Here is a 57,671-nt window from a genome sequence, read left to right on the forward strand (position 1 = left end):
TAAAGAATCTTACATGCTTGGAAACCTGATAGTTGACCAAGTCCAAAAAACGCGCAATTGGCCTCTTGCTGCAGCTTTCTCAATGGTGATAACAATTATTTCTATCGCAGGAATTCTCATGATTACAAGAACGGCTAAAAAAGAAGCTCAGCTTAAAAAAAAGAGCACAAAAGAAGATAACTATGTGGGAGGACCTCGCTGATGGCTAGGAATCTGTTTTTACTGTTCAACAACGCTTTTTCAAATCGAGGAAAACCGAAATCTGAAAACGCAAGGCATGCTAAACGTGCGTGGAAAAAACGCGGACATAATTTTTCATTCTCAAAAGTTGTCCTCTATTTCACTATTTTATTTTTATTTATCCCTCTTTTTGTGATAATTTTTTATTCTTTCAACGAGAGCAAAGATTCACAATTTACTCGCCCGAGCCTGAACTGGTACAGAGAGCTCTTTGTAAATTCTGATGCGCTTTGGGCTGCCCTTTTGAACAGCATTCTCGTTGCATTTGTATCGGCTACGCTTTCAACAATTTTGGGAACTCTGGCTTCTATCGGTGTAAACTGGTATAAATTTCGCGGTAAAAAACTGATTCAAGCTCTAACTTTTCTTCCAATGGTTTTGCCAGAAGTGATAATCGGTATTTCGATGGTAATTTTTTTCAGTGGGATTCGGCTTCCGCTGGGGCTGTTCACAGTGTTCGCAGCTCATACGACATTTTGTCTTCCATTTGTTTTTCTTATGGTTAATGCGCGCTTAGACGAGTTTGATTATTCGATTGTTGAAGCGGCGCACGACCTTGGAGCTACGGAAGCGCAGACTATGTTCAAAGTCGTTTTTCCTGCAATAATGCCCGGAATCATTTCAGGATTTTTGATGGCTATCACAATGTCCCTTGAAGATTTTGTGATAACTTTTTTTGTCTCGGGGCCGGGCTCAACAACGTTGCCGTTATATGTATATTCGATGATCCGTTTCGGAGTTTCACCTGTCATAAATTCGCTTTCTGTCGTGATGATTTTGTTTACATGTCTGATTGCGTTTATATGCCGTAAAGGGCTGAAAAGTTTTGCGGCAGGACACTAAGCCGAACATTACGCCGGACACTAAGGAGAAATATTATATGAAAAAAATTATGCTTGCCGTAGCCGCAGCAATTTTATCAGCAATCGGCTTGGCATCTTGTGATGGGAAAAAAGATGACGGCACATTGTATCTTTATAACTGGACATACTACACTCCCGAATCTATTTTAAAACAGTTTGAAACCGAATTTAACTGCAAAGTAAAAGTCGACACATTTGACTCAAACGAAGTTATGTATTCAAAACTAAAAGCAGGCGCAAAGGGATACGACATCACATTTCCGTCTCAGGACTACACTTCCATAATGATAAATCAAGGGATGCTCCAAAAAATAGACCACACTAAATTTACGAATATCGAAAAAATCAACCCTGCTTGCAAAGAAATCATGACTTTTGATCCAAATATGGAATGGCAAGTTCCATACTATCTCGGCATGGCTGGCGTTGCAGTCAATAAACAAAAAGTAAAAGTTTATCAAAAATCTTGGAGTATTTTTTCACGCAAAGATTTGAAAGGTCACATGTCTATGATGGACGATATGCGCGAAGTGATAGGAGATGCGCTAGCTTACAAAGGTTTTTCAGTAAACACAGTCGATCCGAAAAAGCTTCAGATTGCGGCTGATGTTATCAACAAAGAATGGAAACCGAACCTTGTAAAATTCGATGCTGAAGGTTTTGGAAAGTCTTTTGCATCGGGTGATTTTTGGGTTTGTCAAGGATATGCAGAAGTCGTATTCGGTGAAGTTCCTGAAGATAAACAGGCAGACATGATTGATTTTTTTATCCCAGAAGAAGGCGGTCCTAAGTATCTTGATTCGATGGTGATTCTGAAAGGAGCAAAACATTACGAGCGCGCAAACGAGTTTATCAATTTTATCCACAGACCGGAGATATACGTTCAGTTCCTAGATACTTTCAGATTTCCGGGCTTTATCAATCCTGAAGCAGATTCTCTTCGCACAACAGTTCCAATGTACAAATCAGAAGATATGAAAAATGGAGAGCTTAAACTCGATATTGCAGAGAATCTTGAAACTTTCAATGAAAAGTGGGAATCGATTCGCTTTACGGCAAACTAAATTTTATATTCCACATAGCGGACTCGTCCATCTTTTACAGCATTTTTTATCTGGCGTTCGCGGCTGCTCAAATCTGACTGCCCTGTTTTCACTTCGATTAAGAGAATTTCATCTACGGTGTCGTATTCGGAAAGCCCAGAAAATGCAATAAAGTCTACAGGTTTTCCGATAAAGCGTGCGTCTGACGGATTGCACGGAAAGTTTGGAAGAAAAGGGGCAACTTGCTCTACAACCTGCCCTCCGATGACGGCACGAGAGCGCTTTATCGCATCTTTTCTAATCCGGTGATGACGGACGTGCAGACGGATTGTCTGGACTACAAACAGAATAAACAAAACAGCGCAGGCGACAATTAGCGGAAAATAATCTGATGATATCATGCGTCGATTTCGCTGGCGAGATTGTGCACAATAAAGTCTCGGCGTTCAGGCGTATTTTTTCCCATGTAAAACTGAAGGACTTCGGGAACGTTTTTTAGAGTTTGAATTGTGACAGGCGTCAAATGCATTCCTTTGTCTTCGGATTCACCTTCTTTGCGGGGAAAAATAAACTGTCCGAATTCTGACGGATTTATCTCTCCAAGACCTTTAAATCGCGTCACTTCCGCAGATTTTCCCATCTTCGCAACTTCTTTGTCACGGCTTTCTTCCGAATAGCAGTAAACTGTTTTTGTCTTATTGCGGACACGGAAAAGAGGAGTTTCAAGAATGTAGACGTGACCTGTCAAAACAAGTTCTTCAAAAAAGATAAGGAGAAAAGTCATCACAAGATTTCTGATGTGGTAACCGTCGTTATCGGCATCTGTTGCAATTATAATTTTGTCATAGCGGAGATCTTCAATATTTTTTTGAACACCAAGGCTGAAAGTCAGGTTTTTTAGTTCTTCGTTTTCAAACAAAGCTGATTTTTTGCGACCATACATATTTTCCGGTTTACCGCGCAAACTGAAGATTGCCTGATAAGAAACATCGCGGCTTCCTACCATTGAACCTGTGGCAGAATCACCTTCTGTTATAAAAATCATTGAATTTGCGCCTTTAACACCGTCCTGCAAATGATAGCGGCAGTCTTTAAGCTTTTTAATCTTAAGCATGACAGATTTTTCAGCTTCGCGAATCTGTTTGTCTGTAACGCTGTTTATTTCGTTGCGCGCCTTTTGATTTTTGATAATTTTTTCTTCGAGGATACCGGCGATATCGGGATTGTGGCGAAGCCAGTCATCTACAGCAATCTGAACTTCTTTTATTATCGGTACACGAATTTCAACATTTCCCAGTTTATTTTTTGTCTGCGAGGTAAACATCGGATTGTCGAGCCCGACTTTTAGCGCAACGTACAAACCGCTTGAAATATCTTTGATATCATACGATTTTTTAAAAAACTCGTTGACACCTTTTGCAAAACCGTCTAAAAACGCTGTGACGTGAGTGCCGCCATCTTCCGTGCTCTGGCCGTTTACAAACGAATAAATAAATTTATCGAGGCTAGCACCATGAGTTAAAACAAACTCGAGGTTATTTCCTCCTGCATAACAAAACAAAGGATAAAGACTTTTGTCGACCCCGCCCATTTCGTTTACGAGAAGATCTTGAATGCCGTTTTCACTTAAGTATTCAACCCCGTTGCACTTTAACAAAAGTCCGGGATTCAAATATGCATAGTTCCACAGGCGTTTTTCGACATAATCCATGTTGTATGCATATTTGCCGAACAGCTCTTTATCAGGCTCAAATTCAAGATAAGTTCCATCAGGCACGCCGGGTTTTGCTTTTCCCATCTTTGCAGAAATTTTGTTTCCTTTTGAAAATTCAACGACAGCCATTTTTCCGTCGCGGATAGAGGCTGCTCTAAACGACGAAGAAAGTGCATTTGTCGCCTTTATGCCAACACCGTTCATACCGATTGCTTGCTTAAAAACCGAGTTGTTGTATTTTGCACCTGTGTTTACATTGCTTACACAGTCTTCGAGTTTTCCAAGAGGAATACCACGCCCATAATCGCGGATTTTTACGCGACCATCTTTTATTTCAATATCTATGCGTTTGCCAAATCCTTGTGAAAATTCATCTACGGCGTTGTCGATGCCTTCTTTTAAAAGAATATAAATTCCGTCGTTTTCATTTGAGCCGTCCCCTAAAGAGCCGATGTACATGCCGGGGCGGAGACGTATATGCTCTAGACCTTCAAGGTGCTGAATTGAGCTTTCATCGTATACGGCAGTTGGTTTTGCAGCCGATTTTGCCTTTGCAGCAGCCGATTTTGCAGCTGTCGATTTAGTTTTACTTGCCGGAGCGCTTGCAGCGGTTTTCTTTTCAGCCATTATTCATCGTCTCCATTATTAATCGTCTCCTTCAAAATAAAATGAACAGTTTGACCTTCCGTTATTTTTTACACGATAAAGCGCCTTGTCGGCTTTTTCCATCAGGGATTCATTGTAACCGGCTTCAGAAAAAGCGACACCAACGCTGACGGAAACTACAGGAAGTCCGTCAACTCCCGACCTTAGAATTTTATTTAAATTATCAACCTTTTCCTGAATTATATTTTTTATAGATTTTCCAAACTTAGTCATTATGACAGCAAACTCATCGCCGCCAAGCCTTGCAATATAGTCAGTTTTGCGGAATTGGTTCGTAAGAAGTTCTGCAACTTTTTTAAGAACATCATCTCCGGTTTTATGCCCGTAACAATCATTTACATCCTTAAAGAAATCAATGTCTATGAGAAGATACGCAATCGACTCGGGGATAGAAAGCTCCGCTTTGATAATCTCAAAACCTTCTCGGTTTATAAGCCCTGTAAGAGAATCATGTTCAGCTTTATGACGCAGTTCAGAAGCCCTAATTTCATTTCTTTCGCAAAGCGAATTATATGAAGAAGCAAGATATTTTATTTCGTACGAACCGTTTAGCTTCATTTTTGTGCCGTTTTGAATCGCTTCAAGATTTTTGAATAAAGGCCGCAAGACAAGCGTAACGAGATGAAAATACAGAAAAACACATACTGCAAAAAGAAGAGCGACAAAGAGAATCAACTTGGAAAGCATTGGGCGTATGACTTGATCGCCGTTTTTCTTGGCATTCATATATTGAGAAGTTAAATCAGAATGCGCTTCGTGTATATAACGATTGAGTCTTGCTTTTGATGCAACATATTCCGCATTAAAAAGTAGAGAGCGCGCAGCTTCGAGTTTTTCAAGAGCTGAAAGCCTTCCGTAATTTTCTTCAAGCTCGAAATCGATTATCGCTTCCGGAATCAGCTCTTCAGGAATTTTTGAACTTTCACAGAGAAGTTTCATAATAAGATATTCAAATTTTATCAAAGCGTCTGATTCCTTTTTCGCAAATTTTATATTGAGATCAATAGAATCATTTTTGTGCGTAAATTCAATGATTTCAACAGAAGTTTCACGCCGCCGATAAATATCTTTTTCAGTAAAATACGAAGTCATAAAAACCGGTGCAAGATTTATCGAAAAGAAGTTGACTTGATTTGTCATAAAGTCAGATGCGATGCGCATTTCTTCAATCGCTTTTAAGCAGTCCGCATAATCGGTTGCAGAAGCGATAACAGCTCTATATCTTGACTTTACTTGAAACGTAAGTGTGAAAACAAGCAAAGTCAAAACAGCACCTGAAATCATCAAGAGCGTATTGATTTTCTGGACTTTTATGCCCTTTATATTTATTTTCTCTTTCATTTTTCCCGCCAGGAACGATATTTTAAATCCTATAATCTGATTAGATTAAAGTCAAGACATCATTACAGTTTTGATTTCTGCGAGCATATCTAAAATTCTTGAAGTGATTTCAAACGATTGCGGCATAAGGCTTTCAAAATCATCTTTCATTGTGTGAAATAGTTGCCAAGTGTATGGCATGTTCCCCTTTAAGGCATCTGATATTTCTGAAGATGGGAGCATTGTTATTGCGACAGCCGGAATCCCATTTGCAATAAAGCTTGCGTTATCCGAATAGTTGCACGGCAATGAAAACCACTTTCCATGCCCTGCAGATTGAATCAGATTTGCGGCGCGTTCTTCAAGAGCAGCAAAATCTTTTTTAAATTTTTGTGATGCGCCGTGCGGTAAAACTGTTTGAGTGAGGACAGGAACATCGCCTCGCCCCATGCAGTCAAAAACATAGATATCGTTATCTGTAATCCCAAGCTTTCTGAACAATGTTGCAAGCGGGAATGCTCCCTGCCTGCAAACTCCATCTTTTCCAAGCTCTTCGCCATCAGTAAAAATCAGCCTGATATTGTGGAATTCTTTCATTTTAACAAGGCGTTCGCACCATTCAAGCATGCACCAAACAGCAGCGGAATTGTCGTTTGCGCCGGGAGAGTTTTCAACGCGGTCGTAATGAGCTATGACAGTCTTAATTCTGAACTCGGGATTGTAATATCTAAGCGGAAACTTCACATATATGTGATTTTTTTCATTCATCCGAATCACAGGTGCGTCAATGCCGGACTTATTTAAATACGATTGGATAAAAGAAGCTCTATCGCATTCAAGTTCTATAAATTTTTTAAATTCAAAAGGAATCTGATACATGGTTGTATTATATCACAATATAACAATTTTCCGCTCTGTTGAAATTACTCATTTTTCAATGTAATATATGGCAATTGTAAAAACAAAGGAGCTTTATATGCCTACGTCTTTAGAAAATTACATCGCATCTTGTAACGGAAAACCGAACCCTGCAATGACAGCTTATGTCGCGAATCTTCAGCAAGTTGCTGCTGTTGGACCTGATATCGCTGCTGCAATTGTCAGCGAACTAGAAAATCAGAGAAGCCATTTAAAACTCGTAGCTTCTGAAAACTATTGTTCTTTGAACGTTCAGGCTGCGATGGGCAACCTTCTTACAGATAAATATGCCGAAGGGTATCCGGAGCACAGATATTACGGCGGATGCGTAAATATTGACACAGTTGAAAATACTGCTGCACGAGAGGCGGAAGCTCTTTTTGGTGCAGATTACGCATACGTTCAGCCACATTCAGGAGCCGACACAAATTTAGTCGCTTATTGGGCAATTTTGAGTGCAAAAGTTGAAACTCCGGCTCTCGAAGAACTCGGCGTAAAATCGTTAAACGACCTGACAGAAGAACAGTTTGATATGCTTAGAAAACGCTTTGGAAATCAAAAACTTATGGGATTAGATTATTCTTGCGGCGGTCACCTAACTCACGGATACAAAATGAATGTTTCAGCGAGAATGTTCGAAAGCCATCCTTATGGAGTCGATAAAGAAACAGGGCTTTTAGACTACGATGCTATTGAAAAACAGGCGATGGAAGTAAAACCTCTTATACTTTTGGCAGGCTATTCAGCTTATCCTCGTAAAATCAACTTTAAAAGATTCCGCGAAATCGCAGACAAGTGCGGAGCTGTGCTCATGGTAGATATGGCGCACTTTGCAGGACTTGTCGCAGGAAAGGTATTCACAGACGACTACGATCCTGTAAAATGGGCCGATATAGTTACGACAACAACTCATAAAACTCTGCGAGGTCCGCGCGGTGCTATGATTTTGTGCAAAAAAGAATTTGAAGACTACGTAAACAAAGGATGCCCGATGGTACTCGGTGGTCCTCTTGGGCACATAATGGCGGCAAAAGCGATTGCGTTTAAAGAAGCACAGCAAAAAGATTACAAAGAGTATGCGCACAACGTTGTAAAAAATGCAAAAGCGCTTGCAAAAGCATGTATGGCACACGGAATGCGGCTTCAGACAGGAGGAACTGACAACCACCTTATGCTCGTAGATGTCACAAGTTACGGATTGACTGGCAAACAGGCAGAAGCAGCTTTGTTCAAATGCGGCGTTACTGCAAACGCAAATGCTCTTCCTTATGATAAAAACGGCGCTTGGTGGACTTCCGGCATACGCATTGGAACTCCGGGTCTTACAACTCTCGGCATGAACGAAAATGACATGGAAGAAGTTGCTGACATCATAGACTTTGTATTAAAAGAAACAAAACCTGGTGTCACAAAAGACGGAAAACCTGCAAAAGGTAAAATAGAAATCTCTGATGATACAGTGACGGCGGCTAAATCGAAGGTGAACAAATTGCTCAAAGAGCATGTTCTATATCCTGAGCTCGACATCGATTTTTTAAAAAGAGAGTTTGTAAAAGCCTGACAAGATTTTCCGGCTAATTGATTTTGTTTTTCCGGCTGCCGGTTATAATTTCGTACCAAGACCTTGGTTCTTTTAAGCTAGGATCAAGGTCAAACAGCCTGACAAAATCGCACAGTTTTTTCTGGGCAAAGTCATTTTCTGAATTCTCTGCATTTTTTGCATTTGTTGAGGCTTCAGCGGCGCCCGCATCCTCCGCATCGCTTTTTACAATTTCAACTTCGAGCCACTTGCTGTCGTTTACAATCTCGAGTTCAAGATGAAAATCAAAATCGGCAGAAGACGACATTTTACAGTGGCATGAATACGCATGCTTTTCCTTGCTGAACCATTTATGATATCCTGCTTCTTTTAAAAAAATGTACATGACTTCGGGATTTGAAACAGATGATTCATATTCTCTGTTGACTTCGATTGCGTTTTCGAGTTTTTTATATTTTATCGTAAAATAAGTTTTTATTTCGTCGTCATCGATTGTCTCGCTTCTCATCCTGATGACGTCGGGCTCGCCATTTTTTAGCTTTTCGTCTCTTGAATCATAGCGCGTAAAATATTCATCTTTTTTGAAAAGTTTTGCCGGAGAACTCGTCGTCAGCCCCGATACGGAAGATTTCCCGAAAATCACATCACGAACATAATCGTACTGTAAATCGGTGAGCGGAATTTTTATCTCTATCTCGCGTCCCATAAAATTTAAATCCAATGAAAATTAAAGAGGCTGTTCCAATTCTGCAAATGCTTTTGCCAGAGCGGGATAAGATTTTTCTATGATTACAGGCATCCCTTTTTCGTTTATAAAGCAGTGCGATGATTTTCCTGTAAAAACAACATCGTCTCCGACCATAAACTTGTAGCCGAACGTGATTTTACAAGCAGAACGTTTTTCAACATTTATATAAACGTTTATCACATCAGGAAAAGATGTCGATTTTTTATAATTTGCCTCAAGCGACATGACAGGAGAGCCGATTCCCGTCGCTTCAAGTTTGTCATAGCTCCAACCGATTTTATCGAGAAGATAGATACGCGCTTCTTCCATGATGCGAATGTAGTTTGAATGGTGCGTGATTCCCATCTTATCTGTTTCATAATAGTTGACTTTGTGTATATAAGGTCCCATTTTATTCTCCAATAAAACTCAATATTTACTTACAAGCGAAATATTTCCACATACAATTCCATATTTATCGTAGACATAATCGTTGAGCGCAACAGCCGCATCTTCAAAACCTCTCCCTTTTGTTTCTCGAACATAGGCGGCAAGTTCCGGAGTGTATTTCATGACAGAACCACGGTTTGCGCAGTGAACAAAATATGAAGCGACATCTGAAAGTTTTTGCTGCATTATATATGCCATAAACTCGTTTTGCAACAGATAATCATCATTTATATCATAGCCAAGCTGAGGCTGCGATTTAAAATAATCAATTAAAAATGCACGTGAGAGCGGATCAAAAGTGTAAAAAACAGCAGATACAAAGTTGCGGAAATCTGCATCGCGGAAGAAAATTGTGTGCCAGCCTTCGTGTGCAAGGAGTTTTTGTCGATTCCATTCAGGCGTTTCCTGCGAAATTGAAACGACGCCTCCTTCATTTGCACGGACAAAATCTCCATCAGATTCTAAAAGACCATTCGCAATCAAAATCTTTTTTAAAAGCAGCTCCTCTTTGTTTAAAACAAACCCCGTCTTATTCGCTTTGTTAAAAAAATCAGCCATAGAGACAGCGCTGTAATCATGAGCGTTGTAACCGTGCAAGTCCGCAAGCTCTTCATTTGTCAAAAGCCGACCTTTGTATCCTTGTTTTTCCACAAAATACGCCATTCGCCTAAAAAAATTGTTTTGCACATTGTAATTGCGTGTGTCAAAAAACAAAATGTTTGAAAATCTGTCCCATTCAAATATTTCATAGTCGAGCGTACGCCAGCCTGAACGTTTGTAATTCAATATTAAACCGGGTTCTGTTCTTATCGGGATGAGGACTTCGCTTCCGCTTCTGTTTGTGCTATGCATCATGACAGAAGAAACACATTCAGCATTGTTCACGATTTCCAGGCGAGAAAAAGGAGCTTTCATAGAATCACAAGGTACGATAATTTCATCTGCTGGAACAACGTTGTTGATAAAAAGTTTTTCACCTCCAAGGTTGATTTCAGCGCGGACAGATTTTTCTTTGCTCGATTTATTTTCAGGATTATCCGAAAGTTTGATTGCAAATTCGGGCATTGTCATTTTCGTATTATTGACAACAGGGAAAATCATTGAACCGCCGGAAAAATCAAAACTCTTATTTTCAAAATCTATGATTCCGCCGTTGTACGCAAATCCGTAGAACGGAATTGATGAAGCAATGTCAAAACCGAGTTTTGCAGGCATGATACAAGCTGCAACAATTTTACACTTTACGGACGAATAAATAAAAAAACCTTCCGGTAAAACTTTTCTTATATCATCGTTTTTTTGAACTGCAAAAGAAACGTCAAAAACTTCCGGCGACTTTTTCAAATCGCCCTGCACAAGAATTCGGTGAGATGGTTGATAAACGCGGCGAATAAATTTTCCTTTGGAATTAAAATCTTGATCGCTCAAAAATCCGTATCTAAAATAAAGATTTTCATCGCCGCTAAGAATTTTCTTTTGCAAGTGCGAACGATTTACCTGAAACCTGATTGTAATTGCAAGCGTGCCGTTTTCCTCGCAAAAAAAAGCCATGCGCTCTCTCTGACTTTCCGTAAATTTGAAGTTTGCATAGTCGCCGCTTTTTATAATTCCGCTGCGGGCACTTTTATCTAAAGAAAAAAGACTGTCTTTTACATCGCTCCCGAAACATTCGAGTTTTACACCTGATTTATGTCTTGTCGCAATTAGAAATATTCCAAGCAATAAATCTGTAAAAATAAAACAGGCAATGAGTGCAGCGATTTTTTTCTGCTGTTTTGAAAATGTTTGAAATTTTGGTAATTTAAACGAAAGCATTCTTAAACTATATCAAAAAATCAAAAAAGTTTATACTATACCGAAATGACTGTTATTGTTTTACATCAGGCAGATGAGCTGAAATTGATTGATTTTCAAAAAAAACTCATAGAAAATACAAAAGGCGGATGGTATGCCCATATACCACTTTGGATTGAACTCCCTGATATTTTTTGTGCAAAAAATAAAGATGATTTAAAAAAACTCTCAAAACAGATTTCAAAAGTCGAAGTCGGAAGAGTATGCCATTCAGATGAAACCTCTGACTTGATTTATGCGAATATCACAATTTTTGATAAAAATGATAATGCGTTTTTTGCAAGGCTGCCACTTTTGCACCGCCTGAGCGAAAATTCTCGATGCGAAAAAGATTTTCCCGCCACAAAAGAAAACGATTTTGCCTGCCCGCTCTCAAAAATAAAAATATTCAGGCTTGGAATAGAAAAAGAGACAGATGTCTCGGAAAAAAGCAGACATTTGAATTCTCAGAATATCTTAAACGTACAGTTGAGAGCTTTGACAGACTCAATCTGGGTCAAATTACATGACAGCGCTTCCTCGGTCGAGTGACGTTATTCCCGTTCTCACATATTCGAGGATTCCGTAAGGCTCAAGCAGCCGAAGCAAACTTTCAATTTTTTCTTCGCTTCCTGTGATTTCTATTATCACCGATTCAAGTCCCACATCGACTATGCGAGCTTTGTAAATATCACAAGTTTCGATGATTGTTCCTCGGTTGTTCGCTTCTGCACGGACTTTGATCAATCCCATTTCACGCTGTACAGAAGAAAGTTTTTCGCACTTTTTGATTCCGATAACTTCCTGAAGCTTTGAAAGCTGTTTTTGAATCTGGTCAAGGATATGTTCATCGCCTTTCACGACAATCGTCATTCTAGACTGCTCAGGCTTGTCTGTCGCACATACAGTCAGAGAGTCGATGTTGTAACCCCGGCGGCTAAACAGCCCTGAAACTCTGGACAAAACTCCTGATTTATTTTCAACAAGAACACTTAAAACAAATCTTTCCATATTTTCTCTCTATTTTTCAGGGTTGAAAGACACTGTTCTTAAAATATCTCCGAACACGCCGGCCGCCGTCACGCCTGCCCCTGCCCCATATCCGCGAACAGTTAGAGGAATCGGCTGATAACGTTCTGTATAGAACACAAATGCGTTTTCACCGCCTCGAACACCGTAAAGCGGATCATCAGAGCTGACATCCATCATCCCGACAGAAACATTTCCATCTTTTATAGAAGCACCCATTCGGAGAACTTTTCCATTTTTCTTCAAACTCGCAATTTTTTTCGCAAAATAATCATCGACTTCAGGAAGTTTTTTAAGGAATTCTTCAACTGTTCCTGAAGAATCGAACGATTCAGGGAATACTTTATACATCGTGATGTCGGAAAGTTCTATATCGAAACCTGATTCGCGTGCGATGATAAGAGCTTTCCGTGCAACATCCATTCCGCTTAAATCATCACGTGGGTCAGGCTCTGTGTAACGCAATTCTTTTGCTTCGAGAACAGCTTTGCTAAAAGGAATACCTTCATCGAGCCTACCGAATATATATGAAAGCGAGCCCGACATAATTCCGGTAAAGCTCTCAAGCCTATCTCCTGATTTATAGAGGTTTTGCAGAGTATCGATTATAGGGAGTCCGGCGCCAACATTTGTCTCGTACAAGAAACGGCGGTGCATCTTGTTGGCAGCTCTGCGCAATTCGTGGTAAAAATCGATTCCCATTGAGTTTGCGCGCTTATTAGGAGTTGCAATGCTCATTCCCGCGTTGATGATGTCTAAGTAACGTTCAGGCAAATCATAAGACGCAGTGCAGTCCACAAATACAGGATTGAGAGGCTTTTTATCTTTTACAAATTTTATTATGTCGTCAACATTCTGCGGCCCAAACTGAAAATCAGTTTTTTTCATCTGTTCACGCCAATTAGAAAGGTCTATTCCATCTTCTTTCAAAAGCATACCGTCGATAGTTGTGATCGCAAGAACTTTGATATCGACATTTTCTTTAAGAAGCTTGTCATGCTGTTGATAAATCTGGTCGATCATCGTACCGCCGATTGTTCCGGCTCCAAAAGCGAACACTTGAATTGTCTGAGCTGTGTGGAAGAAAAACTGATGAGCTGCGAGAACGGCAGTGTCGGCAAACTCGCTGCAAATTACAGTTGAAATACAACGTTCTGAACTGCCTTGAGCTATTGCGAGGATATTTATATCCTGACTTGAAAGCGCATTGAAAAATTTAGAAGCGACGCCTCTGTTTGCAATCATCCCGTCTCCAACAACAGAGACAATCGCACAGTCGTTGCGTACATCAATTTCATCGATCAGTTTTTCACGTATTTCAAGTTCGAATTTTGCTGCAAGAGCATCACGAACTTTTTCTGCCTCATCATCGCGGACGCAAAAAGAAATTGTATATTCGGAAGACGATTGAGTTATCAAAAGAACCGAAACACCTGCTCCCGATACGGCAGAGAAAATCTTGCTTGCCATACCTGAGCGTCCACGCATCAGAGAGCCGCCAACACTCACCATTGCGATGTGCTTTAATGAAGAAATCCCACATATACTTGATTTTCTGTGGCTTTCAAACGGGCCTTTTCCGATTCTAGTCCCGCGTGCATTTGGATTGTGGCTGTTCAAACTCCACGCCTCAATTCCCTTAGCTTGAAGCGGCGCAATAGTTTTAGGATGAAGAACTTTAGAACCGAAAAATGAAAGTTCCATCGCTTCTTCATAAGTCATATCGTCGACGAGAATTGCATCTTTTACAATACGAGGGTCTGCTGTATAAACACCATCTACATCTGTCCAGAATTCAACGCGTTTAACACGAAGGCTCGCACCGATAATTGCGGCAGAAAAATCAGAACCATTGCGACCAAGCAAACCTGCAACAGGTTTAGAACCGGAGCCGCCTTGCCATGTACATATAAATCCCGGAAATAAAAGGATTCGAGTTTGATCGGGGCTAGCTCCGTCTCGGAAAGGTGCGCAAGCCTCGTTGCAAAGCGCATAATCGGCTTCACCTTCTTTTTGGTTCCCGGTTGTAAACACAAATTTACGGCTGTCTAACAAAATCACACTTTGTTTTTTAGCGAGCAAAACGGCTTCCATGATAGGAGCAGAGAGAAGCTCTCCCATGCCCATTATACGGCAGTGGACAGTATCAGGGCACTCGCCAAAGCTCACACAGCCTGCGAGCAGTTTTTCAAGTTCAACAAAATTAGATTCAATCTTAGACATTGTCTTTTCTGCATCAAAACCCGAAAGTTTTGAATGAAGTTCCAGACATATTTCATTGTGGATATTTCTTATTTCAGTTACATAATTGGCTCCGGTAATTCCCGATGTCGTTGCATCAATCGCAGATTGCAGCGTGTTAGAAACGCCGGCAACAGCACTTACAATAACACTAATACGATCTTCTTTTGCACGATTGATTATAATTTCGGAAGAAGCCAAGATACGGCGAGCGTTTGCCATTGAAGTGCCGCCAAATTTGAGAGCAATCATATTACCACCTTGATTAAAGACCGCAATTTCCCCGAGTTTCCGAGCGAGCATCTACACAATTGGCAGAGTCGGAATTTAACCATAACTAATAACTTTAATTCTGACATTTTAATTTAAAAGATTTTTTTAAGCAAGATTCCCAATTTTTGTGCCAACAACTCGTGTGTGCAATATCAGCAACTCGTGTGTGCAATATCAACAACTCGTGTGTGCAAACAATTCGTGATATCACGACTAGAAAACTCGCTAAAAATTATCAAAAAAAATAAAAATATTTTATTTTAATATTGTGTTGATTTCGTCGACAGTTTTACATTCAAGACCGCGTCCCAAAACTTTCTTTAACAATTCTGGATGAGGCTTGTCGCGAAAAATTACAGTCCCTTTACCGTTCAACCGCTCCCCAAGTATTCCGCCGTTGTCATATATTTTTTTTGCTAGTTCAAACGCAACATCCACATCATGCATAAGCTTATGTTCAAACTCAAACTTCTGATTGTCGACAGTTTTATACTTTGGCATCGGAGATTTTTTATTATACAGACGCTTTATTTTCTCAGTGATTTCCTTGCGGTATTCCCGTTCTTGAGCTTGTTCGAGAATCTGTTCATTAGATACAAAAAGAGCTTTATTTTCTTCCAATATCTCTTCGACTGTCTTCCCTGATTTTGCACATTCGGCCTTAAGGCAAAGCATAGTCATAATTGCGTCATCTTCAGACTTGTGGCTATGATATTTTGCAACATTTACACAAAATTCTTCCGCCCACTCGACAAGTTTTTGCTTTTTTTGATATTTTTTTTCAAGGTATTTTTCGATATCAAAAGCACGAAACTGAATATAAGGAAGCTGATAGCGTTCGCACGCATTGTTTACAAAGCCGACATCGTTAGATACTGCAAAACCGACGATGTAACGATTTCCCGTAGTCAAAAGTTTTTTGATATTTTTATAGTAAGATTCAAAATTAGGCTTAGCTCTAAAATAATCTTTTGAATATGCAAGTTGACATCCACCTTTTTTGCTAAAAAGATACCAGTCAAAATCGCACTCAGGATTTATTACAACATCTTCATGCTCAATTATATTAAGCTCATCGTCGGCAATTACGTAACCGAACGAACACATCTTTCCAATTCCGTCAAAAGTGTTTGCGCATTCACAGTCAAAAAAAACAAAAGATTTATGAATCATAATGTGATTTTACAGTTTAATTTAGTTTTGTTCAATTTTCCGATTTTTTATGTTTCATTTTTTTTGTCTGATTTTGTACGCTCTTCGCAACAAACATCGCCACCACTTGTTTTTTCATTTTTATCGTATTTTTTTTTCATCTCTGCTTCAACGCGGCGGACGAGAGACTCCCCCCAGAAATCTTCAAGAATTTTATGAGCGTCCTCTTTTAATTCAGGAAGAACTTCTTTATTGAATTGAATAAGATTTTTTTGAAGATATTCTACAGCAACGTTAAGTAAATTGTTCAATTCGTCAGCTTCAAGCGGCGGTTTTCCAGTTAGATTTTCTTGCGTTTGACACCAATCAAAAAGCACTGTAAAAACTGAGGAAACGGAGCAAATGCTTTCCCACTGGTCGAGCGTCTCAACTTTTACGTTAGAAGTTATGCCGGTGTTTACGCAGTAATAATACGAAGTAAAATCGATCCCAATATAAAGTTTTGAACAGAGGCTTATAAAAAAGAAAAAAAGCAAATCTTCTGCGACGGTGCAATAAACAGAAGGAACATTTTCGAGGGCATTTAGCAAGACTTCGCGGTCTATAAGTTTATTCCAAAGGAAACTTGATATTTTAGGAGGATTAACCCGCGTGTAGTGAAAAATATCGCGCCAAGTCACAATTCCTAAAACCTGCGAATCTCTTGGTTTATTTAAAAACAAAACTTCGCCGTTTTTAAGCTCAAATTGCTCAGATTTTCCTTGAACAATATCTGGAAGTTCTTCCGAACTGCAATTTAATATCGGTTTTGTAAGCTCTAGCAGAGCATCTTTATCTAAAAAATCATCGCTGTCGAGCATAAAGATATATTTTCCGCGCGCAGCATAAACCATATCGCGGCGAGTTTTCACAATTCCTTCATTGTTTTTGTGAACGATATACACAACATGATTTTTTATGTGTTTTTTAAACTGATGTATGATTTTTTTGCAAGTTCTGCCGTCTTTATCAGTTCCTGTGCTAGAGTCATTTAAGATAACAACTTCAAAATCACAAAAAGTCTGCCCCGCAACGCTGTTCAAACAACGCTGCAAGGTAGACTCCGTATTATAGACAGGAATGCAGATTGAAATTAAAGGCGGCATTTAGTCATCGACTTTTATGTCATATCCTGAGAAACCTACTGTATTATCATCTAAGCCGATAAGCTTAAGATAACTATTAGAAATATCTACGGAAGCACCCGGTATGAATGAATCTAAATCAAAGTAAACAAATCTGGTGACCTTAACATTATTAAGAACACTTCCTCTTTCAGAAAATACTAGCTTCTTTTTTTCAGGATCGATCGCAACAAAACGCGCAGGATGAATAAAATGCATATAGTCGTTTTCATCTTTAGCTACACTTGTAAAAATATGATTATTTGCCGTATTCTTATATTCTTCTGTTTTAGCTTTTCCAAAGCGATTGAGAACAGCCAAACTATCGCCGGACAGTTTAATAATTTGACCGGTACAAATAGCATGTTCGCCATCTGAAATTGAGCTATTTGATTCTGTAATATTATGCTGCACAACGAGCAAATACAAATTGCCGTCGAAAACAAGCATATCATTGACAAAAACAGTCTGTTTAGAAAGGTTCGAAGAATTATTTCCTTTATAAGGGATAGCCTTATAAATCTCCTCTCGAAGCTGTTTATGAGAAATTAAATTAGCAAAAGTAATTTTGTTTGAACCTTCTGAAAAACTACGCTTCATTAAGAAGTTAGCGCCACCATCTTTATAATAATATAAATACAAATCATTGCCGGAAACCGCAAAATCGATGTCATCAGGAGCGTTCCCAATCTCAAAATAACCAAAAGAAGGGTGAGCAATATCATTTATTTTGCATTTTAGTAAACCGATATAATTGTCAGAGTCCTTAACAACATGCATACAGAAGTATATGTTTTCTCCATCTCTATAGATTTTTTGGAGGTACGTAGCATATGGAGGCGTCCATTCTACAGGAACCGGAATATTTATTAGAGTGCCATTTAATGGATTAAAAGGAGTTGACGTTGGCATGCTCGATAAATTTGCATAACGAAATTCGTTTGCGTTTTCACGGACATAGTATACATTGCCATCAGCTAAAACAAACTCTTCAACTGCGGCAGAGAATTCATAGCTTTTGTCATTTGGTGCGCTTAAAGTAGGCAAGTCACCTAAATTTTTTGAGTTAATGCTAAAAATATACTTTTGAGACGCGTTAGATTCACCATAAAGAGATCCCATTACATCAGGATATTCATACCATTTTGCATATAAAGAGAGATTTTTTGTAGAATTACTAACATCATTGCCATCTTCTTTTAATTGAGACTCCAACGATTTAGAAAAAGTTTCGTCGTCTAAATACCATCCCTTAAAAGCAAAACCGTATTTTTTAGGCGAGAATCTATTTGGCGCTAAAAAGAAATCACTTTTAGCCATCAGGTACTTTTTGCCAGCTTCTATCGGCTGAAAGCTTTGCACAGCACCGTGTGGAGTAATGATTCCTCCTTTCGTCAAAAGATTCACAATCATAAATTTATTTTCAGGATTAGATGCCTCTTCGCCCGGCGTAATATAAAGATTTTCTTGAACTAAATAAACAGTTTTATTATCGAGTTCAATCTCTATTGTTACATAATATGCCCCCGAAGGAATATCGCTCAGCCAAACTCTGTTGACAAAAAAATTCGCCTTTTGCCCCCATGTACCTCCAAAAACATTGGAAACTCCATATTCGGCAGACAGATTTTTTGCAGAAGCTTTATTTTTTTTATAATCTTCCAAATCGTACAATTTAATAGTCGGGTGAGAATTACGTAGCGTATCATAAAAATTAACGCTCGGCACTGCTATTCCCAAAGTAGTACCGAGATCAGCTGGAACTTTAATAGAAATATCAGCGCTTCCCTTTCCTGAAAAAGTAAAATTTACACTGTTTAAGCCTGACACTATAGTTTTAGAAATGACAGACTTAAAAACCTTGTCGGGAGGAAAGCCTGGTTTGGAAATATGTTTGGCTGTCAATGTGAATTTCCAGCTGCCGGCAAGAACCGAGATAAAAAAGACTTTTTCTTTCAAGTACTCTTCGCCTTTAAAAGATTTTGAAAATTTTCTGCCATCAGAACAGACAGCTTCCAACTCAAAGTCAAATGTTGAAATATCGATCGCATCTGAAGATATTTTTCTTGAGCTGCCTGATAAGCCGTCTATTGTTATGCTTAAAACTGTTGAATTTTTTGAGTCATTGTCTCGGTCGTTGTTTTCAAGTTGATTTACACAAGAGATAAAAAATAACATTAAACAACAAATAAAAACTCGATTGATAAACTTAATTATATTTTTTTTCATGCTTTCCCCCTTAGTTAGGTAAATTTCCCAACTCAAGAACTTCATCATCGTATTCTGCTACAGAGCCAACTACGTGCGCCGTACAACGAACCATGATTTTTTTCCTATTGATGTAGCTTGCTGACTCCATCTCGATTTTTAACTTTTTACCGTCTCCTTCAAGTTCAAATTTTGCTTGAGTGCCGTTGTGCTCAACAGAAACTTGTTGTCCTTTCTCAATTTTAGTATAAGGACCGTATACTAACGAATATTCCCAAACGTAAGAATCATACTTTTTAGTTTCTGAGGAATTGTCCAAAGTTAAAGTGATTTTTTTCGTTGTTCCGACAGTTTCTGATTTTATATAGAAATACAAATCATCGAGATGTCCCCCCTGATCGATAATAATCCGAGTTTTATCTTTTTTTGATAATTTTACAACAACAAGATTTTTTCCGGGAATAATTGGAATTTCATCGGAAGTGCCGGAAATTTCAAAAGAATTGTACAACTTTTTTGCGTTTTTAAATTTTAAAACTTCTTTTTGAATATCATTTTCAGAAGCCGCTTCTCCAAAAATTTCTTTGAACTTTGCTCTGATTTGCTGTTCCATGTTCTCAAGACTGCCTTCGTTGAGTTTTATAGATACGCTGACTTTTATCTTTTTACCGATTGCAACTTTATCAAATGCTACATTGCTGTCGATGTAAGATTTTTGATTGTCTGCATTGATAAATTGGAGCAAAGACAATTGCGTAGACTTGCTGGCTGCAACTTTACCGTCTTCTAAAAGATCAAATGATAAATCATATTTTATGAGCGAATTGATGTAATTTTCCATTTCTTCGCTTGTTGTTGCGGCACGTGACGAAAGTCCGTTTGAAAAAACAGGCGAACAAGCCTTTGCAATTTCTGCAACATCAAAAGAAACCTCGCCATTTTTCTGATCTGAAAGATTTAGACCTGAGCAAGATGTAATAAGCAAAAGGAAAAGTGAAAAAAAGATAACAAAATATTTTTTCATAAACACCTCCATAATATTCAAATTCCGTCGCCACATTATACATGAAAAATAAAAACAAAGCAAATTAGCTTAGCATTTTCTCTTATATTAAATATATTTTTTGCAAAATGTGCAACAATTTACTCGCTTCGTGATATAATCCATTTATTCTGATTTTCCTAGTAAAATCTCAAAACGGAGGCGAAAATGATGACTACGGAAAAAGCTTTAACGGCGCTCAAGCATATAAAAACTTACTGTAATGCGGCTCAGCTTGTTGAGCTTGATTATGTGATTGAGGTTCTCGAAAAACTTGAAAAAGCGGGTGTTCAAGACCCTCTCTCTGCAGATTTTAAATTACTCGCAAAATGAGCTTAAAATGCTCTTAAAAAAAAGGATACACAAAAAATGATAGGAACTTTTTGGGCGCTTGTGCCCGCTATCGTCGCCATAGCTTTGGCTCTTTTGACTAAAGAAGTTTATTCTTCTCTATTTATTGGAATTATAATCGGCGCAATTTTTTACGCTATCGACACAGCGGCTGGTTTTCCAGGCTTTTTCAATCACCTGTTTAATGACGGCATGATTTCTCAGCTTTCTGACAGCTGGAACGTCGGAATCATCATCTTCCTTGTAGTTCTTGGAGTGATGGTTGCTATGATGAACAAAGCCGGCGGTTCTGCCGCATTTGGCGATTGGGCTAAAAAACATATAAAATCTAAAGCCGGCGCTCAGGTAGCGACAATTTTTCTCGGCATTCTGATTTTTATAGACGACTATTTCAACTGCCTTACAGTCGGCTCAGTTATGAAACCTGTGACGACAAAATACGGAGTTTCTAAAGAAAAACTCGCATACATAATAGACGCGACAGCGGCTCCAGTCTGCATCATCGCTCCGATTTCTTCATGGGCAGCTGCCGTTTCAGGATTTGCTTCTGAAGGGGAAAACGGAATTTTACTTTTCTGCAAGGCAATTCCATTCAACTTTTACGCAATTTTGACTCTTGCGATGTTGTTTATTTTAGTTTTTATGAACTTTGAATACGGAACGATGGAAAAGTTCGAAACAGCTTTTGAAGCATCTAAAGTCACTTCTGATTTTGAAGATGAAAGCGGCGGAAACGGAAAAGTGATAGACCTCGTGTTACCGATAGCAGCTTTAATCGTGCTTTGTGTGACCGGAATAATTTATACCGGGGGATTTTTCACTAAGACAACGCTCGGCGATGACGGCGCTATTTTTGCCAACGAAACATACCTAAACTTTATTGAAGCATTTGCAGGAGCTAACGCTTCTTTCGGTCTCGTGATAGGTTCTTTTGCTGCCCTCATAATCACAATTATCTTTTATATTTTCCGCAGAGTTATCTCTTTTAAATCGATTATGCAGTCTATCCCTGACGGATTTAAAGCTATGGTTCCTGCAATCTTGATTTTGACTCTTGCATGGACGCTAAAAGCTATGACAGATTCTCTTGGTGCTAAAGACTATGTTGCAGGCATTGTAGAAGGTTCTGCCTCAGGATTTAAGATGTTTCTTCCTGCTATAATCTTTGTGATTGCGGTTGGCCTTGCATTCGCAACAGGGACTTCGTGGGGAACGTTCGGAATTCTAATTCCAATCTGCATTGCAATATTTGCCCCGGGAAATCCGCTGAGAATTATCTCTATCTCCGCATGTATGGCAGGAGCAGTCTGCGGCGACCACTGTTCTCCGATATCAGACACAACTATCATGGCAAGTGCGGGCGCCCAATGTGACCACGTAAACCACGTTTCAACCCAGTTGCCGTATGCGCTTTCTGTAGCGGCGATTTCATTTCTTACATACATAATCTCGGGTTTTACGCAGAGGCTTGGTCTTGTGGCAAGTGGAATCATTTCGTGGACGTTTGGATTTTCGGCACTCTTTTCATTCTTGATTTTTATGAAAAAAAGAAGTTTACGAAAGCAGAAATAAAGTTCTCTCGGTAAACAAAAAGTTCTCTCGGTGAACAAAAAGTTCTCTCGGTGAACAAAATGTCCACCTAGCAGACAAAACCCCGAAGTGTGGGAAATTACGTGTCTAAGACGCTCTCAAAAATTCTATACACTTTCGGGATTTTTTGATCGTTGATTGAATTCTATAACTCTTCCTGCATGCCACAGTTTTTCCAAATCATAGAACTCGCGCGCAGTTTCTGACATCAGATGGATAACAATCGGTCCTAAATCTATGAGGTTCCAGTCGTTTCCATCAGGTCTTTTTTTGTTTGTAAGGTGAATCTCAAGGTCAGTATCTTTTATAAAATCCTTTATGTCTTTGTATAACCCCTGCCAGTGAGCAGAACTGTTTACTGTGACGATTACAAAATAATCTGTCCAGCTGTTTAATTCACTTACATCAAGAAGGACGACATTCTCACCTTTTCCATCTTCCATCAATTTTGCAATTTTAATTGCGTTTTCTTCTGTTGTTTTCATTTTAATTAGATTTTCTCCTTGGAATTACATAACGTCCGTTAAAATCTTTGCCAAGAATAATTGTGAAGTCAACTCCGATTTCCGAATAACTCTCAAGTTCTTCTTCCGACGCTTCACGTATATTCGTACAATGGATAAATTCTCCGACGCTCTTTGCAACTTCTCTGTTGTTTATGTGGTCAATGATTACAGTCTCTTCGTAATCTGTCCGAGCAGCATTGACAGGGCTCAACACATCATAACTTGCGTTCTGGAACAGCACAGCGGTATTCCTTGCAAGCCCTTGCACAGTAGTTCCGTTTTGAATTTCAAGAACATACACTCGACTTGACAAAGAACCGTCTGTAGACGCAAGCATATTTGTTGTCTGTTTTACAGCTTCTTTTATGAATTCACCGTTATTATCAGGCATCAGCAATAACTGACCGTCGACACGACGCAAAGACCCTGTAATAGTAGATTTAATTATCGATTCTGCATCTACATCAGCGATAAGTTTAAACAAGCTCTCCTGTTCATTTTTATTGAGATTTATCTTTATACTTTGTGTATAAAGCGAGGCATTATCTTTTTTGAAAATCACAAACTTCTTGTCGTGAATGCCTGTTATAAAAGCGACCATCGCATTTTGGTATCTGTCTTGAACATCAGCTTCGCTTTCGTCTTCAAGTCTGTAATGAAGATATGCGTTGATTTTATCTCCGTCAAGATTTATAGCGCCTGAAGGCAATAGACAGCGGACGCCGTTTTCATCAATCGAATCTACAGGCTCTGCAATAAATACACGCATACCGCCAAGATAATCTGAAACTTTTAGGAAATCCTGAAGCGACAGCAGTGCGTAATACGGAATTTTCATCCCGAGAAGTTTTTCGACTTCTGATTTATATAAATCGATTCCCTTTTCCTGATAAACTTTGTCAAGCCTATCTACACGGCCGAGTGAAGAATAAATAGAGCCTGTGTAGCCTGGAAGGTTTACAAGAGCTGCCTTTGAAGATTTTGTGTTCAATATCAAAACTGACGAACAAAGGACGCTTTTATCTTGATCTTCTATTACCAACAACGTCCTTACAACAGGATTATCTTTCAGGCTGTCCTCTACAGCGTTCGTTCTTAACGTAAAACTAAAAAAAAGAATGAGACCGATTGTAATCAAAATAATAAGCAAAATAAAAATTAAGCCTTTTTGTTCATCTCTTATTTTTTTCATTTTTCAGCTCCAAATGCCTGTTTTCTGTAGTATTCAAGCATGCGCTCCGTGTTCGGGTATATTTCATAACCTTTTTTTAACAGATATTGATAATTTTCTTCAAAAACTGAATAAAACATCTTTGAAAGCGGCATCGCAAGCAGTTTTTCCCGATATTCGGATGTTGACTGTGGTCTACCCGGTTCAATTTTATCAGCAAGAAATAAAGCTTTTGTCAAATCGCACATTTTTTCAATTCCAGATGTGTGGTTCGCAACTGCTTCAAGAATATCGTTATCTTTGATGCCGAATTTTTCTTTCATGACAACGGCGGCAGCTCTTCCATGCAATAGCGAAGGATTTTCAAGCTCCATCTGCGAAATCGGATTTCCGTCGCGCTTTGCAATTCTTATCATCTCGTCATAAGGCAGATCTTTACACATATCGTGCCCGATTCCTGCAAGATAGCCCGCTCTATCATCTAATCCGCAAAGCCTGCAAATCTTCGCACACATTTCGGCAACGCGTTTTGAATGTTCATATCGCGATTTTTTTACTGACTTTTTTGTGTACTCTCTAATCTGCTCTGTCAGTTTTTCCCAATCCATTGAATTTCCCTTCCGCTATTGTCCTTTCAATATACTCAAAAACCGAGCGTGGAACAAGATATTTGTAACTTCTGCCAAATGATATGCGCGTGCGAATCTCTGTAGAAGAAACAGAGACCATAGGATATTTTATCATTGTATAATCGTAACCAAATTTATCTGCATCAAAATCTGAAGCAAAATCAGAGTTGAAATGACCTATGGGCGTGTTTCGGCTCGACGTAGACTCTCTGCTTACCATATCTTGTCTGCGCGGCACAATGATAAAATCTACGAGTTTTGCAATACGCTCCGGCTTATTCCAATTGTGAAATTCTGCGGCAACTTCTTCGCCCATCAAAAAGCCGATTTTACCTTCAATCACATCTTTATATTTTTCTGTGATAAATTCTATCGTGTCTACAGAATATGAAATTCCCTTCCTTGTTATTTCACAGTCTTCAACATCAAAATGTCCGTCGCCTTCAGAACGGCAAAACAGGCGGACTTGTTCAAGGCGCTGTTCCGGTGAAAAACCGTCATTTATCTGTTTGTGAGGTGGAATAAATGTTGGCACAAACAAAACTTTATCGTAGCCAAGCTCTTTAATAGCAGTGTCGCCGAGCATTGCGTGTCCAATGTGAAGAGGATTAAAACTTCCGCCCAAAACAGCAATTTTCATTTTTTACTTTTCACTTCCCGGGTATTGAATATCGTCTTCTTCTGAAAAATATTTTGTATTCATAAAACTCGGTGTCGTTTTTTCATTTTTATCTTTATAATCAGAGTTCCTGTTTACAAGTTTTACGATATGTTCCCTTGCAGAGTTCATTCCAAATCCTGTCATCACAGAAACAGGAATTACATTTGTATTCGGCTCGGATTTTTTGATTTTTTCTACAACTTCCATCGTCCGCTCGTAAACGCCATCTTCGTCAATTTTGTTGCATAGCACAATCTTCGGCTTTTCCATGAGAGCGTCAGAAAAATTTGAAAGCTCATTGCAGAGAGTATCGTACGCTGTGAGATAATTTTCATCGCTACAGTCGATCATAAATATCAGACATGAAGTCCTTGTGATGTGTTTGAGGAATGTATCGCCAAGACCAAGCCCTTCAGATGCACCTTCAATGATTCCCGGAATATCAGCGATTATGATATCGCTTTCGTCATCAATGCGCAGCACACCGAGGTTCGGAATTATCGTTGTAAACGGATACGGAGCAATCTTCGGGCGGGCATTTGTAAAGAAAGTAAGCAGAGATGATTTACCTGCGTTAGGAAACCCTACAAGTCCGACATCAGCCATGATAGAAAGTTCAAGTTTTAAAAAACGTTTTTCGCCGGGCTGACCGGGATTTGCCTGACGAGGAGCCTGATTTGTTGAAGTCTTAAAGTGTACATTTCCCCAGCCGCCTTTACCGCCTGTCAAAAAGATAAACCGCTCTTCGCCTTTCGCAGTTGAAAAATCGTAGATGATTTCTTCGGTTTCTGCATCGCGAATCGTAGTTCCGGGAGGGACAGCTATTATACAGTCTTCTCCGTCAGCGCCATAACGATTCCAACCTTGACCATCGCCGCCGTTTTGAGCTTTAAAACAGTGCTTGTGACGCAGTTTCGCCAAAGTACGAAGATTTCGTTTTACACAAAAAATTATATCGCCACCTTTTCCGCCATCTCCGCCGTTCGGTCCACCATAAGGAATGTATTTTTCGCGGCGAAAAGCAACACATCCATTGCCGCCTTTACCGGAGCGAACTTCAATTATAGTTTCGTCAGCAAAACCTATCATATTTTCTCCCATAAAAACTTTTGCAGGAAATAGCAATTTCCGAAAAAGTTTTTAGCCGTGCGCAAGAGCGCACACGTTCAATAGTCGAGTTTGCAAAATAAAGCGTATCGTATTCATTTGATTTTTATCGAAACGACACGTATACACGTCTTCTGCAAACATCCAGGCAAACTCGAGATAAAAAGTATCGGCGATATTTCAGACGACACTTTTTATCACACCTCCTGCCCTAATCAAGAGTTGAAGGGCGTTTGTCTGTCAACAAAGTTTTGTTTGTCACAAAAGATTTGTCTGGCACAAAAACCTTGTCCGCCACCAAATTTTTATTTGCTAAAAAAAGTCCGGTCACTACAAAAGGTTTGGTTACCATAAAAAGTTTTTTTATCAAACAAAAATATTTTATCAAAAAAAATGCCCGGCGATTTTATACAAAGTCGAACCGGGCGTTTTTATTATCTGGCAAAAAGCAGATTATTTTGCTGCTTCAATAGAAACGATTTTGTGATTGTTTCTTTTTCCAAAAACAACCTTTCCATCAGCCGTAGCAAACAAGCTGTCATCGCCACCTTTCATCACATTGTCACCAGGATAAAATTTTGTTCCACGCTGTCTGACAATGATAGAACCTGCAGTAACAGTTTCTCCAGCATATCTTTTTACACCCAAATTCTTCGGATTCGGATCTCGTCCGTTTTTAGCACCAGATCCACCACGTGTTCTTCCCATAGTAATCTCCTTAAAAAATCAATTATGCAAGTGTGACAGATTCAACACGCACTTTTGTGTAATGCTGTCTATGACCAATCAAGCGATGGTAGTCTTTCTTCGATTTGTATTTGAAAACCAATACTTTTTTATCACGGAAAGAATCCTCTACAACTACAGTTACTTTTGCACCCTTAACATAAGGAGTACCAACACTGATTTTATCTCCGTCACTTACTAAAAGAACAGTATCAATGTCAATTTTTGTACCTTTTTCAGCATCAAGCTTGTCTACTGTAAGGACAACATCTTTTTCAGCTTTGTACTGTTTGCCCTTGAATTCAATAGTTGCGTACATATAATACCTCTATTAAAATAGTTCGTTTATCAACGCCAGATGCAGAGAAAACAGGAAACGAAATTCAATCTGCAAAAGACTAGCAAATAAACTGATTAATGATATAAAACGGGGATTAAATATCATTACACCTGAATTTAATTACGTAAGGAAGATAATATCAAAAATGAGTTTTTTGTGCAATAGCAACCAAACTTTCCCGTTAAATAAAAAAAAGCCGGCAACGTCACTCGCTAAAGCTCGCTCCCAAGCCGAACGGGGGAGGAACCTAAAACGACCCACTTGTGGCTCGTTTTTTAACGGTTCTCCAGTCGTCGGCTTCTACTAACCTACGCTTACGCTACCAAGTTTTTGACGCTCGTAAACTCGCTAAAACTCGCGCAGAAGAGCTATCCTTATTCGGCGTCGCCTCACGACGCGAGGCTTTGCCTCGCTCACAAAAGTTTGACTGCTCTTCAGCTATAGACAAAACAACACAGTCATTTTTTTGGAAAATCAGAGTTAAATAAAAAAAGCCGGCAACGTCACTCGCTAAAGCTCGCTCCCAAGCCGAACGGGGGAGGAACCTAAAACGACCCACTTGTGGCTCGTTTTTTAACGGTTCTCCAGTCGTCGGCTTCTACTAGCCCGCAGAAGAGCTATCCGGGTTCGGCTTCTACTAACCTACGCTTACGCTACCAAGTTTTTGACGCTCGTAAACTCGCTAAAGCTCGCGCAGAAGAGCTATCCTTATTCGGCGTCGCCTCACGACGCGAGGCTTTGCCTCGCTCACAAGAGTTTGACTGCTCTTCAGCTATAGACAAAACAACACAGTCATTTTTTTTGAAAATCAGAGTTAAATAAAAAAAAGCCGGCAACTATCTACTTTCCCGCTAAAGAGCAGTATCATCGACGTAAGAGAGCTTGACTTCCGTGTTCGGAATGGGAACGGGTATTGCCTCTCCACTATGGTCACCGGCATTTATAAACAAAATAAAAAACTAAGAGTAAGTCTGTTCTAGGACAGAGCACACGGAACGGAAAAAACTTTAAGTAAAAGGAAATGAAAATATGGTCAAGCCTCACGACTTATTAGTAATGCTCGGCTGAACGCCTCACAGCGCTTACACCTGCATCCTATCAACCTGGTAGTCTCCCAGGAGTCTTAAGGAGGGTTGAACCCTCAGGGAAGTATAATCTTGAGGTGGGCTTCCCACTTAGATGCTTTCAGCGGTTATCCCTTCCGAACTTAGATACCCAGCACTTACCCTTGGCAGGATAACTGGTAAACCAGAGGTTCGTCCGCTTCGGTCCTCTCGTACTAAAAGCAGCTCCTCTCAAACTTCCAACGCCCGTAACAGATAGGGACCGAACTGTCTCGCGACGTTCTGAACCCAGCTCACGTACCATTTTAATTGGCGAACAGCCAAACCCTTGGGACCTGCTCCAGCCCCAGGATATGATGAGCCGACATCGAGGTGCCAAACTTTCCCGTCGATGTGAACTCTTGGGGAAAATCAGCCTGTTATCCCCGGAGTACCTTTTATCCGTTAAGTGATGGCCTTTCCACTCAGCACCATCAGATCACTAAGACCTACTTTCGTACCTGATCGATATGTCTATCTCTCAGTCAAGCCTCCTTGTGCCTTTACACTCGTACGATGATTTCCAACCACCGCGAGGAGACCTTCGCGCACCTCCGTTACTCTTTTGGAGGCGACCGCCCCAGTCAAACCGCCTGCCTAACATTGTCCCGCAACCTGCTTCAAGGTCACGGTTAGAAATCCCATTCATCAAGGCTGGTATTTCACCGGCGGCTCCACGCAACCTGACGGCCACGCTTCTCTGCCTCCCAGCTATCCTACACATGATGAATAGAATCCCAATATTAAGTTACGGTGAAGGTTCACGGGGTCTTTCCGTCTAATTACGGGTATCCGGCTTCTTTACCGGAATATAAATTTCACCGAGTCTCGCGTTGAGACAGTGCCCAGAATCGTTACACCATTCGTGCGGGTCGGAACTTACCCGACAAGGAATTTCGCTACCTTAGGACCGTTATAGTTACGGCCGCCGTTTGCTGGGGCTTCGATTCAATGCTTCTCCTTACGGATAACATCTCCTCTTAACCTTCCAGTACCGGGCAGGTGTCACCACCTATACGTCCCATTGCTGGTTCGCAGATGGCTGTGTTTTTGATAAACAGTCGCCTGGGCCTGCTTTGTGTCACTCCCTGTATTTCTAAAGGGAGCCGCACTTCTTCCGAAGTTACGTGCGCATTTTGCCGAGTTCCTTAACGCGAGTTCGCTCGAGCGCCTTAGATTACTCATCCTACCTACCTGTGTCGGTTTCCGGTACGGTTTACTAAGCCTTACTTAGGAACTATTTCTCGTCACCATGATTACGTCCGCTTCAGTCCCACTTTCTGGTTCCTCGCTGTCACAGCTCATCTTGGTTCTTCTTTTAACCAGAACCTCATAAACTCGCTGCTTTGACCGGGACTACCGTCGCCCGGCCGGATTTCACCTCATGCGTCATTCCATCAAAACTCAATAAGTACTGGATTATAAACCAGTTTCCCATCGGCTACGACTTTCGTCCTCGTCTTAGGGGCCGACTTACCCAGGGCAGATTGCCTTTACCCTGGAAACCTTAGGTTTTCGGCGAGCGGGGATCGCACCCGCTTTTTCGTTACTTATGCCTGCATTCTCTCTTGAATCTCCTCCAGAACCCCTCACAGGTATTCCTTCGTCAGTTAATTCAATGCTCCCCTACCACTCATAACTTCTGTCATGAATCCGGAATTTCGGTTTTATGCTTAGCCCCGTTACATTGTCTGCGCAAAAATGCTCGACCAGTGAGCTGTTACGCACTCTTTTAAGGAATGGCTGCTTCTAAGCCAACCTCCTGGCTGTCTGTGCATCTTCACTTCATTTAACACTTAGCATAAATTTGGGACCTTAATTGCCGGTTTGGGCTGTTTCCCTTTCGACTACGAACCTTGGCGCACGCAGTCTCACTCCCATAAGCTGGTTACCGGCATTCAGAGTTTGATTGAAATCGGAAAGATTTAACTCCCCCTTTTCCATCCAGTGCTTTACCTCCGGTAACTTTTTATGAGGCTGTCCCTAAAGGCATTTCGGGGAGAGCCAGCTATTTCCAGGTTTGTTTAGCCTTTCACTCCTAGTCACAAGTCATCACTACCTTTTTTAACAGATTACTGTTCGGTCCTCCACAGGGTTTTACCCCTGCTTCAACCTGCTCATGACTAGATCACCTTGGCTTCGGGTCTGCGTCATGCAACTTATCGCCCTTTTCAGACTCGCTTTCGCTTCGGATCCAAAACTTCTATTTCTTATCCTCGCTGCATAACGCAACTCGCAGGTTTATTCTACAAAAGACACGCCACTACCCTTGCGGGCTGTGACATCTTGTCAGTTTATGGTTTCAGGTTCTATTTCACTCCCCTTACAGGGGTTCTTTTCGCCTTTCCCTCACGGTACTTGTTCACTATCGGTAGCTGTCTAGTATTTAGCCTTGGATCGTGGTCGACCCGGATTCTGACAGGGTTTCACGTGCCCCGCCATACTCAGGATTCTGCTAGGAGTCAGTTTGTTTCGGATACGAGGCTTTCACTCTCTTTGACGCTCCTTCCCAGAAGCTTCTCCTACAAACTGATTTACTGCCTACTCCATATCGCAGTCCTACAACCCCGCTTTACGCGGTTTGGGCTCTTCCCTCTTCGCTCACCGCTACTGGGGGAATCTCTTTTGATTTCTGTTCCCGAGTTACTTAGATGGTTCACTTCACTCAGTTTGACTTCTCTATCCTATATATTCAGATATCGAGATGGTGTATTTCACCGGATTACTCCATTCGGAAATCCGGGGGTTTGCGGATATGTGCTCCTAACCCCGGCTTATCGCAGCTTATCACGTCCTTCTTCGTCTTACAGCTCCTAGGCATCCACCATAAACCTATATTCGCTTGACCATATTTTCATTTCCTTTCATTCCACTCTTTCGCAGCTCAAGGGCTTTTTATTCAAGCTTCCCTTTCCTCTGCTCGCAGACTGAAAAGTCCTTCTTCTGATAACGCAAGTCTTTCCATGCGTCATCTTCCGTTCCTTCCTTAGCAATTTCAAAAAACATCGTCCAGTTTTTCTGAACTAAAACAGCCCTTTCAGGCTGCTATTTTCGGTCTTCGACAGACCAGAGAAAGAAACAATTGACACTGCTTTGTACACCAAAGCCTATTCCTTTTTCTTAAAAAGGAGGTGATCCAGCCGCACCTTCCGGTACGACTACCTTGTTACGACTTCACCCCCCTCACAAATCCTACCTTCGACAGCGTCCTCCTTGCGGTTAGACTGCCGGCTTCGGGTAGAATCTACTCGGATGGTGTGACGGGCGGTGTGTACAAGGCCCGGGAACGTATTCACCGCACCGTGCTGATGTGCGATTACTAGCGATTCCAACTTCATGGAGTCGAGTTTCAGACTCCAATCCGGACTACGAGAGGTTTTCTGCGTTTTGCTCCGCATCGCTGCTTCGCTTCACTCTGTATCTCCCATTGTAGCACGTGTGTAGCCCTGGACATAAGGGCCATGATGACTTGACGTCATCCCCGCCTTCCTCCGGTTTGTCACCGGCAGTTCCGCCAGAGTCCTCACCTTTACGTGTTAGTAACTGGCAGCAGGGGTTGCGCTCGTTGCGGGACTTAACCCAACACCTCACGGCACGAGCTGACGACAGCCATGCAGCACCTGTTCACAGGCGCATTGCTGCGCTTACATATCTCTATATAATTCCTGTGTATGTCAAACCCAGGTAAGGTTCCTCGCGTACCATCGAATTAAACCACATGCTCCACCGCTTGTGCGGGCCCCCGTCAATTCCTTTGAGTTTCACCCTTGCGGGCATACTCCCCAGGCGGTGCACTTATCGCGTTTGCTTCGACACCCGGTCTGTCGACCAGACATCTAGTGCACATAGTTGACTGTGCGGACTACCAGGGTCTCTAATCCTGTTTGCTCCCCGCACCTTCGCACCTCAGCGTCAGTCATCTGCTGGTAACCTGCCTTCGCCATTGGTATTCTTCCAGATATCTACAGATTTCACCCCTACACCTGGAATTCTGATTGCCCCTCAGTGACTCTAGTTTTGCAGTTCTCAATGCTATTCCGGAGTTAAGCCCCGGTATTTCACACCAAGCTTGCAATTCCGCCTGCATGCCCTTTACGCCCAATAATTCCGAACAACGCTCGCAACTTACGTGTTACCGCGGCTGCTGGCACGTAATTAGCCGTTGCTTATTCATGACCTACTGTCACCATACGGCGTTTCTCTCACCATACTTATTCTTCAGTCATAAAAGGATTTTACAATCTTCCGACCTTCATCATCCACGCGGCGTCGCTCCGTCAGACTTTCGTCCATTGCGGAATATTCTTAGCTGCTGCCTCCCGTAGGAGTCTGGGCCGTATCTCAGTCCCAATGTGCCCGTTCACCCTCTTAGGCCGGGTAGCTATCATCGCCTTGGTGGGCCGTTACCTCACCAACTAGCTAATAGCTCGCGAGCCGTTCCTTCGGCGGAACAAATGTTCCTTTCCTGACCTGCCTCTGACACAGGCCACCTTATCCGGTATTATCTGCTATTTCTAGCAGCTATCCCCGTCCAAAGGGTACGTCACCCACGCGTTACTCACCAGTCCGCCATTCTAGGATCAGTGCAAGCACCAATCTTGCCATTCGACTTGCATGCTTAAGACGCGCCGCCAGCGTTCGTTCTGAGCCAGGATCAAACTCTCCATGATTATTTCTAAGTCCCGAAGGACTAAGATTTTCCATAAATCGTTCAATCACAGCTTTATTTTTGCTGAAATTGATTTTCAATTCTTAATTCGTGAACCGAATTAAGCGGTATGTTTTTTATTCAATTGAAACACTTAAAACAAATTATATGTCAATTGTTTCCTTCCCTGAACTGTCAAAGAATCTTTTGGATTTTCGTCCAAATCTCAGGCTTTTATTGTAAAACCTGCGAAAAAATATCATTTTACTGCTATTTTGTGCCGCCCAAAAGATGTGGTTTTGTGACGGTGAAGATGAATATACATCTGAATTAAAAAAGTGTCAACATAATTTTTAATTTATTTTTCTTTTTTTTCTACTTTTTTTCCCTTTTTTTTGTGCGCAGGCGAAAAAAAATTTGATATTTTTGATATTTTATAAATAATCGTTGCAAACAACACGATTATTGCCGCGTAATCTATAAAAAAAAGGAAGTATCCTGATTCAAAATCTAAAAAGAAAAACTCTTGCTGCAATATGAGATAACGCCATACTCCGCGTTTTATAAAAGCATAGATTCCGTACAGACATGACAGCGCAAGTATAATTTTTGCGGCAACTGAAACAGTTTTGCTAAAACTTCGTTTTGAAAGGTGTCTTATGATGGTGTTCACATGAAGCCCGATGTGAAATGACATAAACATAAAATACCAGTGGGAGCTCAATAAATGCGCAATTCTGGCAAATCCGAGACCGCTTTTTATTTTCAAAAATAAAAAAACATAATTTGAAAGAACTATTCCGCTAATCATCAAAAATATTGAGCAAATCAAGATGCCGCAGTTTATGATTGACTGCATTGCTCTGTAACAATTGTAGCTTCCGCAAAAAACAGCCGCATACCATTTTCTGTTTAAGATGATGTGAATACCCCAAAGCACAAACAAAGATATGCCGAGAATTTCGTGCACGATATCTGCAGGAAATAAATATGCGCCGCCCATCAGAAAAATCGAAACGAGAGTCATTGAGATGTCAATTGACATGCGTATTTTGCCGCTCTTCATTTTGCCTTTTTTATATTATATTTTGTTTTATTCCCGAATGAAGTTTTTGTCTTGTTCCGGGATTTTGTCATCTGAATAAAAACGCTCAATTTTCATATGAAGGTTATATTTTTCTCGCAGTTCAGCAATTTTTTTCATCATAGGAGAAGAGTGATGAATGTCTATCGCATTTTGATCTTCCCATGAATCTATTAAGAGCACGGTTTCCTGGTCTCCATAAAACGGCACAAAATATTCGTAACGAAGATTTCCTTTTTCAGTTTGTGCCTGTGTAACTAAGATTTACAGTAATACTCATTATTTCAAAAGTTTTTCTATATTTTTTTTCATATCGGCAGCTTTGGTTCTTGTAAAGTCAGCACCGCCTTTATAGCTGCAACCTTGAGCAATTTTTGCAAGCTCTGAACCGCTTTTTCCGAGTCTGCTCCCACCGCTCGTACAAAATGTCATAAGTGTTTTCCCATTCCAATCCTGACTTTCTACAAATGTGTAGACAATTTTCGGTGCGTACGACCACCAGATTGGATAGCATAAGATAACAGTATCGTAATCGCTTATATCGATTTTGTTTTGCATTGCAGGTCGACTCTTCGGATCTCTGCATTCTATTGTTGTGAGTGATTTTTTGTCGTGCCAGTTTAAATCTTCGGCTGTATATTTATGAACAGGTTCTATCTCGAAAATATCTGCATCGATTTCTTCAGCCAATGTTTTTGCCATCTTTTGAGTTGTCCCTGTTGCGCTGAAATAAACAACAGCAGTCTTTGCAAATGTAGCTGTCATTGCCATAGATGATAATAAAATTGTCAATAATGTCTTTTTCATCACGCCTCCATCAAATTGTCATCGTTATGTTTTAATTTCTGATTTTACACGCGGTTTTAATCACGCATATCTGAATCTCTGTCATTTGTGAATTATATTTGATTTTTTACTTTTTTTTCAACATTTTTATCGAATGGGCGCAGTGTTGTAGACTTTTGCGTGGGTTTGCACAGTGTTGTAAACTTTTATGCGGTTTTGTGCAGACTTGTGCAACTTTGAAGGAGTTGCGCCCTTTACGCAGCTTTGCGGCGTGGCATTTCCTTATATCAAGCCAATACAACAATCGCATTCAACTGAGTTTAAATTCGCAAAATAAAATGATAGTATAAAGTCACACGCTGATATTTTCAGATTAAGAAAATATTGCACCCTAGAGGTATGACAAAAATGACTGATATCGAAATTGCTCAGAAAAATGTTATGATTCCTATCACAGATGTTGCCGCAAAAATTGGAATTGATGCTGAAAACCTTGAACTCTACGGATTTTATAAAGCAAAAATTTCTTTTAAGGAACTGAAGGTTTTGCAGGAAAAAGCAGATAAAAATCCCGGAAAACTTATCCTTGTGACGGCTGTAACGCCTACCTCAGCTGGAGAAGGAAAATCGACTGTTTCTATAAGCCTTGCCGATGGTCTGAATAAAATCGGAAAAAAAACTGTCGTTGCACTGAGAGAACCTTCGCTCGGACCTTGCTTTGGCGTAAAAGGCGGCGCATGTGGCGGTGGTTACGCTCAAATTGTGCCAATGGAAGACATCAATCTTCATTTTACAGGCGACATTCACGCAATCTCTATTGCAAACAACTTGATCGCAGCGTTGATAGACAATCACATTCAACAGGGAAATGAGTTGAACATCGACCCAAGAACGATTTCGTGGAAAAGATGTATAGATTTGAATGACAGGGAGCTGCGAAACATAATAGTCGGGCTAGGAGGACGTATGCAGGGCGTCCCTCGTGAAGATCATTTTACAATCGCTGTCGCTTCTGAAATTATGGCTATCGTCTGCCTTTCTAAAACAATTCCTGAATTGAAAGAACGAATCAGCAGGATTGTGATTGCACAAAACTATAACAAAGAGAATGTCACGTTCGGAGAGCTAAAATGCACAGGCGCTATAGCTGCGATTTTAAAAGATGTTATAAAACCGAACATCGTTCAAACTCTTGAAAAAAATCCTGCATTTGTTCACGGAGGTCCTTTTGCAAACATTGCGCACGGATGCAACAGTGTAAACGCAACTATCTGTGCACTTGCCACAGGAGATTACACCGTCACCGAAGCAGGATTCGCCGCCGACCTCGGCGCTGAAAAATTCTTTGATATAAAATGCCGTTCCGCCGGGCTAAAACCTGACGTAGTTGTAATTGTCGCAACTATAAGAGCGCTTAAAATGCACGGCGGCGTCGCAAAAGCAGACTTGAACAAATCTGATTGTTCAGCTCTCGAAAAGGGTTTTTCAAATCTTAAAACACACATTGAGAATATCGCAAAGTTTGGACTTCCTGCCGTCGTAGCTGTCAACAAATTTGCCACAGATTCAGATGAAGAAATTAAACTCCTCGAATCTCTGTGCGAAAAAGCCGGCACAAAAGCAGTTTTGTCTCAAGGTTGGGAAAAAGGTGGTGATGGTACAATTGAGTTGGCACGTGAAGTTGCAAAAATCGTAGAAAGCAAAGGCGCATGCTACCACCCTATTTATGAACTTGAATTGCCTCTTACTGAAAAAATAAAGAAGATTGCAAAAGAGATTTACCGTGCTTCGGATGTCGATTTTTCATCAGATGCGCTAAAGAAACTAAAAGCATTTGAAGAAGACGGATATGGTAAGCTTCCAGTCTGCATTGCAAAGACACAAAATTCAATCAGCCATGACCCAAAACTCACCGGTTCGCCATCCGACTTCACATTCCCTGTTCGAGATGTTCAGCTGTACGCAGGAGCGGGCTTTGTCGTCGCTTTTGCAGGAGACATAATGACAATGCCGGGATTACCGAAAGCCCCTGCCGCACTTAATATTGATGTTGATGACGACGGTGTTATCTCAGGGTTGTTTTAATTCAGATTTTGATATCTGTGACTTACATCATCAACTGTTTTTCAGTTCGTTGATTTGAGCTTGAAGCTGCAACGTCTTCCTGTTTTGCCTTAAAACCCTCTGTGCCAAAAGTTTTGAAAGGAATATTCCATAATGAGGATTTTTTCTGATCAAATTGACGAATGAAACCTTCGGTATGCGAATCAATTTACCTTCGTCGGCAGACATAATTGTTGCAGAGCGGCGATCGTTCAACAAGAACGCCATTTCACCGATAAAAATATCATCTGGCGTGAGAACCGAAATGAGTTTTCCGTTTGCATAAACTCCGTATCTTCCAGACACTATAAAGAAAAGATCTGTCGAAGGCTCATTCTGGCTGCAAACAATTTCGTGTTTTTTATATATGATTGTTTTGAACGGAATCATGATGCCCGGAACATTGTTTGATTTATTCTTGATATTATTGATATCAAAACTGACTTCATTTCCTTTATCGTTGTAGCGAAGAGCTGAAACAAGTTCTTTTGACAAAGCGATTCCCCTTCCATGTGCTTCGGTAACTCCCGGCTTATAAGATGCAATCTGAGCTTTCCAGTCAAATCCATCGCCTTCATCAGTGATTTTAAAAGTCGATTTTTCATGCCCGATTAAATAATCGATTTTTATTTTTTTATTTATATTTTCAGGAAGATTTCGCTTTTCATTTATCAAGTCTATTATATCGCCGCCGCTTAAAAGAAAGTCGGTTTTATCTTTGTAAGAAATTCCGCAATTCCCATGTTCAAGCGCATTCGTAAGAAGCTCCATCAAAGTTGCAAGAAGAGCATAACGTGTATTTTCGTCTATACGGTTTGAGCAGTAAAGATAATTTACAAGAAAACTTGCATAAAGCCTGATATCTAGAATGTCATTGTCACATATAAAGCTTCCGATTTCTTCGCTGCCCATTCTGCCCTGCATTCCACGGTTAAACAAAAACTGCTGATTGCTCCACAAAACTCGTAAAAGCCTGTCAAAATTCTGTTTAAAACCGGAAACAGTTTCTACAATCAAGATGTTTGGGTTTTTGCGGTTTGAAATTTCTTCAACTTCACGACCGTTTTTTGCGATTGCGATAATTCCGCCATTATGAAGCCAAGGGTCAGCATCGATTGCGGAAAGAATTCTGTCACAATCAATATCAGGCGAAGCAAAATCAAGCACTTTGATTTCCGGAAGTTCATAATCTATAAGGCTCAAAGCTTCATCTGTATCAGGGCAAAAAATAGCATCAAGCGATTTTGAATATTTGAGCGAGCTTTCTTTTACAACTTCAAGAATTTCCGGATTAGTCGAAGTAACTAAAACTTTTTTCATAGATTCCTCTTTATTTTGACATATTTTATGATTCAGATGCGATTTGAACGCACGACCTTCCGCTTAGGAGGCGGATGCTCTATCCAGCTGAGCTACTGAATCTAATTATAAAAATAATGTCGCATCTGAATCATAAACTTCCAGCTTTCAGATGCGATTTGAACGCACACCTTCCGGTTAGGTTATACGATAGCAAATGCGTTAAAAAACTTTCGCAGAAAGTTTTAGCATTTACGAGTCCAGTGCTCTATCCAGCTGAGCTACTGAATCTAATTATAAAAATAATGTCGCATCTGAATCATAAACTTCCAACTTTCAGATGCGATTTGAACGCACACCTTCCGGTTAGGTTATACGATAGCAAATGCGTTAAAAAACTTTCGCAGAAAGTTTTAGCATTTACGAGTCCAGTGCTCTATCCAGCTGAGCTACTGAATCTAATTATAAAAATAATGTCGCATCTGAATCATAAACTTCCAACTTTCAGATGCGATTTGAACGCACACCTTCCGGTTAGGTTATACGATAGCAAATGCGTTAAAAAACTTTCGCAGAAAGTTTTAGCATTTACGAGTCCAGTGCTCTATCCAGCTGAGCTACTGAATCTAATTATAAAAATAATGTCGCATCTGAATCATAAACTTCCAACTTTCAGATGCGATTTGAACGCACACCTTCTGGTTAGGTTATACGATAGCAAATGCGTTAAAAAACTTTCGCAGAAAGTTTTAGCATTTACGAGTCCAGTGCTCTATCCAGCTGAGCTACTGAATCTAATTATAAAAATAATGTCGCATCTGAATCATAAGCTTCCAGCTTTCAGATGCGATTTGAACGCACACCTTCTGGTTAGGTTATACGATAGCAAATGCGTTAAAAAACTTTCGCAGAAAGTTTTAGCATTTACGAGTCCAGTGCTCTATCCAGCTGAGCTACTGAATCTGATTTACTTTGCAGCTTAGAATATGTAATACTGTCTTGGTTTTGCGAGTCCTGCAAACCCGGCTTTTACAGTATCAATATTCTCTATCACCTTAGTATAATGACAAAGGTACATTTTTTTTCGTATTTCAGCGGGAAATGAACACAATTCTTCGTAAGAAGCGTGAACGCCGCGTGAATATCCCGAAATATCACAATCGTGAAAAATTGTCTCAATATTATATTTTTCAAGGAGGAATTTCAACTGCGGTTCATTGAACTGTGTATCTGCCGTGAATAAAATCCTATCATCGATAATCACACCATAAGACAGCATAGAGTCTCGCAACGAATTTTTATGCGTTGTAACATGCCTCGTCCTAAACAATTTTAAATTTATTGAACCGACATTCGCTTCATGCATTTCAAAAGGCTTTTTCCGAATCTGTTTGATCGGCAACTGATTGAAATAATCATCGAGCGTCATCTTACCTTCTTCAGAATATTGAATGCCGCCTCGCAGAGATTCATTCCAGAGCAACTTTTTAAGCTTATCCGTGATAACCAGATTTATCTTACGCCTTGCAATATATTTTCCGACAAGAGCCATCTCCTCTGCCCCACCGATATGGTCTGCATGAGGATGTGTAAACAAAACATTTTCTATATCTTTTATATCTGTATTACACCATTTTTCCATCACGTAAGAGCAAAGCGTTCCGCAGTCAATAAGAAGATGGTCTTTGCCTTTTGCAATAAAAAGATTCGTCTGGAACACGTCTTTTTCAAAAGCATTGCCTGTCCCAATAAAAAATAGAGAAAGTTCACCGTTCGTTGTAAATTCAAGATTTGAATTAAATGGTTTAATTGTCATTTGGACGCTATTATAGCACATTTTGAGATAGTTGGTACACTTCTTCAACTCCGTTTAAAACAATTCCGCCCATCCCGAGTTCCAAAGGCACTGCGATATCGATATCGTAACGGTCACCAACGGCAAGGCAGTCTTCTGCCTTTTCGCAAAGAATTTTTAAAGCTTCCATGAACGGCTCAACGGCAGGTTTCGACTTAAAACATGTATCTAACCCTACAATTTTTGGAAAAAAATCAGAGATGCCGATCGCTTGAAGAGTTTTTCTCGCCGGAAAAACAGGATTATTTGTTACAGCTATAAGTTTAAAATGTTGATTTAAGATTTTCATTTCATCGATAAGTTTTTTATCAACGCTTAAAAAGTCTGACGGTTCCAGTAGCTTTCGACGCCATTCTACGCTTTGTTCGATTGGAACGCCGAATGCAAGCAAAGTGTTTCCAAGGCTGATTTTGCTCCCGCCATGCTCCTCAGCAAATTTTTGTCTATAATCTGCAACCATCTTTCGCGCTTGAGAGGCAGTAATTCCACGAAGTTTTGCAAATTGACGAACTTGGCAATCTACTTGCTCGAACGCATAAGCGTCATTTGTATATAAAGTTGAATCAATATCAAAAATAATCGCTTTTAGGTTTTGCGGGATTTTATAAATTTTCATCATTTGCCTTTGAAATCAATTTATTTTTGCAGCCTGTATTTGCAGTCATTATATCACATTCCCTTTACTATGTGTGCTGCAGCTTCGGGAATGTCTTTATAAACGCCAAGCCCTTTGAAGGCGACGCATGCATCGCCCAAGAGCTCGCAGTGTGAAAACGGATGAAAAATCTTCATGTTCAATCTTTCTGACTTTTCTTCTAAAAGAAGGACGTCGTTTGTCTGCCCGCCGGTGACTGCCATTTGTGAAGGAAACTCTATTTTGTTATCTAAAGCGGCTTTTCGTAAAATATCTATTCCGTCTGCAACAGCTTCAAGCCGCTGCTCATCAGTCATCAAACTGCTATCAGGAATTAAGACGGACGCATTCCAAAGCCCCGTAATAACAGAAGGGAGAGTGCGAATTTTGTCTCCTTTTATGGTTTTATCAGAACAAAAATTTAAACCTTCAGAGCTTCCGCAGCGATCGCAAAGTTTTCCGGGCCGGAGAGTATTCGTGCCTATCAGTGCAGCGATAAAATCCGGACCGCATGAAAATACGCTGCAAACGGACAAAAAAGACAAGCTGCCTTCAGACACTTCTCTCGCTTCTTTTATAAAAGACTGATTTAATTGCCCACAATTTAAACAAGTTTTTACAAAAGGCGGCAACTTTTTGTAATCTATTTTACAAGCTTTACATTGCTTTTGATTCCAATATGCAGACAAAAACCGTTCTTCCGGCAAAATTGTAACTTCTTTCCCTGTCAAAACATAAATCAAATATTCAGGGCCGGAAAAAATCTTTCGGGCTTTTTTGTATTCGTGTGGAAAATTATTTTTAAAAGTTATCAACTTTGGTAAAAAAATAGAGCCATCTGATGCAGGAGGTAACGATGGAGAATTTCGTTCATTCCAACGAAAAGTGAATCCAAAATCCGTGACAAGAGTTGGACCATTTCCTGAAACGGCAACGCCGATTATTTTTGCTTTCGCATCAAAAGATTTTACAGCTTTTAACAGCGCCGAATACCAAGAGCAAGCTACAAATCTGTCATGAGGATTTTCAATTGGAACGGAACAAAAAGAAACGACTTCACCTTCAGCAGTGATTAAACCTGCTTTAAGCGAAGTCGTCCCGATGTCTACACTCAGAACAACATCATTCATTCTTTTTTAGAATCTTCTTTTTTTTCTTCGCAGGAAACAGGATTGCTGTTTTGTTTTACAACTTTTTCAATGATATTTCTGTTGTCGAGCAATTCGCTCAGCGACTGATTATAGTGAGTGCGTGTGATCACGTTAGCAAAAAGTCCGCTTACGTCGGTGTTTATAAACCATTCGCGGCTTAAAAGATTTTCGTGATAAACAGCATTCGTACCGATAATTCTGTAGAACAGACCTTTTTTATACGCTTCATCAAAATCTTTAATTGCGTCCCCAGTAAACAAAGGAAGAGAGATAGCGCAGATGACTTTTGTAGCACCCTGCTCTTTTAAAAAGCTCATCGCTTTTAGAAGTGTTCCACCAGTTCCAAGCATATCGTCTGCAAGGAAAGCGACTTTGCCTTTTACATCACCTAAAAGTTTTACCGATTTTATATTAGTTGAATGGGCGTCTTGAGTTACAATAGAGTAATCGCGCTCTTTGTAAATCATCGCAAGAGGAAGCTTAAGCCCTGACGCATAAAATTTATTGCGGTCAATAGCACCAGTATCTGGAGAAACGATTACAAGATCGTCTTTTTTACCTGTAAGGTCAACAATTTTACTCAGTTCACGTATAATCTGGTAACTTGCATGAAGGTTATCGAGATTGCAATGCGAAAATGCGTTAGGAATTTCACGAGAATGTAAATCGAGAGTGATTATTCTTGAAACGCCTTGCATTTCGTATATGTGCCCAAGCAGGCTAGCTGTGAGACCTTCGCGTCCCTTTCGTTTGTGCTGGCGAGCATAAGGATATGCAGGAACAACAAGAGTGATTTTTCCAGCCCCTGCCATTCGCACGGCATCGATAGTCACAAGGAGCGACATAACATGGTCGTTTACTGACATTTTTACTTTGTTTGCGCCGCCGTTCAATGAAAGAACTTCGTGGTTTTCGATATCCTGAAAAATGTAAACGTCTTTTCCACGGATTGTTTCTAAAAGTTCGGTCTTTACCTCACCGTTAGCAAAATAAGTGAACCGTGCATTTACTTTAAACACAGGCGGTCTGTACTTATCTGTAGCACCTCTTATACAAAGATCGCTAGTCTGCAAATCATTCTGCAAATTAATTCTCTGTACAAGCTCTTCTTTAGTCAGCTCATAACGTTTTGATATAACATCGTTTTTCAAAGTGAAGCGGTGTTTATACATGTGTTTAAGGTGCGTTATGACTTCATTGGCGAAAGCTTCGCCACCAGGACACGCAACAATCGCAAGACTTGTTGGTTCGGTATAAGGCATATTTGACCTCTTTTATAGTGGGATTTGTTTTTTCACAATACCACATTTAGCGTTTTATTTCAATGTTCTCAAAAAAATAACACACATGTGTACAATCTTCATAAAAATCATTATTCTTTACTTTATGAATTACATATACAACAACAAAGAAGAGATGAATAAATTATTAGACCGCTTTTCACGCTACGTAAAAATTTGGTCCGAAAGCGATGAAAAAGCTGCCGATGCAGGGAAAATCCCATCTACAGAACAGCAATGGGATTTTGCAAAAATTCTTGTAAAAGAACTGCGCAACCTCGGAACAAGAAACGTCTACCTTACAGACTATTGCTATGTCGTCGCAAAAATCGATTCAAACATAACAGCCCCTGAAGAAAGAGCAAAATATCCGTCTATTTTATTGATGGCGCACATGGACACTGTCGATGAAGTCACAGGAAAAAATGTAAAACCTGTGATTTCAGTCCTCTCCGATAAAGAATCTCCGACAGGTCAGGCTGATACAATAATCAAAAGCGATGGAAGCACTCTACTTGGAGCAGATGATAAAGCAGGCATTTCTGCAATCATGGCGGCAGTTGAATATCTTATGAACAATTATGAAAATCCGAAACTTAAACACGGTCCGATTGAAATCATGTTTTCACCTGATGAAGAAACAGGGCACGGAATGGACAAAGTTCCTCTCAACATCATAAGTTCAAAATATGCTTACACAGTTGACGGTGGAGATGAAGGTGAAATGGAAACCGAATGTTTTAACGCTTGGGCTTGTTCAGTAAAATTCACAGGAAAGGCGTGTCACACGGGAAGCGCAAAAAAAGACAAAATGATAAACGCCGTTTTGCTGGCAGGAAACTTTGTCAACAAACTACCACGTGACATGGCTCCAGAAACTACAGAAAATTACGAAGGATTCATAGCTCCGATGGAAATTTCAGGGACGATTGAGTCTTCGGAAGTTTCGCTGTTGCTACGTTCTTTTTACGATGACGAAATCGAAAAAGAAAAGAAAATCATAAAAGCCGCTGCTGACGAAGTCTGCAAAGAATTCGGAGGAAGCGTAGAAGTTTCTTTTAAGCAGCAGTATCTCAACATGAAAAACAAGATGGATCAACACCCACAAGTCGTTGAACGCCTTGAAAAAGCGTACGAAGCTTCCGGTGTAAAAATCATTCATCAGCCTATCCGCGGAGGAACCGATGGCTCTCGCCTTACAGAGATGGGCATTCCAACTCCAAATATTTTTACAGGCGCACACGAATTCCATTCAAGAAATGAATGGTGTTCTCTAAACCAAATGTCAAAAGCTGCCGATGTTGTAATTAACCTGCTGACTCAGTCTCCGCAGAATTAATTTATTACAGGACATATATATGCACGAGTATGTAATTGACGGTGGATATCCGATTCAGGGAAAAATTACAGCTAGCGGAAACAAAAACGCAGCGCTTCCGTGTCTCACAGCGGCTTTGCTGACAGAAGAGCCTGTCGTTCTTCACAACATCCCGGAGATTCAGGATACAAACGTGATGATTGAAATTCTGAAATCTATCGGTGCAAAAGTTGAAAAACTCAGCAAAAATAACTGGAAGATTCAGTGCAAAAATATTAAAACTTCAGAGCTTCCCGGAGAACTTACAAAAAAAGTTCGAGGTTCAATCGTGTTTGCAGGTCCGCTTCTTGCACGTACAGGAAAATGCGAGATGATGCCTCCTGGAGGAGATGTAATCGGTCGACGCCGTTTGGACACTCATTTTCTCGCTCTCGAACAGTTTGGGGCACAAATCACCGTAAACGGACATTTTAATTTTTCAGCAAATAAACTTGTAGGCGCAGACATTTTTTTAGACGAAGCATCTGTTACCGCAACAGAAAATGCAGTGATGGTCGCAGCACTTGCTGAAGGCACAACTATCATCAAAAATGCAGCGAGCGAACCACATATTCAAGACTTATGCAACATGATTGTCTCTATGGGTGGAAAAATCTCCGGAATTGGAAGCAATATCCTTAAAATTGAAGGCGTAGAAAAACTCCATGGAACTGAATTTACGATCGGTCCTGACTACATAGAAATCGGTTCATACATAGGGATGGCGGCAGCAACTAAAGGTCAAATCACAATCAAAGGAATTCGCCCGGAAGAAATGCGTCCGTTAAAATACAGTTTTGCAAAGCTTGGAATTTCATGGAGAATAAACGGCGATGAACTTACAGTTCCAAATACGCAAACTCTAAAAGTAAATGCAGACTTGGGAAACGCAATCCCAAAAATCGATGATATGCCTTGGCCGGGATTTCCTGCTGACTTGACATCGATTATGACAGTAGTTGCGACTCAAGTTGACGGGACTGTTTTGATTTTTGAAAAAATGTTTGAAAGCCGAATGTTTTTCGTCGATAAGCTAATTTCAATGGGAGCGAAGATTACGCTGTGTGATCCACACCGTGCAGTTGTATGCGGTCCTAGTATGCTACACGGCGACCATCTTGTTTCGCCGGATATCCGTGCCGGTATGGCGATGGTGATTGCAGCGATGTGCGCTCACGGAAAGAGCAGAATCAGCAACGTCTATCAGATTGAACGAGGATACGAAGACCTTGTCGGCCGATTGAAAAAACTCGGCGCACATATTGAAAAAGTTGAAGCTGAATAAAAAGCGAATTGAGATGCCTGATGGATTTCCGTTTACTACTTCAGGCTTTGTCCACAGTGAGCCAGAGTCTTCCGGCATATCTCCCCAGATGAATTTACCGTTTTCATCAATGCACTGGATGTTTGTAAGTCTGAAAATCTGATGTGAGATAGTATGTACCCGGTTCCAACGAGTTTACAGGAATAATTACATAGTTTGATTTTACAGAAGCAAGCCATTTAGCAGATAACGAGTTTCGTATTATTACTTGATAAACAACATTATCAGCTTTTACAGAATCCCATGATATTTGAATTTCATTTGTATTTATAAGACTTTTACCGGAAAGCACGCTATTACCTTCAGAATCGGAAAAGTTTGTTACAACCGGTTTGCTGTCTAATCTAAAGTGAGGGACAATAATTTTATATGTATCGTCGATAATGTTTGATTTAACTTTAATTTCATAATTATCGTTATCGATTCCATTCATACCACCTTTATAGCATTGAATATTATTATCAAATTCCAAAATCAGGGATACTCCTGATGAGCTTTTAACCGAAACAACTGCACAATTTACTGACTGCCCTGATTCATTTTCCAGATAAACATTAAATTCAATATTTTTATTATATTCAGAAGTAATTTTTACCCTTGCATTAAGATGAGAGTCATTTCCTGAATTTTGAATATTTTTGCAGGAGCTTAATAAAATCAAGCTTACCAGCATCGAATAAAGTATTTTTTTTACATTCCGCATAAATACATGCCTTGCCGTTTACGGTCTTATAGCAACAAGTTCACTGGTAAGAGTTTCCTGATCAAAATTAAAATAGATAAACATATCATCATAAACGGCATTTTTATCCATCCCCAGGCTCTTTACCGAATAATCTACACCGAGTATTTCTCCGGTCTCTGCATCATAAACCCTCAGGCTGTCCCATACTACGACGAGGCATTTTCCGTTTACTACTTCAGGCTTTGTCCACAGTGAGCCAGAGTCTTCCGGCAGATCTCCCCAGATGAATTTACCGTTTTCATCAATGCACTGGATGTTTGTGATGAATTCCTCGGGAATTCCTGACATTTCTGAAGACAGATAACCTGCAGTATTTGTAAAATAGAATTTTTTATTCCACCAGGTTATTCCTACGCTGTAAATTGATGCACCAACACTCATCTGTTTTTTCATTTCTTCCAGAGAAAAAGTCTGCTCCCATAAAGCTTTACCGGTTGAAATGTCGTAACACCCCTGACTGGGGTCTTCCAGTATGTATAATCTGTCATCTACAATATACATGTTCACAAATCCATAACCGAAAAGTTTATATGTCTTTTTTTCCCATCTGAGTGTATTAGCTCTTGTATCGTAGGCGCCCATAATGCTGGCATCATATTTTTCAAACTGATTGAAGGTTATGAAATAAATGACGCCATCCTTTGCCACAGGGGTCATCATTACAGACTGGTCGTCATACCTGTTCTGCCAGACAAGCGCAGGTTTAACATACTGGGTCTCCGGCGCACCCTCTGAAAAGTCAACTGACGATAAATCTAACTTTATGATTCCGGGGTTTTCCGTGTTATGAGGATTATAATCAGGAGAATTAGGCCAGTATAGCGAGTCATCAACCAGAATCCAGTTATCAGCCCTTATATATGTCCGGTTTTTCTCAATGTCATTTTCAAAATATGTTATGGTTGTTGTCTTTAAGCCTGTTGCATCATCATAGCAGTCAATGCAGCCTATATTTTTTATTAAAATATAATTTTTTCCGTTTCTTGTAATTAAGACCGGATAACATGAAAATGTTCTCTGTACAGGAGTGCTCCACAGGCGTTCTCCATATTTTAAATCTATTTTTGAATAAAATATCCCTTTATTTTTTCCCGGGCGTTTGTATTCAAAAATGTAATAATACCTTCCGTACTGCTGTCCATATTCAGAACTAGAATGCGCTGTTGTATGTAATGTCCAGACCTTGTCCTGTTCATAGGCAGGCAGCTGCCTTTTCTTTTTTACTTCTTTAGAAAAATTAAATCTGCATGACAAGGTCATCATTATCAGAGGTATGATGATTAAAGTTTTTACTTTCATAAGAAGTCTCCTTTACGGCAGCTGCCTGTAGTGCATTATGCAGGCGGCCGGTTTTAATTATTTTTTTATGACACCGGCTTCCTTGAGCATAGGAAAGACAACATCATTGAATGTTTCCTCGCAATTAATATCCCTGTGGTTCTTATAGATTTCAACATACCCTTTTGGCTTTTTCCCCAATACGTTTGAGTGAACTTCTTCATATTTCCCTGTAGCAGGATTATAAAACTGTTTCGGAAAAAACTGATTCTCTTTTGCTACAAGACCATCATTCTCTGCTGACCCTTTCAGTTCATTCAGTTCTCCGTCAACATTACAAAACCAGTCTCTTGCGGTACAGCAATCCCTGTATGCATTATAGTGTCCGGTCAGAAATCCGAACGCTAAATATGTTCTGACATGATTTAATATCTGGGCAGTTTCAAATACGTTTGAGGCTGTTTTACAGTAAGAACGTATTATCTGTTCTTTATCGCTGGCAAGGCTTAAAGTATTGCTGTTGGTTCCAACAATATAGCCGACAGGTAATTTTCCTGAAAATTTAGGATTATCTTTATATGCCGTATATGTAGTGTATACCGGTTCTTCATGAGTCACCCACCACCACCAGCACCAGCTTACTCTTTCCCATCTTGTGTATTTCCGTGTACCTGTTTGTTTTTTATATGTAACAGAAGTGGTATCTGAAACATTTTCCCTAATGAAAGCAGAACCGGGAACCATATCATATATTTCAGCAATTACCGGATAACTTGCAGAATTCCAGCCTTGTTTTATATAGCTGTTTGCAAATCCCGGATAGATATAATCAATCTTATCTACAATATCCCCGGCAGAACTGATTCCGATTTTATTCATTACATATTTTTCAATGAGTGTAGTTACTATTGTGATTTTAGCAACTCCATGAATTCCGTTCAGCCAGATATTTCCGTCTTCGGTTGCTTTTGCTTTTAAAGTACTGAAATTATTTTCCAAAGCTTTCAGTCCCTTATCAATACCGGAAATTGTAATTACAGCTCTTAATCTTTCATAATTTGCTCTTGCTTCCTCTCTCTCCTGCAAAGTCAAATATGGATCATTTATTCTTCGCTCAAGCATTGCGGCGTATGCAAGCACTCTGATTCCTCCCTGACTATGTCCGACTATGGCATAACGGTCTGTATGTCCTTTTTCTATGTCATCCTGAATTACATAATCTATTTCACTATTTACCCTGACCTTAAGGGATTCTTTATGCTCTGAAGAAGGAATGGCATCAAAACTGAATCCGCTGAATTCACGGTAATTTTTATCTGATAATCCGGAAACTTTATTACCTATTCCCGGGGCAGCCACAGATATACTACTGCTGCTGAAGCAGAAGGCAGCAATCAATAAACTATAAACATTTCTTTTTGTCATTTAGCGTTTCCTCCTAAAAATTTCCTAAGAGCTTAAATACAGAATCTTCTGTTTTATTAACTTCGACATCTTCATAAACTTCTACAATTGTCTCAATACAACTCAGGTCCCCGGGGTCTCCAAATTTAACTGACGGTTCTTCAAAGATATTTCCGTTTTCTTTCATTTTATTGAAATCTTCTTCTGAAATTTCAGGAATATCATCAATAGTTTTAAAATATTCTGTATCTTCAGGAATTCCTTCGATTCTTTTTTCATAATCTGTAACAATTTTTGTAATCATTCCGACTTTGACATATTCATCACCACATTTCTGGTATACATATTCGGCTGAAGTTGTAACTGTCGCTCCGTCATTTTTAACAGCAACGGTTTCCATTTCTGTAAGTACGTCTGCTGCAGAGTCAAACGAAACCCGTGTAGATATTCTTTTTTCGAATTCAGATGTGAATAATTCATTCGGAAGCGACAGGGTAAGGCTTGAATTCTTTTTATCTTCTGTGATATCAAAATTAAGTCTTGTTGCCTCTTTCTTTATGGAATCCAGATTTACTTTTCCAAAACCTAATCCATATCCCATAAATGCTAAATCATCTGGAGCTGCTTCAAGTGGAATTCTCTGCTGAATCTCATTGGAAGCGCTGTCAAACATAATCATTTCCTTATCATTAGAAATAACGGATCTGAAACGTCCGTCAGGGCTTTGATTAAGCATGTCTAATCTTACATACTGTTCATCATTAATTAATTTAGCAGCTAAATGGTATTGCGATGTTAGGGTCAGGGAAGTGTCTCTGCGGCTGTTCATACTGTATACACTGACTTTCGCTTCGAATGCGTTTATTGTATCAGAGGTATCATTCCAGCTTACGGAAATTTCTTTATCAGAAACTAATTGCCTTTCAGGAGAAATTGAATTTCCTGTATTGCAGCCTGAAAAAAAAATTGCAGTACCGGTAATTATAAACCATGTTAAAATAATCTTTTTCATCAATAACCCTCTCTCTTACAGATTTATGTACCCTGCAATAATTCTATATCACGATTAGAGAAAATAAAGTCATAAAAAGGTCATATTCGGGTATAAAAAAGTCATATTTCAAAGAGAATATTTGTTTGACACTATCAGTCCGTCAGTATATGATTTAATTACAGATTAAATGTCATTAAATTTATATTCAAAAAATAATAAGAAGAAAATACAGTTTTTTTGTATTGCCGCTATTTTTCTATTATTACTCTCTAACTGCTTTGAGTTAGTAAAGCTGTTCTCAGATGATATCACCGTAAATTCTTATATATGTATAAGCGGCATCATAATAAATTCAGTTTCGTGCATTATATTCAGCCTGCTGATAATTGTGCCTGCACGGTTCGGCCTGCTTGCCATTGTCTCTATTACTTACGGACTCTGGTTACTGTATGTTGATTCATCCGGTGTAATTCCGGTCTTCTTATTCTATTTATCTTATGTAATTTTAAGGCTTAGGGGCTTTTATATACGAAATAAACTTTTCAAAATTATTATAACTGTTTTGTTTTTAATTTTTATTCTTATTATCCCAATAAAACAGGGAATACGGATATATGTACAGGTGCTGCTTCAGGACTTTATTTTTATTTTCTGTCTGATGCTTGAAACTTTTCTGCTGAATATAACTTCCGGCAATTCAGGAGAAGAGAAGATTTTAAGATTATCTTCTTTTGATGGTATTACTCACAGGGATTATGAATGGTTAAAAATGATATTAAATAATGAAAAATATGCTGCCATTGCGGTAGAATATCATTTATCCGAAGGCTCAATAAAAAACAGGCTTAAGGTTATATATGACATACTGGAAGTCGGAGATAAAACCGGTTTTATAAACAAATACCATAATTATACGATTCTGTATTAAATTTTATTTAGGATTCGATGCAGGCGGATGAGTAACTGCCTGTTGCTCTGTCAATACCTGTATAAGTAAATATTCCCACTTAATGCAGTTCCATTTACTGTTATACACCCAGAATTATTGGAAATACCAAAATTACTTATAGAGTAAGGTAATATTTTACAATATTCTCTGCACGGAAGCTTCTTCAAACTTACATTTTTCAAAAAATATTCATTAGTAACCGGATCTTTTTTATTTTCATTGAAAAAGGAATTAATATTTTGATTTAATAATATTTTTGAAAATTCTATGAATAGACTGTCAGTATTTTTATTGAAATAATTTCCGATACAATCCCATCCTGTCTGTTTAGTATCAGTCATGGACTTTAAAAAACTAATTCCCCCCTGATCTATAAAATCAATTCCGTCATTTTCATAACCGATTCCACCTGCTTTTTCAAATAACCAGTATAAAAACAGACATACAGCTCCTCTCTGACCGACACTATCATTTCTTCCTAAATAATCATTTTTACAAAATGAATAATAACTTGAATTTTCGAGATAAAAATTTATGAAATTTATATCTCCTCCAGAGCTTCCATAACCGCATAATAATTCTGTAAGATGACTCCAGCCTTCGTCCAGAAATAATTCTTCTTGCACAATGTCATTGTCGCCTTTTGAAAGGGATTTCCAGGTTTTTTGCGAGAAATTAACAGCATGTGCAAATTCATGAGAAACAGTGGCAATAATTGATTCTATCGAGTAGTTTCTATTTTCACTATCAGGAAAAGCTACATAGATAATATCCATTTCATTACTATATGGATTATATGCGCTGCTAGTTTTCTCACTAATGTTTCTAAAGAAATCTTTTGAATTAAAAAAGCCAACAGCCTTATTTTCTTCGTTTATTGTTTTTGAAAAAAGGATTGTTAATTTACCATTTGAATCTATATCTGCGCATTCTCCCCAAAGTTCTTTAACGCGCCTCATTACAAAATTTTCCAAAGGCATAATAATTTTATCAATGTCATCGTGATTAACATTTGCAATGCCTTTTGGAATCCAGACAGAAAATTCATTACCATCATAATATTTTTCTGCAATTATTTTATGTGGAGAATTTAGAGTTTCATTTGTATTTATGACATAAAATTCTCTAGATTGATAACCAGATTCTATATTTCGTGCAGATTTTATTTTATTAATCTGTAAATTCATCAGATTATTTTTTAAATATATATCCCTGTTAAATTCAGTATCATTTTTATTGTTTTTTTCTGAATTAAATTCAAGAAAAGAAGAATCCATTTTACCATTCAGGCTGAAAATGCCAAACGATTCATTTTTATCGATATTGAAATTAAACGGCAAATGTGTAATCAAACTTATATTTTTATAATTTTGATTTGCCTGCACTTCTATACATACAGAAGATGTTTTTTTTGCTTTATTGTCTTTTAATGTTATAGTATGGCTTCCTTCAGAAAGACTTCTTGTAAAATGGTATCCTTCTCCAATCTTTCCGTCAATTGATGAATACCAGATTAAATTTCTATCTTTTACATTACAGGAAAAAACAATTTCCGTATCCGTATAATAAATCCAGTTTTGTTTTGGTGATTTTATTTCAATTTCATAATATTCAGGAAGATTATTATTACAACTGAAAAACAAGAATATCAAAAATAAAATATAGATTATTCGTTTCATTTTATTCTATACAGAAACTTATCGATGCACTGGAACAATTGCTTACAGAATAATAATTATACGTTTCAAACAGAACATCCCCATATATATTCTGGGCATTAATTGTGAGATAGTATGTACCCGGTTCCAACGAGTTTACAGGAATAATTACATAGTTTGATTTTACAGAAGCAAGCCATTTAGCAGATAACGAGTTTCGTATTATTACTTGATAAACAACATTATCAGCTTTTACAGAATCCCATGATATTTGAATTTCATTTGTATTTATAAGACTTTTACCGGAAAGCACGTTATTACCTTCAGAATCGGAAAAGTTTGTTACAACCGGTTTGCTGTCTAATCTAAAGTGAGGGACAATAATTTTATATGTATCGCCGATGATGTTTGATTTAACTTTAATTTCATAATTATCGTTATCGATTCCATTCATACTACCTTTATAGCATTGAATATTATTATCAAATTCCAAAATCAGGGATACTCCTGATGAGCTTTTAACCGAAACGACTGCACAATTTACTGACTGCCCTGATTCATTTTCCAGATAAACATTAAATTCAATATTTTTATTATATTCAGAAGTAATTTTTACCCTTGCATTAAGATGAGAGTCATTTTCTGAATTTTGAATATTTTTACAGGAGCTTAATAAAATCAAGCTTACCAGCATCGAATAAAGTATTTTTTTTACATTCAGCATAAATACCTGCCTTGCCTTTTACGGTCTTATAGCAACAAGTTCACTGGTAAGAGTTTCCTGATCAAGATTAAAATAGATAAACATATCGTCATAAACGGCATTTTTATCCATCCCCAGGCTCTTTACCGAATAATCTACACCGAGTATTTCTCCGGTCTCTGCATCATAAACCCTCAGGCTGTCCCATACTACGACGAGGCATTTTCCGTTTACTACTTCAGGCTTTGTCCACAGTGAGCCGGAGTCTTCCGGCAGATCTCCCCAGATGAATTTACCGTTTTCATCAATGCACTGGATGTTTGTGATGAATTCCTCGGGAATTCCTGACATTTCTGAAGACAGATAACCTGCAGTATTTGTAAAATAGAATTTTTTATTCCACCAGGTTATTCCTACGCTGTAAATTGAAGCACCAACACTCATCTGTTTTTTCATTTCTTCCAGAGAAAAAGTCTGCTCCCATAAAGTTTTACCGGTTGAAATGTCGTAACACCCCTGACTTGGGTCTTCCAGTATGTATAATCTGTCATCTACAATATACATGTTCACAAATCCATAACCGAAAAGTTTATATGTCTTTTTTTCCCATCTGAGTGTATTAGCTCTTGTATCGTAGGCGCCCATAATGCTGGCATCATATTTTTCAAACTGATTGAAGGTTATGAAATAAATGACGCCATCCTTTGCCACAGGGGTCATCATTACAGACTGGTCGTCATACCTGTTCTGCCAGACAAGCGCAGGTTTAACATACTGGGTCTCCGGCGCACCCTCTGAAAAGTCAACTGACGATAAATCTAACTTTATGATTCCGGGGTTTTCCGTGTTATGAGGATTATAATCAGGAGAATTAGGCCAGTATAGCGAGTCATCAACCAGAATCCAGTTATCAGCCCTTATATATGTCCGGTTTTTCTCAATGTCATTTTCAAAATATGTTATGGTTGTTGTCTTTAAGCCTGTTGCATCATCATAGCAGTCAATGCAGCCTATATTTTTTATTAAAATATAATTTTTTCCGTTTCTTGTAATTAAGACCGGATAACATGAAAATGTTCTCTGTACAGGAGTGCTCCACAGGCGTTCTCCATATTTTAAATCTATTTTTGAATAAAATATCCCTTTATTTTTTCCCGGGCGTTTGTATTCAAAAATGTAATAATACCTTCCGTACTGCTGTCCATATTCAGAACTAGAATGCGCTGTTGTATGTAATGTCCAGACCTTGTCCTGTTCATAGGCAGGCAGCTGCCTTTTCTTTTTTACTTCTTTAGAAAAATTAAATCTGCATGACAAGGTCATCATTATCAGAGGTATGATGATTAAAGTTTTTACTTTCATAAGAAGTCTCCTTTACGGCAGCTGCCTGTAGTGCATTATGCAGGCGGCCGGTTTTAATTATTTTTTTATGACACCGGCTTCCTTGAGCATAGGAAAGACAACATCATTGAATGTTTCCTCGCAATTAATATCCCTGTGGTTCTTATAGATTTCAACATACCCTTTTGGCTTTTTCCCCAATACGTTTGAGTGAACTTCTTCATATTTCCCTGTAGCAGGATTATAAAACTGTTTCGGAAAAAACTGATTCTCTTTTGCTACAAGACCATCATTCTCTGCTGACCCTTTCAGTTCATTCAGTTCTCCGTCAACATTACAAAACCAGTCTCTTGCGGTACAGCAATCCCTGTATGCATTATAGTGTCCGGTCAGAAATCCGAACGCTAAATATGTTCTGACATGATTTAATATCTGGGCAGTTTCAAATACGTTTGAGGCTGTTTTACAGTAAGAACGTATTATCTGTTCTTTATCGCTGGCAAGGCTTAAAGTATTGCTGTTGGTTCCAACAATATAGCCGACAGGTAATTTTCCTGAAAATTTAGGATTATCTTTATATGCCGTATATGTAGTGTATACCGGTTCTTCATGAGTCACCCACCACCACCAGCACCAGCTTACTCTTTCCCATCTTGTGTATTTCCGTGTACCTGTTTGTTTTTTATATGTAACAGAAGTGGTATCTGAAACATTTTCCCTAATGAAAGCAGAACCGGGAACCATATCATATATTTCAGCAATTACCGGATAACTTGCAGAATTCCAGCCTTGTTTTATATAGCTGTTTGCAAATCCCGGATAGATATAATCAATCTTATCTACAATATCCCCGGCAGAACTGATTCCGATTTTATTCATTACATATTTTTCAATGAGTGTAGTTACTATTGTGATTTTAGCAACTCCATGAATTCCGTTCAGCCAGATATTTCCGTCTTCGGTTGCTTTTGCTTTTAAAGTACTGAAATTATTTTCCAAAGCTTTCAGTCCCTTATCAATACCGGAAATTGTAATTACAGCTCTTAATCTTTCATAATTTGCTCTTGCTTCCTCTCTCTCCTGCAAAGTCAAATATGGATCATTTATTCTTCGCTCAAGCATTGCGGCGTATGCAAGCACTCTGATTCCTCCCTGACTATGTCCGACTATGGCATAACGGTCTGTATGTCCTTTTTCTATGTCATCCTGAATTACATAATCTATTTCACTATTTACCCTGACCTTAAGGGATTCTTTATGCTCTGAAGAAGGAATGGCATCAAAACTGAATCCGCTGAATTCACGGTAATTTTTATCTGATAATCCGGAAACTTTATTACCTATTCCCGGGGCAGCCACAGATATACTACTGCTGCTGAAGCAGAAGGCAGCAATCAATAAACTATAAACATTTCTTTTTGTCATTTAGCGTTTCCTCCTAAAAATTTCCTAAGAGCTTAAATACAGAATCTTCTGTTTTATTAACTTCGACATCTTCATAAACTTCTACAATTGTCTCAATACAACTCAGGTCCCCGGGGTCTCCAAATTTAACTGACGGTTCTTCAAAGATATTTCCGTTTTCTTTCATTTTATTGAAATCTTCTTCTGAAATTTCAGGAATATCATCAATAGTTTTAAAATATTCTGTATCTTCAGGAATTCCTTCGATTCTTTTTTCATAATCTGTAACAATTTTTGTAATCATTCCGACTTTGACATATTCATCACCACATTTCTGGTATACATATTCGGCTGAAGTTGTAACTGTCGCTCCGTCATTTTTAACAGCAACGGTTTCCATTTCTGTAAGTACGTCTGCTGCAGAGTCAAACGAAACCCGTGTAGATATTCTTTTTTCGAATTCAGATGTGAATAATTCATTCGGAAGCGACAGGGTAAGGCTTGAATTCTTTTTATCTTCTGTGATATCAAAATTAAGTCTTGTTGCCTCTTTCTTTATGGAATCCAGATTTACTTTTCCAAAACCTAATCCATATCCCATAAATGCTAAATCATCTGGAGCTGCTTCAAGTGGAATTCTCTGCTGAATCTCATTGGAAGCGCTGTCAAACATAATCATTTCCTTATCATTAGAAATAACGGATCTGAAACGTCCATCAGGGCTTTGATTAAGCATGTCTAATCTTACATACTGTTCATCATTAATTAATTTAGCAGCTAAATGGTATTGCGATGTTAGGTTCAGGGAAGTGTCTCTGCGGCTGTTCATACTGTATACACTGACTTTCGCTTCGAATGCGTTTATTGTATCAGAGGTATCATTCCAGCTTACGGAAATTTCTTTATCAGAAACTAATTGCCTTTCAGGAGAAATTGAATTTCCTGTATTGCAGCCTGAAAAAAAATTGCAGTACCGGTAATTATAAACCATGTTAAAATAATCTTTTTCATCAATAACCCTCTCTCTTACAGATTTATGTACCCTGCAATAATTCTATATCACGATTA

General features: G+C 39.3%; 49 protein-coding genes, 1 tRNA gene and 3 rRNA genes (1 of these 53 running past the window's edge). 11 read left to right on the forward strand and 42 right to left on the reverse strand.

Annotated elements, in window-relative coordinates; genetic code table 11:
• The 3 genes in view from H9I37_RS08865 to H9I37_RS08875 are tightly spaced (at most 37 nt apart) and all read left to right on the forward strand, a layout consistent with a single transcriptional unit that may run on beyond the window.
• Positions 1-202, forward strand: the 3' portion of a protein-coding gene (locus H9I37_RS08865) for an ABC transporter permease (protein ID WP_187382238.1). 707 nt of this gene lie to the left of the window's left edge; the window shows 202 of its 909 coding nt (coding positions 708-909); its start codon lies beyond the left edge, outside the window; it ends in the stop codon at positions 200-202.
• The gene (locus H9I37_RS08870) at positions 202-1,083 is read left to right on the forward strand and encodes an ABC transporter permease (RefSeq protein WP_187382240.1); all 882 of its coding nucleotides are present in this window, start codon (positions 202-204) and stop codon (positions 1,081-1,083) included. The genes H9I37_RS08865 and H9I37_RS08870 overlap by 1 nt, the downstream gene beginning before the upstream one ends.
• A 37-nt stretch (positions 1,084-1,120) precedes the next feature.
• Positions 1,121-2,167 (forward strand): extracellular solute-binding protein, encoded by a 1,047-nt coding sequence (locus H9I37_RS08875; protein ID WP_187382242.1) that lies wholly within the window; start codon positions 1,121-1,123, stop codon positions 2,165-2,167.
• On the opposite strand, the gene H9I37_RS08880 is transcribed toward H9I37_RS08875, so the two are convergent.
• Genes H9I37_RS08880 through H9I37_RS08895 form a run of 4 tightly spaced genes read right to left on the reverse strand, consistent with a single transcriptional unit; the run spans position 2,164 to position 6,725 of the window.
• The gene (locus tag H9I37_RS08880) at positions 2,164-2,547 is read right to left on the reverse strand and encodes a Holliday junction resolvase-like protein (RefSeq protein ID WP_187382244.1); all 384 of its coding nucleotides are present in this window, start codon (positions 2,545-2,547) and stop codon (positions 2,164-2,166) included. The two genes, H9I37_RS08875 and H9I37_RS08880, sit on opposite strands and share 4 nt — an antisense overlap.
• Positions 2,544-4,487, reverse strand: a complete 1,944-nt coding sequence (locus H9I37_RS08885; RefSeq protein WP_187382246.1) for a toprim domain-containing protein — start codon at positions 4,485-4,487, stop codon at positions 2,544-2,546. The genes H9I37_RS08880 and H9I37_RS08885 overlap by 4 nt, the downstream gene beginning before the upstream one ends.
• Positions 4,488-4,505: 18 nt before the next feature.
• A complete protein-coding gene (locus H9I37_RS08890; RefSeq protein WP_187382248.1) occupies positions 4,506-5,867 on the reverse strand; it encodes a GGDEF domain-containing protein in 1,362 nt (453 codons plus the stop codon).
• 51 nt (positions 5,868-5,918) lie between these two features.
• On the reverse strand, positions 5,919-6,725 hold the full coding sequence (locus H9I37_RS08895; protein ID WP_187382250.1) for a M28 family peptidase: 807 nt from the start codon (positions 6,723-6,725) through the stop codon (positions 5,919-5,921).
• Positions 6,726-6,822: 97 nt separating this feature from the next.
• Between H9I37_RS08895 and H9I37_RS08900 the strand changes: the two genes are divergently transcribed.
• The gene (locus H9I37_RS08900) at positions 6,823-8,325 is read left to right on the forward strand and encodes a glycine hydroxymethyltransferase (RefSeq protein WP_187382251.1); all 1,503 of its coding nucleotides are present in this window, start codon (positions 6,823-6,825) and stop codon (positions 8,323-8,325) included.
• A 13-nt stretch (positions 8,326-8,338) separates the two neighbouring features.
• Here H9I37_RS08900 and H9I37_RS08905 read toward each other — a convergent pair whose 3' ends face one another.
• The 3 genes from H9I37_RS08905 to H9I37_RS08915 are packed head-to-tail and all read right to left on the reverse strand — an operon-like array spanning position 8,339 to position 11,296.
• Positions 8,339-9,010, reverse strand: a complete 672-nt coding sequence (locus H9I37_RS08905) for a hypothetical protein (protein WP_187382253.1) — start codon at positions 9,008-9,010, stop codon at positions 8,339-8,341.
• 21 nt (positions 9,011-9,031) lie between these two features.
• Positions 9,032-9,442, reverse strand: coding sequence for an acyl-CoA thioesterase (locus tag H9I37_RS08910; RefSeq protein ID WP_187382256.1), 411 nt, complete (start codon positions 9,440-9,442; stop codon positions 9,032-9,034).
• A gap of 18 nt (positions 9,443-9,460) precedes the next feature.
• Positions 9,461-11,296, reverse strand: coding sequence for a hypothetical protein (locus tag H9I37_RS08915; RefSeq protein ID WP_187382258.1), 1,836 nt, complete (start codon positions 11,294-11,296; stop codon positions 9,461-9,463).
• A gap of 45 nt (positions 11,297-11,341) precedes the next feature.
• Here H9I37_RS08915 and H9I37_RS08920 point away from each other — a divergent pair, with 45 nt between their 5' ends.
• Positions 11,342-11,866 carry a hypothetical protein gene (locus tag H9I37_RS08920; RefSeq protein WP_187382260.1) on the forward strand — a complete coding sequence of 175 codons (525 nt, stop codon included), beginning with the start codon at positions 11,342-11,344 and terminating at the stop codon, positions 11,864-11,866.
• Here the strand turns inward: H9I37_RS08920 and ilvN are convergent.
• The 6 genes from ilvN to H9I37_RS08950 all read right to left on the reverse strand — a co-directional run bounded on the left by ilvN (position 11,837) and on the right by H9I37_RS08950 (position 20,404).
• A complete protein-coding gene (gene ilvN / locus H9I37_RS08925) occupies positions 11,837-12,325 on the reverse strand; it encodes an acetolactate synthase small subunit (RefSeq protein WP_187382262.1) in 489 nt (162 codons plus the stop codon). The genes H9I37_RS08920 and ilvN overlap by 30 nt on opposite strands.
• Positions 12,326-12,334: 9 nt before the next feature.
• Positions 12,335-14,836, reverse strand: coding sequence for a bifunctional aspartate kinase/homoserine dehydrogenase I (gene thrA / locus H9I37_RS08930; protein ID WP_187382263.1), 2,502 nt, complete (start codon positions 14,834-14,836; stop codon positions 12,335-12,337).
• Between the two features lie 276 nt (positions 14,837-15,112).
• Positions 15,113-16,030 (reverse strand): 3'-5' exonuclease, encoded by a 918-nt coding sequence (locus H9I37_RS08935; RefSeq protein ID WP_187382265.1) that lies wholly within the window; start codon positions 16,028-16,030, stop codon positions 15,113-15,115.
• Positions 16,031-16,077: 47 nt separating this feature from the next.
• A complete protein-coding gene (locus H9I37_RS08940; protein WP_187382266.1) occupies positions 16,078-17,154 on the reverse strand; it encodes a glycosyltransferase family 2 protein in 1,077 nt (358 codons plus the stop codon).
• Positions 17,155-19,401 (reverse strand): hypothetical protein, encoded by a 2,247-nt coding sequence (locus H9I37_RS08945; RefSeq protein ID WP_187382268.1) that lies wholly within the window; start codon positions 19,399-19,401, stop codon positions 17,155-17,157. It lies immediately after the preceding gene.
• 10 nt (positions 19,402-19,411) lie between these two features.
• Positions 19,412-20,404, reverse strand: a complete 993-nt coding sequence (locus H9I37_RS08950) for a hypothetical protein (protein WP_187382270.1) — start codon at positions 20,402-20,404, stop codon at positions 19,412-19,414.
• Positions 20,405-20,590: 186 nt separating this feature from the next.
• Here H9I37_RS08950 and H9I37_RS08955 point away from each other — a divergent pair, with 186 nt between their 5' ends.
• Positions 20,591-20,755, forward strand: a complete 165-nt coding sequence (locus tag H9I37_RS08955; protein WP_187382272.1) for a hypothetical protein — start codon at positions 20,591-20,593, stop codon at positions 20,753-20,755.
• A gap of 36 nt (positions 20,756-20,791) precedes the next feature.
• Entirely contained in the window at positions 20,792-22,345 is a 1,554-nt protein-coding gene (locus H9I37_RS08960) for a Na+/H+ antiporter NhaC family protein (RefSeq protein WP_187382274.1), read from the forward strand.
• Between the two features lie 125 nt (positions 22,346-22,470).
• Here H9I37_RS08960 and rsfS read toward each other — a convergent pair whose 3' ends face one another.
• From rsfS to H9I37_RS09030, 14 genes are all read right to left on the reverse strand, one after another.
• Positions 22,471-22,848 (reverse strand): ribosome silencing factor, encoded by a 378-nt coding sequence (rsfS, locus tag H9I37_RS08965; RefSeq protein ID WP_187382276.1) that lies wholly within the window; start codon positions 22,846-22,848, stop codon positions 22,471-22,473.
• A 1-nt stretch (position 22,849) separates the two neighbouring features.
• Positions 22,850-24,061 carry an LCP family protein gene (locus H9I37_RS08970; protein ID WP_187382278.1) on the reverse strand — a complete coding sequence of 404 codons (1,212 nt, stop codon included), beginning with the start codon at positions 24,059-24,061 and terminating at the stop codon, positions 22,850-22,852.
• Positions 24,058-24,648: a bis(5'-nucleosyl)-tetraphosphatase (symmetrical) YqeK gene (gene yqeK / locus H9I37_RS08975; protein WP_187382280.1), complete on the reverse strand. Its 591-nt coding sequence runs from the start codon at positions 24,646-24,648 to the stop codon at positions 24,058-24,060. Before yqeK ends, H9I37_RS08970 begins: the two co-directional genes overlap by 4 nt.
• Positions 24,617-25,309, reverse strand: a complete 693-nt coding sequence (gene nadD, locus H9I37_RS08980; RefSeq protein WP_187382281.1) for a nicotinate (nicotinamide) nucleotide adenylyltransferase — start codon at positions 25,307-25,309, stop codon at positions 24,617-24,619. Before nadD ends, yqeK begins: the two co-directional genes overlap by 32 nt.
• Before the next feature lie 3 nt (positions 25,310-25,312).
• Positions 25,313-26,419, reverse strand: a complete 1,107-nt coding sequence (gene obgE, locus H9I37_RS08985; protein WP_187382283.1) for a GTPase ObgE — start codon at positions 26,417-26,419, stop codon at positions 25,313-25,315.
• Between the two features lie 229 nt (positions 26,420-26,648).
• Complete coding sequence (locus H9I37_RS08990; protein ID WP_187382284.1) at positions 26,649-26,807, reverse strand: hypothetical protein; 159 nt, start codon at positions 26,805-26,807, stop codon at positions 26,649-26,651.
• 83 nt (positions 26,808-26,890) lie between these two features.
• Positions 26,891-27,145 (reverse strand): 50S ribosomal protein L27, encoded by a 255-nt coding sequence (gene rpmA, locus H9I37_RS08995; protein WP_187382286.1) that lies wholly within the window; start codon positions 27,143-27,145, stop codon positions 26,891-26,893.
• Between the two features lie 22 nt (positions 27,146-27,167).
• Entirely contained in the window at positions 27,168-27,482 is a 315-nt protein-coding gene (gene rplU / locus H9I37_RS09000) for a 50S ribosomal protein L21 (RefSeq protein WP_187382288.1), read from the reverse strand.
• Positions 27,483-28,330: 848 nt separating this feature from the next.
• A 5S ribosomal RNA gene (gene rrf, locus H9I37_RS09005) occupies positions 28,331-28,441 on the reverse strand.
• Positions 28,442-28,532: 91 nt separating this feature from the next.
• Positions 28,533-31,454, reverse strand: a 23S ribosomal RNA gene (locus H9I37_RS09010).
• A 276-nt stretch (positions 31,455-31,730) separates the two neighbouring features.
• Positions 31,731-33,276 (reverse strand): 16S ribosomal RNA (locus tag H9I37_RS09015).
• The 16S, 23S and 5S rRNA genes sit together here, the layout of an rRNA operon.
• Positions 33,277-33,612: 336 nt before the next feature.
• Positions 33,613-34,320: a DUF4405 domain-containing protein gene (locus H9I37_RS09020; protein ID WP_187382290.1), complete on the reverse strand. Its 708-nt coding sequence runs from the start codon at positions 34,318-34,320 to the stop codon at positions 33,613-33,615.
• A gap of 27 nt (positions 34,321-34,347) precedes the next feature.
• On the reverse strand, positions 34,348-34,602 hold the full coding sequence (locus H9I37_RS09025) for a putative quinol monooxygenase (RefSeq protein WP_370586917.1): 255 nt from the start codon (positions 34,600-34,602) through the stop codon (positions 34,348-34,350).
• A 15-nt stretch (positions 34,603-34,617) separates the two neighbouring features.
• Positions 34,618-35,145, reverse strand: a complete 528-nt coding sequence (locus tag H9I37_RS09030) for a flavodoxin (protein ID WP_187382292.1) — start codon at positions 35,143-35,145, stop codon at positions 34,618-34,620.
• Between the two features lie 387 nt (positions 35,146-35,532).
• On the opposite strand from H9I37_RS09030, the gene H9I37_RS09035 reads away from it, so the two are divergent.
• Entirely contained in the window at positions 35,533-37,209 is a 1,677-nt protein-coding gene (locus H9I37_RS09035; RefSeq protein WP_187382570.1) for a formate--tetrahydrofolate ligase, read from the forward strand.
• A 30-nt stretch (positions 37,210-37,239) separates the two neighbouring features.
• Here H9I37_RS09035 and H9I37_RS09040 read toward each other — a convergent pair whose 3' ends face one another.
• The 6 genes from H9I37_RS09040 to prs all read right to left on the reverse strand — a co-directional run bounded on the left by H9I37_RS09040 (position 37,240) and on the right by prs (position 43,428).
• Positions 37,240-38,547 carry a cyclic nucleotide-binding domain-containing protein gene (locus H9I37_RS09040; protein WP_187382294.1) on the reverse strand — a complete coding sequence of 436 codons (1,308 nt, stop codon included), beginning with the start codon at positions 38,545-38,547 and terminating at the stop codon, positions 37,240-37,242.
• A 28-nt stretch (positions 38,548-38,575) separates the two neighbouring features.
• Positions 38,576-38,649 (reverse strand) — tRNA-Arg (locus H9I37_RS09045).
• 856 nt (positions 38,650-39,505) lie between these two features.
• On the reverse strand, positions 39,506-40,342 hold the full coding sequence (locus tag H9I37_RS09050) for an MBL fold metallo-hydrolase (protein WP_187382296.1): 837 nt from the start codon (positions 40,340-40,342) through the stop codon (positions 39,506-39,508).
• 10 nt (positions 40,343-40,352) lie between these two features.
• Positions 40,353-41,000, reverse strand: a complete 648-nt coding sequence (locus H9I37_RS09055) for an HAD family hydrolase (RefSeq protein WP_255422528.1) — start codon at positions 40,998-41,000, stop codon at positions 40,353-40,355.
• A 50-nt stretch (positions 41,001-41,050) separates the two neighbouring features.
• Positions 41,051-42,145, reverse strand: coding sequence for a hypothetical protein (locus H9I37_RS09060; protein ID WP_187382298.1), 1,095 nt, complete (start codon positions 42,143-42,145; stop codon positions 41,051-41,053).
• The gene (prs, locus tag H9I37_RS09065; protein WP_187382300.1) at positions 42,142-43,428 is read right to left on the reverse strand and encodes a ribose-phosphate diphosphokinase; all 1,287 of its coding nucleotides are present in this window, start codon (positions 43,426-43,428) and stop codon (positions 42,142-42,144) included. The genes H9I37_RS09060 and prs overlap by 4 nt, the downstream gene beginning before the upstream one ends.
• A gap of 124 nt (positions 43,429-43,552) precedes the next feature.
• Between prs and pepT the strand changes: the two genes are divergently transcribed.
• On the forward strand, positions 43,553-44,785 hold the full coding sequence (pepT, locus tag H9I37_RS09070; RefSeq protein ID WP_187382302.1) for a peptidase T: 1,233 nt from the start codon (positions 43,553-43,555) through the stop codon (positions 44,783-44,785).
• A 19-nt stretch (positions 44,786-44,804) separates the two neighbouring features.
• On the forward strand, positions 44,805-46,088 hold the full coding sequence (murA, locus tag H9I37_RS09075; RefSeq protein ID WP_187382304.1) for a UDP-N-acetylglucosamine 1-carboxyvinyltransferase: 1,284 nt from the start codon (positions 44,805-44,807) through the stop codon (positions 46,086-46,088).
• Positions 46,089-46,194: 106 nt separating this feature from the next.
• Here the strand turns inward: murA and H9I37_RS09080 are convergent, their stop codons facing one another.
• From H9I37_RS09080 to H9I37_RS09095, 4 genes are read right to left on the reverse strand one after another with little or no spacing between them, the layout of a single operon-like run.
• Positions 46,195-46,800 carry a hypothetical protein gene (locus tag H9I37_RS09080; protein ID WP_187382306.1) on the reverse strand — a complete coding sequence of 202 codons (606 nt, stop codon included), beginning with the start codon at positions 46,798-46,800 and terminating at the stop codon, positions 46,195-46,197.
• Positions 46,801-46,848: 48 nt separating this feature from the next.
• A complete protein-coding gene (locus tag H9I37_RS09085; RefSeq protein WP_187382308.1) occupies positions 46,849-48,171 on the reverse strand; it encodes a hypothetical protein in 1,323 nt (440 codons plus the stop codon).
• Positions 48,172-48,228: 57 nt separating this feature from the next.
• A complete protein-coding gene (locus H9I37_RS09090) occupies positions 48,229-49,575 on the reverse strand; it encodes a hypothetical protein (protein WP_187382309.1) in 1,347 nt (448 codons plus the stop codon).
• 13 nt (positions 49,576-49,588) lie between these two features.
• Positions 49,589-50,566: a hypothetical protein gene (locus H9I37_RS09095; RefSeq protein WP_187382311.1), complete on the reverse strand. Its 978-nt coding sequence runs from the start codon at positions 50,564-50,566 to the stop codon at positions 49,589-49,591.
• 640 nt (positions 50,567-51,206) lie between these two features.
• Between H9I37_RS09095 and H9I37_RS09100 the strand changes: the two genes are divergently transcribed.
• Entirely contained in the window at positions 51,207-51,476 is a 270-nt protein-coding gene (locus H9I37_RS09100) for a helix-turn-helix transcriptional regulator (protein ID WP_187382313.1), read from the forward strand.
• 50 nt (positions 51,477-51,526) lie between these two features.
• Here H9I37_RS09100 and H9I37_RS09105 read toward each other — a convergent pair whose 3' ends face one another.
• The 5 genes from H9I37_RS09105 to H9I37_RS09125 are packed head-to-tail and all read right to left on the reverse strand — an operon-like array spanning position 51,527 to position 57,594.
• Positions 51,527-53,176 carry a hypothetical protein gene (locus tag H9I37_RS09105; protein ID WP_187382315.1) on the reverse strand — a complete coding sequence of 550 codons (1,650 nt, stop codon included), beginning with the start codon at positions 53,174-53,176 and terminating at the stop codon, positions 51,527-51,529.
• A 1-nt stretch (position 53,177) separates the two neighbouring features.
• The gene (locus tag H9I37_RS09110; RefSeq protein WP_187382317.1) at positions 53,178-53,879 is read right to left on the reverse strand and encodes a hypothetical protein; all 702 of its coding nucleotides are present in this window, start codon (positions 53,877-53,879) and stop codon (positions 53,178-53,180) included.
• Between the two features lie 18 nt (positions 53,880-53,897).
• Positions 53,898-55,220, reverse strand: a complete 1,323-nt coding sequence (locus H9I37_RS09115) for a PQQ-binding-like beta-propeller repeat protein (protein WP_187382319.1) — start codon at positions 55,218-55,220, stop codon at positions 53,898-53,900.
• A 57-nt stretch (positions 55,221-55,277) separates the two neighbouring features.
• Positions 55,278-56,624 (reverse strand): hypothetical protein, encoded by a 1,347-nt coding sequence (locus H9I37_RS09120; RefSeq protein ID WP_187382309.1) that lies wholly within the window; start codon positions 56,622-56,624, stop codon positions 55,278-55,280.
• Positions 56,625-56,637: 13 nt separating this feature from the next.
• Positions 56,638-57,594: a hypothetical protein gene (locus H9I37_RS09125; RefSeq protein WP_187382321.1), complete on the reverse strand. Its 957-nt coding sequence runs from the start codon at positions 57,592-57,594 to the stop codon at positions 56,638-56,640.
• Positions 57,595-57,671 lie beyond the last annotated feature (77 nt).

Origin of the sequence: Treponema sp. Marseille-Q3903 (assembly GCF_014334335.1) — a bacterium.
GTDB lineage: Bacteria > Spirochaetota > Spirochaetia > Treponematales > Treponemataceae > Treponema_D.

What these genes read in the sequence shown, in the direction of transcription:
- H9I37_RS08870 (WP_187382240.1), top strand. Translation starts at nt 202, where the DNA reads ATGGCTAGGAATCTGTTTTTACTGTTCAACAACGCTTTTTCAAATCGA.
- H9I37_RS08875 (WP_187382242.1), top strand. Translation starts at nt 1,121, where the DNA reads ATGAAAAAAATTATGCTTGCCGTAGCCGCAGCAATTTTATCAGCAATC.
- H9I37_RS08880 (WP_187382244.1), bottom strand. Translation starts at nt 2,547, where the DNA reads ATGATATCATCAGATTATTTTCCGCTAATTGTCGCCTGCGCTGTTTTG.
- H9I37_RS08885 (WP_187382246.1), bottom strand. Translation starts at nt 4,487, where the DNA reads ATGGCTGAAAAGAAAACCGCTGCAAGCGCTCCGGCAAGTAAAACTAAA.
- H9I37_RS08890 (WP_187382248.1), bottom strand. Translation starts at nt 5,867, where the DNA reads ATGAAAGAGAAAATAAATATAAAGGGCATAAAAGTCCAGAAAATCAAT.
- H9I37_RS08895 (WP_187382250.1), bottom strand. Translation starts at nt 6,725, where the DNA reads ATGTATCAGATTCCTTTTGAATTTAAAAAATTTATAGAACTTGAATGC.
- H9I37_RS08900 (WP_187382251.1), top strand. Translation starts at nt 6,823, where the DNA reads ATGCCTACGTCTTTAGAAAATTACATCGCATCTTGTAACGGAAAACCG.
- H9I37_RS08905 (WP_187382253.1), bottom strand. Translation starts at nt 9,010, where the DNA reads ATGGGACGCGAGATAGAGATAAAAATTCCGCTCACCGATTTACAGTAC.
- H9I37_RS08910 (WP_187382256.1), bottom strand. Translation starts at nt 9,442, where the DNA reads ATGGGACCTTATATACACAAAGTCAACTATTATGAAACAGATAAGATG.
- H9I37_RS08915 (WP_187382258.1), bottom strand. Translation starts at nt 11,296, where the DNA reads ATGCTTTCGTTTAAATTACCAAAATTTCAAACATTTTCAAAACAGCAG.
- H9I37_RS08920 (WP_187382260.1), top strand. Translation starts at nt 11,342, where the DNA reads ATGACTGTTATTGTTTTACATCAGGCAGATGAGCTGAAATTGATTGAT.
- ilvN (WP_187382262.1), bottom strand. Translation starts at nt 12,325, where the DNA reads ATGGAAAGATTTGTTTTAAGTGTTCTTGTTGAAAATAAATCAGGAGTT.
- thrA (WP_187382263.1), bottom strand. Translation starts at nt 14,836, where the DNA reads ATGATTGCTCTCAAATTTGGCGGCACTTCAATGGCAAACGCTCGCCGT.
- H9I37_RS08935 (WP_187382265.1), bottom strand. Translation starts at nt 16,030, where the DNA reads ATGATTCATAAATCTTTTGTTTTTTTTGACTGTGAATGCGCAAACACT.
- H9I37_RS08940 (WP_187382266.1), bottom strand. Translation starts at nt 17,154, where the DNA reads ATGCCGCCTTTAATTTCAATCTGCATTCCTGTCTATAATACGGAGTCT.
- H9I37_RS08945 (WP_187382268.1), bottom strand. Translation starts at nt 19,401, where the DNA reads ATGAAAAAAAATATAATTAAGTTTATCAATCGAGTTTTTATTTGTTGT.
- H9I37_RS08950 (WP_187382270.1), bottom strand. Translation starts at nt 20,404, where the DNA reads ATGAAAAAATATTTTGTTATCTTTTTTTCACTTTTCCTTTTGCTTATT.
- H9I37_RS08955 (WP_187382272.1), top strand. Translation starts at nt 20,591, where the DNA reads ATGATGACTACGGAAAAAGCTTTAACGGCGCTCAAGCATATAAAAACT.
- H9I37_RS08960 (WP_187382274.1), top strand. Translation starts at nt 20,792, where the DNA reads ATGATAGGAACTTTTTGGGCGCTTGTGCCCGCTATCGTCGCCATAGCT.
- rsfS (WP_187382276.1), bottom strand. Translation starts at nt 22,848, where the DNA reads ATGAAAACAACAGAAGAAAACGCAATTAAAATTGCAAAATTGATGGAA.
- H9I37_RS08970 (WP_187382278.1), bottom strand. Translation starts at nt 24,061, where the DNA reads ATGAAAAAAATAAGAGATGAACAAAAAGGCTTAATTTTTATTTTGCTT.
- yqeK (WP_187382280.1), bottom strand. Translation starts at nt 24,648, where the DNA reads ATGGATTGGGAAAAACTGACAGAGCAGATTAGAGAGTACACAAAAAAG.
- nadD (WP_187382281.1), bottom strand. Translation starts at nt 25,309, where the DNA reads ATGAAAATTGCTGTTTTGGGCGGAAGTTTTAATCCTCTTCACATTGGA.
- obgE (WP_187382283.1), bottom strand. Translation starts at nt 26,419, where the DNA reads ATGATAGGTTTTGCTGACGAAACTATAATTGAAGTTCGCTCCGGTAAA.
- rpmA (WP_187382286.1), bottom strand. Translation starts at nt 27,145, where the DNA reads ATGGGAAGAACACGTGGTGGATCTGGTGCTAAAAACGGACGAGATCCG.
- rplU (WP_187382288.1), bottom strand. Translation starts at nt 27,482, where the DNA reads ATGTACGCAACTATTGAATTCAAGGGCAAACAGTACAAAGCTGAAAAA.
- H9I37_RS09020 (WP_187382290.1), bottom strand. Translation starts at nt 34,320, where the DNA reads ATGAAGAGCGGCAAAATACGCATGTCAATTGACATCTCAATGACTCTC.
- H9I37_RS09030 (WP_187382292.1), bottom strand. Translation starts at nt 35,145, where the DNA reads ATGAAAAAGACATTATTGACAATTTTATTATCATCTATGGCAATGACA.
- H9I37_RS09035 (WP_187382570.1), top strand. Translation starts at nt 35,533, where the DNA reads ATGACTGATATCGAAATTGCTCAGAAAAATGTTATGATTCCTATCACA.
- H9I37_RS09040 (WP_187382294.1), bottom strand. Translation starts at nt 38,547, where the DNA reads ATGAAAAAAGTTTTAGTTACTTCGACTAATCCGGAAATTCTTGAAGTT.
- H9I37_RS09050 (WP_187382296.1), bottom strand. Translation starts at nt 40,342, where the DNA reads ATGACAATTAAACCATTTAATTCAAATCTTGAATTTACAACGAACGGT.
- H9I37_RS09055 (WP_255422528.1), bottom strand. Translation starts at nt 41,000, where the DNA reads ATGATGAAAATTTATAAAATCCCGCAAAACCTAAAAGCGATTATTTTT.
- H9I37_RS09060 (WP_187382298.1), bottom strand. Translation starts at nt 42,145, where the DNA reads ATGAATGATGTTGTTCTGAGTGTAGACATCGGGACGACTTCGCTTAAA.
- prs (WP_187382300.1), bottom strand. Translation starts at nt 43,428, where the DNA reads ATGCCTTATACCGAACCAACAAGTCTTGCGATTGTTGCGTGTCCTGGT.
- pepT (WP_187382302.1), top strand. Translation starts at nt 43,553, where the DNA reads ATGAATTACATATACAACAACAAAGAAGAGATGAATAAATTATTAGAC.
- murA (WP_187382304.1), top strand. Translation starts at nt 44,805, where the DNA reads ATGCACGAGTATGTAATTGACGGTGGATATCCGATTCAGGGAAAAATT.
- H9I37_RS09080 (WP_187382306.1), bottom strand. Translation starts at nt 46,800, where the DNA reads ATGCTGGTAAGCTTGATTTTATTAAGCTCCTGCAAAAATATTCAAAAT.
- H9I37_RS09085 (WP_187382308.1), bottom strand. Translation starts at nt 48,171, where the DNA reads ATGAAAGTAAAAACTTTAATCATCATACCTCTGATAATGATGACCTTG.
- H9I37_RS09090 (WP_187382309.1), bottom strand. Translation starts at nt 49,575, where the DNA reads ATGACAAAAAGAAATGTTTATAGTTTATTGATTGCTGCCTTCTGCTTC.
- H9I37_RS09095 (WP_187382311.1), bottom strand. Translation starts at nt 50,566, where the DNA reads ATGAAAAAGATTATTTTAACATGGTTTATAATTACCGGTACTGCAATT.
- H9I37_RS09100 (WP_187382313.1), top strand. Translation starts at nt 51,207, where the DNA reads ATGCTTGAAACTTTTCTGCTGAATATAACTTCCGGCAATTCAGGAGAA.
- H9I37_RS09105 (WP_187382315.1), bottom strand. Translation starts at nt 53,176, where the DNA reads ATGAAACGAATAATCTATATTTTATTTTTGATATTCTTGTTTTTCAGT.
- H9I37_RS09110 (WP_187382317.1), bottom strand. Translation starts at nt 53,879, where the DNA reads ATGCTGAATGTAAAAAAAATACTTTATTCGATGCTGGTAAGCTTGATT.
- H9I37_RS09115 (WP_187382319.1), bottom strand. Translation starts at nt 55,220, where the DNA reads ATGAAAGTAAAAACTTTAATCATCATACCTCTGATAATGATGACCTTG.
- H9I37_RS09120 (WP_187382309.1), bottom strand. Translation starts at nt 56,624, where the DNA reads ATGACAAAAAGAAATGTTTATAGTTTATTGATTGCTGCCTTCTGCTTC.
- H9I37_RS09125 (WP_187382321.1), bottom strand. Translation starts at nt 57,594, where the DNA reads ATGGTTTATAATTACCGGTACTGCAATTTTTTTTCAGGCTGCAATACA.